Annotated in this window: 67 protein-coding genes, 1 tRNA gene and 3 pseudogenes (2 of these 71 cut by a window edge); 29 read left to right on the top strand and 42 right to left on the bottom strand. The window is 63.2% G+C overall.

What is annotated here, in order from left to right; all coding sequences use genetic code 11:
* Positions 1-104, bottom strand: partial view of a hypothetical protein gene (locus ACIBK6_RS15360; protein ID WP_399051707.1) — the 5' portion only. Its footprint begins 262 nt before the window's first position; the window shows 104 of its 366 coding nt (coding positions 1-104); the start codon lies at positions 102-104; its stop codon lies off the left edge, out of view.
* A 104-nt stretch (positions 105-208) separates the two neighbouring features.
* On the opposite strand from ACIBK6_RS15360, the gene ACIBK6_RS15355 reads away from it, so the two are divergent.
* Complete coding sequence (locus ACIBK6_RS15355) at positions 209-613, top strand: hypothetical protein (RefSeq protein WP_399051706.1); 405 nt, start codon at positions 209-211, stop codon at positions 611-613.
* Between the two features lie 112 nt (positions 614-725).
* Here the strand turns inward: ACIBK6_RS15355 and ACIBK6_RS15350 are convergent, their stop codons facing one another.
* The 28 genes from ACIBK6_RS15350 to ACIBK6_RS15215 form a co-directional block, all read right to left on the bottom strand.
* Positions 726-998, bottom strand: a complete 273-nt coding sequence (locus tag ACIBK6_RS15350; protein ID WP_399051705.1) for a hypothetical protein — start codon at positions 996-998, stop codon at positions 726-728.
* Positions 988-2,307, bottom strand: coding sequence for a LysM peptidoglycan-binding domain-containing protein (locus ACIBK6_RS15345; RefSeq protein ID WP_399051704.1), 1,320 nt, complete (start codon positions 2,305-2,307; stop codon positions 988-990). The genes ACIBK6_RS15350 and ACIBK6_RS15345 overlap by 11 nt, the downstream gene beginning before the upstream one ends.
* Before the next feature lie 85 nt (positions 2,308-2,392).
* Positions 2,393-2,671 (bottom strand): hypothetical protein, encoded by a 279-nt coding sequence (locus ACIBK6_RS15340; RefSeq protein WP_399051703.1) that lies wholly within the window; start codon positions 2,669-2,671, stop codon positions 2,393-2,395.
* A 9-nt stretch (positions 2,672-2,680) separates the two neighbouring features.
* Positions 2,681-3,235 (bottom strand): hypothetical protein, encoded by a 555-nt coding sequence (locus tag ACIBK6_RS15335; RefSeq protein WP_399051702.1) that lies wholly within the window; start codon positions 3,233-3,235, stop codon positions 2,681-2,683.
* Entirely contained in the window at positions 3,219-4,442 is a 1,224-nt protein-coding gene (locus ACIBK6_RS15330) for a hypothetical protein (RefSeq protein WP_399051701.1), read from the bottom strand. The genes ACIBK6_RS15335 and ACIBK6_RS15330 overlap by 17 nt, the downstream gene beginning before the upstream one ends.
* 8 nt (positions 4,443-4,450) lie before the next feature.
* Positions 4,451-5,173, bottom strand: coding sequence for a hypothetical protein (locus ACIBK6_RS15325; protein WP_399051700.1), 723 nt, complete (start codon positions 5,171-5,173; stop codon positions 4,451-4,453).
* 118 nt (positions 5,174-5,291) lie between these two features.
* The gene (locus tag ACIBK6_RS15320) at positions 5,292-6,101 is read right to left on the bottom strand and encodes a hypothetical protein (protein WP_399051699.1); all 810 of its coding nucleotides are present in this window, start codon (positions 6,099-6,101) and stop codon (positions 5,292-5,294) included.
* A gap of 12 nt (positions 6,102-6,113) precedes the next feature.
* A complete protein-coding gene (locus ACIBK6_RS15315; protein ID WP_399051698.1) occupies positions 6,114-7,211 on the bottom strand; it encodes a hypothetical protein in 1,098 nt (365 codons plus the stop codon).
* Entirely contained in the window at positions 7,212-8,501 is a 1,290-nt protein-coding gene (locus ACIBK6_RS15310) for a siphovirus ReqiPepy6 Gp37-like family protein (protein WP_399051697.1), read from the bottom strand.
* A 56-nt stretch (positions 8,502-8,557) separates the two neighbouring features.
* A complete protein-coding gene (locus ACIBK6_RS15305) occupies positions 8,558-9,553 on the bottom strand; it encodes a phage tail domain-containing protein (RefSeq protein WP_399051696.1) in 996 nt (331 codons plus the stop codon).
* A 66-nt stretch (positions 9,554-9,619) separates the two neighbouring features.
* Positions 9,620-15,424: a transglycosylase SLT domain-containing protein gene (locus tag ACIBK6_RS15300; protein WP_399051695.1), complete on the bottom strand. Its 5,805-nt coding sequence runs from the start codon at positions 15,422-15,424 to the stop codon at positions 9,620-9,622.
* Between the two features lie 8 nt (positions 15,425-15,432).
* Entirely contained in the window at positions 15,433-15,720 is a 288-nt protein-coding gene (locus ACIBK6_RS15295; RefSeq protein ID WP_399051694.1) for a hypothetical protein, read from the bottom strand.
* 119 nt (positions 15,721-15,839) lie between these two features.
* Positions 15,840-16,127, bottom strand: coding sequence for a hypothetical protein (locus tag ACIBK6_RS15290; protein WP_399051693.1), 288 nt, complete (start codon positions 16,125-16,127; stop codon positions 15,840-15,842).
* 82 nt (positions 16,128-16,209) lie between these two features.
* Entirely contained in the window at positions 16,210-16,482 is a 273-nt protein-coding gene (locus ACIBK6_RS15285; RefSeq protein WP_399051692.1) for a fibronectin type III domain-containing protein, read from the bottom strand.
* A gap of 14 nt (positions 16,483-16,496) precedes the next feature.
* Positions 16,497-17,411 carry a hypothetical protein gene (locus ACIBK6_RS15280; RefSeq protein WP_399051691.1) on the bottom strand — a complete coding sequence of 305 codons (915 nt, stop codon included), beginning with the start codon at positions 17,409-17,411 and terminating at the stop codon, positions 16,497-16,499.
* Between the two features lie 110 nt (positions 17,412-17,521).
* Positions 17,522-17,905, bottom strand: coding sequence for a hypothetical protein (locus tag ACIBK6_RS15275; protein ID WP_399051690.1), 384 nt, complete (start codon positions 17,903-17,905; stop codon positions 17,522-17,524).
* On the bottom strand, positions 17,902-18,180 hold the full coding sequence (locus tag ACIBK6_RS15270) for a hypothetical protein (RefSeq protein WP_399051689.1): 279 nt from the start codon (positions 18,178-18,180) through the stop codon (positions 17,902-17,904). Before ACIBK6_RS15270 ends, ACIBK6_RS15275 begins: the two co-directional genes overlap by 4 nt.
* Before the next feature lie 50 nt (positions 18,181-18,230).
* The gene (locus ACIBK6_RS15265; RefSeq protein ID WP_399051688.1) at positions 18,231-18,560 is read right to left on the bottom strand and encodes a hypothetical protein; all 330 of its coding nucleotides are present in this window, start codon (positions 18,558-18,560) and stop codon (positions 18,231-18,233) included.
* The gene (locus ACIBK6_RS15260) at positions 18,541-18,924 is read right to left on the bottom strand and encodes a hypothetical protein (protein WP_399051687.1); all 384 of its coding nucleotides are present in this window, start codon (positions 18,922-18,924) and stop codon (positions 18,541-18,543) included. Before ACIBK6_RS15260 ends, ACIBK6_RS15265 begins: the two co-directional genes overlap by 20 nt.
* 38 nt (positions 18,925-18,962) lie before the next feature.
* On the bottom strand, positions 18,963-20,081 hold the full coding sequence (locus tag ACIBK6_RS15255) for a hypothetical protein (RefSeq protein ID WP_399051686.1): 1,119 nt from the start codon (positions 20,079-20,081) through the stop codon (positions 18,963-18,965).
* Between the two features lie 20 nt (positions 20,082-20,101).
* Entirely contained in the window at positions 20,102-20,668 is a 567-nt protein-coding gene (locus tag ACIBK6_RS15250; RefSeq protein ID WP_399051685.1) for a hypothetical protein, read from the bottom strand.
* A gap of 96 nt (positions 20,669-20,764) precedes the next feature.
* On the bottom strand, positions 20,765-22,285 hold the full coding sequence (locus ACIBK6_RS15245) for a phage portal protein (protein WP_399051684.1): 1,521 nt from the start codon (positions 22,283-22,285) through the stop codon (positions 20,765-20,767).
* Positions 22,286-22,307: 22 nt separating this feature from the next.
* Positions 22,308-23,327 carry a hypothetical protein gene (locus tag ACIBK6_RS15240; RefSeq protein ID WP_399051683.1) on the bottom strand — a complete coding sequence of 340 codons (1,020 nt, stop codon included), beginning with the start codon at positions 23,325-23,327 and terminating at the stop codon, positions 22,308-22,310.
* 36 nt (positions 23,328-23,363) lie between these two features.
* Positions 23,364-23,930: a hypothetical protein gene (locus tag ACIBK6_RS15235; protein WP_399051682.1), complete on the bottom strand. Its 567-nt coding sequence runs from the start codon at positions 23,928-23,930 to the stop codon at positions 23,364-23,366.
* A gap of 12 nt (positions 23,931-23,942) precedes the next feature.
* A complete protein-coding gene (locus ACIBK6_RS15230; RefSeq protein WP_399051681.1) occupies positions 23,943-24,380 on the bottom strand; it encodes a hypothetical protein in 438 nt (145 codons plus the stop codon).
* 2 nt (positions 24,381-24,382) lie between these two features.
* Positions 24,383-24,568, bottom strand: a complete 186-nt coding sequence (locus ACIBK6_RS15225) for a hypothetical protein (protein WP_399051680.1) — start codon at positions 24,566-24,568, stop codon at positions 24,383-24,385.
* A gap of 25 nt (positions 24,569-24,593) precedes the next feature.
* Complete coding sequence (locus ACIBK6_RS15220) at positions 24,594-24,896, bottom strand: HNH endonuclease (RefSeq protein WP_399051679.1); 303 nt, start codon at positions 24,894-24,896, stop codon at positions 24,594-24,596.
* Between the two features lie 136 nt (positions 24,897-25,032).
* A tRNA-OTHER gene (locus ACIBK6_RS15215) sits at positions 25,033-25,103 on the bottom strand.
* Between the two features lie 450 nt (positions 25,104-25,553).
* Between ACIBK6_RS15215 and ACIBK6_RS15210 the strand changes: the two genes are divergently transcribed.
* Complete coding sequence (locus tag ACIBK6_RS15210) at positions 25,554-26,051, top strand: hypothetical protein (protein WP_399051678.1); 498 nt, start codon at positions 25,554-25,556, stop codon at positions 26,049-26,051.
* Between the two features lie 67 nt (positions 26,052-26,118).
* Here ACIBK6_RS15210 and ACIBK6_RS15205 read toward each other — a convergent pair whose 3' ends face one another.
* On the bottom strand, positions 26,119-26,523 hold the full coding sequence (locus tag ACIBK6_RS15205) for an acyl-CoA thioesterase (RefSeq protein ID WP_399051677.1): 405 nt from the start codon (positions 26,521-26,523) through the stop codon (positions 26,119-26,121).
* A 9-nt stretch (positions 26,524-26,532) separates the two neighbouring features.
* Positions 26,533-27,336, bottom strand: coding sequence for an XRE family transcriptional regulator (locus ACIBK6_RS15200; protein WP_399051676.1), 804 nt, complete (start codon positions 27,334-27,336; stop codon positions 26,533-26,535).
* A 431-nt stretch (positions 27,337-27,767) separates the two neighbouring features.
* Here ACIBK6_RS15200 and ACIBK6_RS15195 point away from each other — a divergent pair, with 431 nt between their 5' ends.
* The 22 genes and pseudogenes from ACIBK6_RS15195 (at position 27,768) to ACIBK6_RS15090 (ending at position 40,995) form a co-directional block, all read left to right on the top strand.
* Entirely contained in the window at positions 27,768-28,106 is a 339-nt protein-coding gene (locus tag ACIBK6_RS15195) for a hypothetical protein (protein WP_399051675.1), read from the top strand.
* Entirely contained in the window at positions 28,103-28,909 is an 807-nt protein-coding gene (locus ACIBK6_RS15190; RefSeq protein WP_399051674.1) for a RecB family exonuclease, read from the top strand. The genes ACIBK6_RS15195 and ACIBK6_RS15190 overlap by 4 nt, the downstream gene beginning before the upstream one ends.
* A gap of 16 nt (positions 28,910-28,925) precedes the next feature.
* Entirely contained in the window at positions 28,926-29,750 is an 825-nt protein-coding gene (locus tag ACIBK6_RS15185) for an AAA family ATPase (protein WP_399051673.1), read from the top strand.
* Positions 29,751-29,817: 67 nt separating this feature from the next.
* Positions 29,818-30,249, top strand: a complete 432-nt coding sequence (locus ACIBK6_RS15180) for an endonuclease VII domain-containing protein (RefSeq protein WP_399051672.1) — start codon at positions 29,818-29,820, stop codon at positions 30,247-30,249.
* Positions 30,246-30,494: a hypothetical protein gene (locus ACIBK6_RS15175; protein ID WP_399051671.1), complete on the top strand. Its 249-nt coding sequence runs from the start codon at positions 30,246-30,248 to the stop codon at positions 30,492-30,494. The genes ACIBK6_RS15180 and ACIBK6_RS15175 overlap by 4 nt, the downstream gene beginning before the upstream one ends.
* A gap of 1 nt (position 30,495) precedes the next feature.
* Positions 30,496-30,666, top strand: a pseudogene (locus tag ACIBK6_RS15170) (CHC2 zinc finger domain-containing protein); the annotation flags it as partial.
* Positions 30,667-30,703: 37 nt separating this feature from the next.
* Positions 30,704-31,399 (top strand): toprim domain-containing protein, encoded by a 696-nt coding sequence (locus ACIBK6_RS15165; RefSeq protein ID WP_399051871.1) that lies wholly within the window; start codon positions 30,704-30,706, stop codon positions 31,397-31,399.
* A gap of 38 nt (positions 31,400-31,437) precedes the next feature.
* Complete coding sequence (locus ACIBK6_RS15160) at positions 31,438-31,653, top strand: DUF3310 domain-containing protein (protein WP_399051670.1); 216 nt, start codon at positions 31,438-31,440, stop codon at positions 31,651-31,653.
* Entirely contained in the window at positions 31,650-32,144 is a 495-nt protein-coding gene (locus tag ACIBK6_RS15155) for an HNH endonuclease signature motif containing protein (RefSeq protein WP_399051669.1), read from the top strand. The genes ACIBK6_RS15160 and ACIBK6_RS15155 overlap by 4 nt, the downstream gene beginning before the upstream one ends.
* Positions 32,141-32,926 carry a hypothetical protein gene (locus ACIBK6_RS15150; protein WP_399051668.1) on the top strand — a complete coding sequence of 262 codons (786 nt, stop codon included), beginning with the start codon at positions 32,141-32,143 and terminating at the stop codon, positions 32,924-32,926. Before ACIBK6_RS15155 ends, ACIBK6_RS15150 begins: the two co-directional genes overlap by 4 nt.
* Positions 32,923-33,489 carry a hypothetical protein gene (locus tag ACIBK6_RS15145; protein WP_399051667.1) on the top strand — a complete coding sequence of 189 codons (567 nt, stop codon included), beginning with the start codon at positions 32,923-32,925 and terminating at the stop codon, positions 33,487-33,489. The genes ACIBK6_RS15150 and ACIBK6_RS15145 overlap by 4 nt, the downstream gene beginning before the upstream one ends.
* Entirely contained in the window at positions 33,486-33,683 is a 198-nt protein-coding gene (locus ACIBK6_RS15140) for a hypothetical protein (RefSeq protein ID WP_399051666.1), read from the top strand. The genes ACIBK6_RS15145 and ACIBK6_RS15140 overlap by 4 nt, the downstream gene beginning before the upstream one ends.
* A gap of 10 nt (positions 33,684-33,693) precedes the next feature.
* Positions 33,694-35,700, top strand: a complete 2,007-nt coding sequence (gene nrdJ / locus ACIBK6_RS15135) for a ribonucleoside-triphosphate reductase, adenosylcobalamin-dependent (RefSeq protein ID WP_399051665.1) — start codon at positions 33,694-33,696, stop codon at positions 35,698-35,700.
* 59 nt (positions 35,701-35,759) lie between these two features.
* Positions 35,760-36,311 carry a hypothetical protein gene (locus ACIBK6_RS15130; protein ID WP_399051664.1) on the top strand — a complete coding sequence of 184 codons (552 nt, stop codon included), beginning with the start codon at positions 35,760-35,762 and terminating at the stop codon, positions 36,309-36,311.
* A gap of 231 nt (positions 36,312-36,542) precedes the next feature.
* Positions 36,543-37,238: an FAD-dependent thymidylate synthase gene (gene thyX, locus ACIBK6_RS15125; RefSeq protein ID WP_399051663.1), complete on the top strand. Its 696-nt coding sequence runs from the start codon at positions 36,543-36,545 to the stop codon at positions 37,236-37,238.
* Positions 37,239-37,365: 127 nt separating this feature from the next.
* Positions 37,366-37,599: a hypothetical protein gene (locus ACIBK6_RS15120; RefSeq protein WP_399051662.1), complete on the top strand. Its 234-nt coding sequence runs from the start codon at positions 37,366-37,368 to the stop codon at positions 37,597-37,599.
* A gap of 38 nt (positions 37,600-37,637) precedes the next feature.
* A complete protein-coding gene (locus ACIBK6_RS15115) occupies positions 37,638-39,461 on the top strand; it encodes a DNA polymerase (protein ID WP_399051661.1) in 1,824 nt (607 codons plus the stop codon).
* A complete protein-coding gene (locus ACIBK6_RS15110) occupies positions 39,458-39,700 on the top strand; it encodes a hypothetical protein (protein ID WP_399051660.1) in 243 nt (80 codons plus the stop codon). Before ACIBK6_RS15115 ends, ACIBK6_RS15110 begins: the two co-directional genes overlap by 4 nt.
* The gene (locus tag ACIBK6_RS15105) at positions 39,697-39,867 is read left to right on the top strand and encodes a hypothetical protein (protein WP_399051659.1); all 171 of its coding nucleotides are present in this window, start codon (positions 39,697-39,699) and stop codon (positions 39,865-39,867) included. Before ACIBK6_RS15110 ends, ACIBK6_RS15105 begins: the two co-directional genes overlap by 4 nt.
* Positions 39,864-40,124 carry a thioredoxin family protein gene (locus ACIBK6_RS15100; RefSeq protein ID WP_399051658.1) on the top strand — a complete coding sequence of 87 codons (261 nt, stop codon included), beginning with the start codon at positions 39,864-39,866 and terminating at the stop codon, positions 40,122-40,124. The genes ACIBK6_RS15105 and ACIBK6_RS15100 overlap by 4 nt, the downstream gene beginning before the upstream one ends.
* A complete protein-coding gene (locus ACIBK6_RS15095; protein ID WP_399051657.1) occupies positions 40,121-40,537 on the top strand; it encodes a deoxycytidylate deaminase in 417 nt (138 codons plus the stop codon). Before ACIBK6_RS15100 ends, ACIBK6_RS15095 begins: the two co-directional genes overlap by 4 nt.
* 65 nt (positions 40,538-40,602) lie before the next feature.
* Positions 40,603-40,995 carry a histone-like nucleoid-structuring protein Lsr2 gene (locus ACIBK6_RS15090; RefSeq protein ID WP_399051656.1) on the top strand — a complete coding sequence of 131 codons (393 nt, stop codon included), beginning with the start codon at positions 40,603-40,605 and terminating at the stop codon, positions 40,993-40,995.
* 61 nt (positions 40,996-41,056) lie between these two features.
* Here ACIBK6_RS15090 and ACIBK6_RS15085 read toward each other — a convergent pair whose 3' ends face one another.
* The 7 genes from ACIBK6_RS15085 to ACIBK6_RS15055 all read right to left on the bottom strand — a co-directional run bounded on the left by ACIBK6_RS15085 (position 41,057) and on the right by ACIBK6_RS15055 (position 45,115).
* The gene (locus ACIBK6_RS15085) at positions 41,057-41,878 is read right to left on the bottom strand and encodes a phosphotransferase family protein (protein WP_399051655.1); all 822 of its coding nucleotides are present in this window, start codon (positions 41,876-41,878) and stop codon (positions 41,057-41,059) included.
* The gene (locus tag ACIBK6_RS15080) at positions 41,859-42,767 is read right to left on the bottom strand and encodes an aldo/keto reductase (RefSeq protein WP_399051654.1); all 909 of its coding nucleotides are present in this window, start codon (positions 42,765-42,767) and stop codon (positions 41,859-41,861) included. Before ACIBK6_RS15080 ends, ACIBK6_RS15085 begins: the two co-directional genes overlap by 20 nt.
* Positions 42,767-43,954, bottom strand: a complete 1,188-nt coding sequence (locus ACIBK6_RS15075) for a cupin domain-containing protein (protein ID WP_399051653.1) — start codon at positions 43,952-43,954, stop codon at positions 42,767-42,769. The genes ACIBK6_RS15080 and ACIBK6_RS15075 overlap by 1 nt, the downstream gene beginning before the upstream one ends.
* Before the next feature lie 15 nt (positions 43,955-43,969).
* Entirely contained in the window at positions 43,970-44,119 is a 150-nt protein-coding gene (locus ACIBK6_RS15070; protein ID WP_399051652.1) for a hypothetical protein, read from the bottom strand.
* Between the two features lie 314 nt (positions 44,120-44,433).
* Positions 44,434-44,649, bottom strand: coding sequence for a hypothetical protein (locus ACIBK6_RS15065; protein WP_399051651.1), 216 nt, complete (start codon positions 44,647-44,649; stop codon positions 44,434-44,436).
* Positions 44,646-44,906: a hypothetical protein gene (locus ACIBK6_RS15060; RefSeq protein ID WP_399051650.1), complete on the bottom strand. Its 261-nt coding sequence runs from the start codon at positions 44,904-44,906 to the stop codon at positions 44,646-44,648. Before ACIBK6_RS15060 ends, ACIBK6_RS15065 begins: the two co-directional genes overlap by 4 nt.
* Positions 44,903-45,115, bottom strand: a complete 213-nt coding sequence (locus ACIBK6_RS15055) for a hypothetical protein (RefSeq protein WP_399051649.1) — start codon at positions 45,113-45,115, stop codon at positions 44,903-44,905. The genes ACIBK6_RS15060 and ACIBK6_RS15055 overlap by 4 nt, the downstream gene beginning before the upstream one ends.
* Before the next feature lie 183 nt (positions 45,116-45,298).
* Between ACIBK6_RS15055 and ACIBK6_RS15050 the strand changes: the two genes are divergently transcribed.
* Together ACIBK6_RS15050 and ACIBK6_RS15045 are read left to right on the top strand one after the other, a co-directional pair.
* Positions 45,299-46,096 carry a Scr1 family TA system antitoxin-like transcriptional regulator gene (locus ACIBK6_RS15050; RefSeq protein WP_399051648.1) on the top strand — a complete coding sequence of 266 codons (798 nt, stop codon included), beginning with the start codon at positions 45,299-45,301 and terminating at the stop codon, positions 46,094-46,096.
* Positions 46,089-46,310 (top strand): DUF397 domain-containing protein, encoded by a 222-nt coding sequence (locus ACIBK6_RS15045; protein ID WP_399051647.1) that lies wholly within the window; start codon positions 46,089-46,091, stop codon positions 46,308-46,310. Before ACIBK6_RS15050 ends, ACIBK6_RS15045 begins: the two co-directional genes overlap by 8 nt.
* Positions 46,311-46,453: 143 nt before the next feature.
* Here the strand turns inward: ACIBK6_RS15045 and ACIBK6_RS15040 are convergent.
* A pseudogene (locus tag ACIBK6_RS15040) lies at positions 46,454-46,744 on the bottom strand (ABC transporter ATP-binding protein); the annotation flags it as partial.
* 161 nt (positions 46,745-46,905) lie between these two features.
* Between ACIBK6_RS15040 and ACIBK6_RS15035 the strand changes: the two are divergent.
* Complete coding sequence (locus tag ACIBK6_RS15035; protein WP_399051646.1) at positions 46,906-48,513, top strand: peptide-N4-asparagine amidase; 1,608 nt, start codon at positions 46,906-46,908, stop codon at positions 48,511-48,513.
* 80 nt (positions 48,514-48,593) lie between these two features.
* Entirely contained in the window at positions 48,594-49,472 is an 879-nt protein-coding gene (locus ACIBK6_RS15030; protein ID WP_399051645.1) for a GNAT family N-acetyltransferase, read from the top strand.
* Between the two features lie 42 nt (positions 49,473-49,514).
* Here ACIBK6_RS15030 and ACIBK6_RS15025 read toward each other — a convergent pair whose 3' ends face one another.
* From ACIBK6_RS15025 to ACIBK6_RS15015, 3 genes and pseudogenes are all read right to left on the bottom strand, one after another.
* A complete protein-coding gene (locus ACIBK6_RS15025; RefSeq protein ID WP_399051644.1) occupies positions 49,515-50,933 on the bottom strand; it encodes a Gfo/Idh/MocA family protein in 1,419 nt (472 codons plus the stop codon).
* A gap of 241 nt (positions 50,934-51,174) precedes the next feature.
* A pseudogene (locus ACIBK6_RS15020) lies at positions 51,175-51,592 on the bottom strand (FAD-linked oxidase C-terminal domain-containing protein); the annotation flags it as partial.
* Between the two features lie 46 nt (positions 51,593-51,638).
* Complete coding sequence (locus ACIBK6_RS15015; protein ID WP_399051643.1) at positions 51,639-52,097, bottom strand: MarR family winged helix-turn-helix transcriptional regulator; 459 nt, start codon at positions 52,095-52,097, stop codon at positions 51,639-51,641.
* Between the two features lie 118 nt (positions 52,098-52,215).
* Here ACIBK6_RS15015 and ACIBK6_RS15010 point away from each other — a divergent pair, with 118 nt between their 5' ends.
* Positions 52,216-53,910 carry the 5' portion of an ABC transporter ATP-binding protein gene (locus ACIBK6_RS15010; protein WP_399051862.1) on the top strand. Its footprint extends 126 nt past the window's final position, so 1,695 of the gene's 1,821 nt are visible here — the first part of the coding sequence; it begins with the start codon at positions 52,216-52,218; its stop codon lies off the right edge, out of view.

The following is a 53,910-nucleotide window of genomic DNA, read 5'->3' as shown; positions in this document are numbered from 1 at the left end:
ATGTGTTCGGCAAGGGCCCGTTCTTGATCGGTCGGCAGCCAGGCCCCGGTCGACAGCTCCCCGTGCAGGGTGCCCATGAGGTCTGTCAGTTCGTCGATCTGCATGCCGTGACCCTACGGCCAGGTGGGGATGCCGTGGTAGGGGAACCAATCGCGGATGGGCCTGTACTGGGTGTCAGCACTGTCGCATATGTCGATAGATTGACCATATGTACATAAGGAAGACCGTCCTCGCTACCACTCTCGCTCTCGGGCTCGCGGCCGGCCTCTCGGCCTGCGGAGGCAGTGACAGCGCTGGTAAGGCCAGCGAGCCCGCCGACTCCCCAAAGTCGTACGTAGTTCAGGCCGTAAAGGACAACGGCGGTTGGGTGAGCGAAGACAAGGTTCGGGGTCTGTCCGTGGAGGACCTTTGCTCGAAGCCCGAGGATGAGGGCGTAGCCGTTGGGGCGGTTAGCGGTGGGCTGATCACCATCGCCAACCTCGCATCTGACAACGGGGTCCCCGAGTCCAGGGTGGACAAGGCCGCAGAAGACGCCTACCGGGCCATCTACGAGAAGCACTGCCCAGGCAAGCTGCCGATCCTGGACAAGGCCGTGAAGCACTTCAAGGACTAGCAGATACACGAAAAGCCGGGGCCCCATGAGGGGCCCCGGCTCTTTTTTTGTACCCATTTTGTACCAACCATTGTAATGCGGTTAGTTCATTCATTCATGGGCGTTCTCTCATCTACTCCTCCAAGGTCCCACCCTTGGAGGAGTGTTCCATCTCCAAGAGAGCGAGACGGAGGTGTGCCGCCGCTGCGGCCTCGTCAGGAGACGGCTCGGACAGCGCAGTATCAGTCTTCTGGTCCTCAACCCGCTGGGCGACCTCAGCACCACCCAACAGGGCGAGGGAGAACGGGATCAGCGCCTCCCAGGGGATGTCGGGGAACTGTGCAACCAGCCAGGGAGTCAGTGCGGCCAGGGCGCCAAGGAAGCGCACGACGTGCTTACGGAGCATGAGTGACCTCCGGGGTCGGGATGACGAGCTGGGGGACAACCGGAACGTGCGTAGGCTTCGAGACCTCGGGCTGAACTGGTGCCGGTATGTCTGGCTTCACGGGCTCGGGCTTGTGGCTCACGTCCGGCTTCGGCTGCTCGGAGGGCTTCTCCACCGGCTTCTGAACAGGCTTCTGGTTCAGCTTGTCGAGCTTCCCGGAGACCTCATCGAGCTTGCCCTTGACCTCGCGGAGTTCCTTCTCGATCCGGGCCAGACGGTCATCCTGTGAGGGCTTCTGAACCGCAGGCGCAACAGGCTTCGAGGGACGGAACTGCTCACGTTTCGGCTCCTTCACAGCGGTTGGCGTGGCCGCGTGCTTACCGCCCTGGACCTTCACCTTCTGGCCGGGGTAGATCAGGTGGGGATTGGCGGCCAGCCCCGCGTTCCAGCTGACGAGCTGAGCCAGGCTCACGCCGAAGCGGTTGGCGATCGAGGAGAGCGAGTCACCCTTGGCGACCGTGTACGTGCCTCCGCTGGTCGGAGGCGTTGACGGCTTCGGCTCCTCGACGGGAGGCTTGGGCTTGTCCGGCTTGGCCGGACTGGTGGGCTTCGCTGGAACATTGATCTCCTGGTCCGGGTAGACCACGTCCGGGTTCTTGATGCCGGGGTTGGCGGCCAGGAGGGCCGCCAGGGAGACGCCGAGCAGGGCGGCGATGCCGCCGAGGGTCTGGCCCTTCTTGACCTTGTACCGGCCTGTGCTCGTCCCCGACGAGCCTCCGCTATCGGCGGTCGAGCCCGCGGCCTTTGCCGCGTAGGTGTAACCGGCCTTGCCCTTCAGCGCGGGGTCCGCGGTGACTATCCCCTCGACGTAGGCCGGCAGGCCGTAGCCGTGAACGTAAGAGTCGCGACGGAGGCGCTGGCGAGCCATGACGGCGTTGCCGTTTGCATCGTTGGTAAGCGACGTGTTGCCCTCGTAGGTGTAGATGTACGTCTCGTCGTAGGCGTAGCAAATACCCGTGTGCGTGCTGCCGGTCGAGCCGTAGATGACCACGGCTCCGACGGCGGGGTACTCGCTCCACCGCGACCGCTCCTTGAACCACTGCATCGCGGTCCACACACTTGCGGTGCGAGGGAAGAGGTTGGTGACACCCGCCTTGAGGGCGACCCAGCTCACCCAAGTTGCGCACCAGGGCTGGTAGTTCGACCATTCAAGGCCCGGCACCTGGCCGGAGTACTTCTGGTGGCCCGAAGGCCGTTCACCAGGAGCACGCTCGGCGCGATAGCCGACCTCGCCCTTAGCGATGGAAAGAACCTTAGAAACCTGACTCATGTTGCCCCCTTTCGGGCATGACAAAGGGGCCGCCCGGTTGGACGGCCCCCTGCGTGAACTAACCGATCTCGGTTGGTTCGTTCATTCAATTGGGACGGAAGATGATCAGTCGCTCGGGGTCGATGGTGGAGACCAGCTGCACGAGGCGCTTGTTCTCCTCCTCGATGCGGCCAAGGCGGTCCTTGATCTCGGTCAGGTCCTCCTGGAGGCGATCAGCGCGAGCCTTCTGGGCTTCGGCTTCGGCCTTCCACACCTCGGCTGTCTTGGCCTCCTTGGCTGCCCGGACAACAATAAAGCCACCGATCACGGTGGCCAGGGTTCCTGCGATCCCGAAGAGATCCAATATGAAGGTTGTTGTGCTCATGCGGCCTCACTAGCTGGTCGCGTCAGGGGATATAAGTACCGCGGAGAAGGCGGAGAGAGATTCATCCGGGTTGCCGGACTTGGCCTTGGTCCATGTTCCGCCGTAGCCCTGAATGGAAGCCCAGATGCTCTGGTTGGCGTTCAGATACATCAGGCCGGAAGTGTGAGCAGCTTGATAACTGCCCTTGACCTTGGTTGAGGTGAAGCCCTTCATGGCGGTCAGCCTCGATGAGCCTTCAGCGGTTCCCACCTGAAGGAGCAAGGTTCCGGTGCTGGTGAGTCCATCCCAGCTCGCGGGCGTCGTCAGCGTGGCCGTGCAGTTCACCCAGTAGAGGCCGGGGACAGGGGGCTTGAAGTCGATCCGGTCCTTGGACGTGAACCCGCCCGTGGTGCTCACCTGCTGCCAGGTGAGCGGGACTTGCCCGTTTACGTTGTCATTGGAGATGCCTGCCGCCCGCATACTCGGGGGGTTGGCGAGAGTTTGGATCGGCGTGTAAGAAGCGCGATTCATCGTGGCTGCGTCAACCTTCTGGCGACTCGACCACTTCTCATCCACCGCTGCCATACGTCCCCCTTCCGAGATAGGTGACTGCGAAGTTCCACCAGCGGGTGACGCCCACTGATCCACTGCGGCCGGAGTCCCAGTTCGTTGCCGCGTTCACGCCCCAGAAGCGGACGTTCAGCTTGGTGCCCGCCTGGAGGAACATGACGTCGCTGATGACCTGGCCCGCCTCATGGCCCACTCGTGCGTTGCCACCCTGACTGAGCAGGAGCGGCTTCGCGCCTGTGCCCCCACTGCCGTAAACACCGATCTGGTAGACGTACTGGACGTCTGCGATGGGCTGTGCACTGTGCCGGGCGTTGCCGAGGACGGACACCAGGTAGATGCCGTCCCAGGGGATCTCCACAGCCGTCTTGGCGCCCCAGCCGGGGGCGGCCTCTGTTTCCTGGAGCCAGCCGGAGATGGCGCTGTTTCGGTAGATGCCAGCCCAGGTGACCGCGTTCTTCTCCTCGGTCTGGCCCTTCCAGTTGAAGGTGACTCCGCGGCCGGTCACCCGTGCCCGGTTCTCCAGAGCATTGAACTGGTCGGTGGTCTGGTCGTTCATGCGCTTCTCGTCAACGAACTCGGTGTCGGACCACGGCTTCATTGCGGAGGCCGGCCCAGGGGTGGCGTAGTGCCAGCCCTCGGAACTCGGGGCGATCATGAACGCGTAGAAGGCAGTATCGACCGAGCCGTCAGCGATCACCCAATTCCCTTCGGCGCCGCCGTCGAGGTACACCTTCGCCTTGAGCTTGGTCCCCTTAGCCAGGAACTCAGTCACCCCTACCGGAACGGTGTGGTAGAAGCTCGTCGTGAGGTGCTGCTGAATCACCACTCCGAGCTCACCCACCGCGCCGTTGCCCGCAGCGTTGTTCTCGGCCTCTATGTAGACATTGACGTTGATGCCCGTAGGCCGGTTCTTCGTCCCGTAGGTGGATGCCTGGAAGTGCATGTGGTAAATACCGTCCTCGGGGACGATGAAGTATTTACCGTCGGCAGAAGTCGTGAACCCGGACTTCTTCACATTGTTCTCAGGCCAAAACACATCGACGACTCGACCCTTGTAGAGGGCTATGCCGCTTCGCGGGTTGGTGGTGTTGCTGGCGCACCCCTGAGCAGAGAAGTACGGCATTTTTCCGTAGTACTTCTGCGGGTCCGTAATGCGGTCCTTCATCGTCTTCGGGGAAATCACCTCCCGCTTGCCCCATCGGGACAGGTTTGGTTTGGGCATGGATCACCTCACAGGAGATAAGTCGTGTTACCGAGAACGGAAGCCACAGGATCGCCAAGGACCCATATCCCCTGGCCGTTAGGGTCGCCGGGGATCTTGATGGTGATTACGGCCGCGGCCGGCACCGTCGTGTCGAAGAGGACTTTGCCGAAGCCCTCGCTGCCCGTGCCGGGCATGTCGCCAGAATGAAGAAGAAGCTGGAACTCCCCGAACCGGCCCTGGATGGGCGGCTTGTGGGAGGTCACCCCCTCGGGGAACTGCACGTGCGTCAGGTTCTTCGCCTCGGTCAGTGCGAGGAACAGAGTCGTGTTTCCGGCCGGAGAGTTGAGGGGGGCCTCGCTGACATTCGCGTACTCCTTCACCTCATGGAACGGGGTGATCGGAATGTCTCGGGTCTCCGCTCCTCGGTAGACGTAGGTCGCGATCGTGGCTCCTCCGCCACCAGGAACTCTCCAGCGCACCGAGTCACCGTTGCGGAGGTTCCACTCGCCGTCGTACCGGAACATGACGGCTGAGACCCAGGTGCCGGAGGCGAGCTGCTTGGTGGCGGTCAGGTTCCCGGCCGGGTTGAGGAGTTGCGGCATGGAATCGCGGGACACGCAGAGGGTCACCACAAAATCCCCCAGGCGCATCCCTTGGGGGAGCTTGAAGGTCCGGTACTCGCCGTCCTTGATGCCGCCGTTGGAGTCCAGCCAGGCTGGGTAGTACACGGGGTCGGGATACTTGGTCATCCATTCCGCGCCGTCCCAGACTTTGAACTTCGGCTTAGCGGTCCACTGTTGCCCGTCCCACATCTTCTTCGGCAGTTCAGTCCATCGGGTTCCATCCCAGAGAACGACCTTGTTATAGCTAGCTGCCATACTGAACCCAGATGTCGCCGGGCTTGAGTGTGACTCCCTGGGAGGCAGGATCAACCGTCCCGGAGAAGACTCGGGCCGTGCCGATGTTTGATGCCGTCACGGTTCCGCCGACTGCTATATCCCCACCAACTGTAGCGTTTCCGTTGCTGTTGATATTGCCTGCGAAGTCCACCTTGAACGCGGAGTCCGAGTTGCCTTTCTTTCCATCGTTGATGACCACGGCGTACTTGTGAGGCTTGTCGCCTGCCTGGATCTCCAGCGGAATATTGTCGGCGGAGTGAGAAACGTGGATGATGCTGCCGTTTTGCCGGAGGGCGAAGTTGAACTTGTCGTCTCCTGCCTGTCGTTGCACGAGGGTGTCACCGCTAGGCGTAACGTCCCGGCTGAAGATCTCCAGCCACCTGCGCCCCGTTTCGAGTGGAATGGTGTTGGTACCGGGCAGGGTGACATAGTTCCCCAGCCGGTCATTGGTGTACTGCTTCGAGCCGTGAGGGTCATCCTGCACAAGGTGTGACTGGAGCCGCTTGCCGACGTCATTCGGTGTCAGCATCACGCGGCCGGCATTGAAGTCCACCCACAGTTGCTCGATCCCATACGGGCCCTGGAACATCGGGATCATGCCTCGCTCATCGGTGAGCAAGCCGTCCTTCAGCTCGTTGCCCGCCATGTCGAGGAGGTCCTTCACCTCGTTCGGGTCCTCCTCCGTGAGGTAGACCCGCCCCTTCAGATTCGGCAGGCGGCCACCAGATTCGTTCTCAGCCGCGTCCGCAGCCGTGCCACCAAATACGTTGCGTGCCATGTGCCCTCCCGGTTACTTGAGGCCCTGCGTCTCGTAGACGCCGGAGAAGAGGATGTACGACTTGCGAGGGAAGACACGGAGGTAATCAAGACCCTCGTGAAGGTACTTCGGGTTCTGATAAAGCATCCGAACGTAGTCGCCCTTATGGCCACCCCACGTGTAGCCGCGGAGGTCTACAAAGTTCGGCATACCGGCGTCGTATCCGCCGTTCACCATGACCCCCGAGAACACCTGCCCGTTGGCGCCGTGAAGCTGTGCATCCTTGGGGAGAGTGAAAGCCATACAGTTGTCCTGCGCGTCATTCCAATAGTCGGTATTGGTCGGGTTGTTGATATCGACGGAGTACCAGACAAGGTTGGGAGCGATACGCCGGTAACGGCCCCTGGTGACCAACCCCTTGGGCGTAACTCGCGTGTACCGAATCTCCGGCGTGTACGTCCTCGTGTCACCCAGGTCCCGCGTGATGGCGAAGCCATCAGCACCGGCAAACGCCTCGTACTGGCCACCGCCGGCCGATGGGGCAAGGTTGCGAATGAACGAGCCCTCCGCCTGGTGTGCGGCCACCGACTGAGCCGGGGCCACCGCAGAAACGTCCTCCGGGGCCTTGTATGGATGGACAGGGGAGATGACCGGCTGGCCCTGCTTCTTGGGGACACGGATCACGTAGAGAGGAAGCTCCCACCGGCCTCCGCGCTCCTTGAGCACCTTCGGCACCTGGGGGTTGGCGGTGGCCGCCCCCTGGGACACCTCCACCTTGCCGTAGCCCTTGGCGAGATCGACCCGGATCACAAGAAGGTCCTGGCGGTCGTACTTCTGGTCGAGGTTGTGTTCCACGCGAACCGTCGTCGGCGCGTCCAGCTTGTAGTAGAAGCCGCCGACCGTGGCCTCGCCCCGCTGCACCTTGATGGTGTTCACGTCGTACACCTCGGCATAGAAGGGCATCGACTCAGCAACCATGTTTCCGCTATTCAGAACGTGGTCAATCCGGTCGTCAGCGAACTGTGTTGCGAGGTTCTGCCAGTCGTTCTGCGTAACGGCCGCCCGGCCTCCACCCTCTTCGGGCTTGCCTATGTTGGTATCTCTGTCGAACGGGTAACTGATCTCAGCCATTTACATCCTCGCTTCCAACTTGCGCAGCTTCTCTCGCATTTCAAAGACCTGCCGGTAGAGGTTCAAGGGCTGACCAGTTCCCTGATCGCCAATCTTTGGAGTCACCGACTCGACTTGGCCGCCGTCGTCCACGGTGATGGTTACTTCATTCACCTTGTCCGTGATCGTCTGGCCATCGGCTTCCACGGTCACGATGTCGCCCACTACGTAGTCCCGCCCGTACATGCACTGCGGGGTGTCGATGGGATAGACCTGGAAGTGGCCTGACTTCTCGCCCTCCTTGAGAGCGTTCTTCGCGGCCTCTTGGACGGCTTCCGTGTAGTGCTTGAGGGCTGCTGCCTTCTGATCGGCCGGCGTCTTGCCGGGCCACGGTTTTCCGTCCGGGCCGGTGCCGATGTCCTCGGTGCCGTTGTCGTTCTTGCGGGCGGCCAGCTCGACCCTGCCGTTGACGGTCTTCAGAGGGATGTCACGGCGGTCCACGAACAACTCGACCACCGAGCCCCAGACCTTCTCGGCCTCGGTGTCGGTGGCCTGGAAGATGTACCGGTCCTTGCCTTCGCCCTGACAGGCCACGATGGCCCGGGTCACCGTGGGGGCCTTGAGCTGCCACGTGTACTGCTTGACGTTCCCCAGCTCGGGGGAGAAGCGGATGAGCTTCCCGAGGTCACGGCAGTCGGCGATCTTCAGCTCGATCTTCTGGCTCGTCGGGTTGTAGAGGAACCGGTAGCCGGTCTGCTTGTCCTTGAGCCAGTCACCGAACTTGGTCCCAAGGCTGTCGTAGCGAAGCGTGTCCTTGATCTCGTCGCCAAGGTTCGGGTTAGCACCCACCACGACGCCGGGAAGCACACGGTCAGGCAGCGCGCGGGCACCGAACGCCAAGTCACACTCGACCCACACGGCTTGGCCCACGGTGCCGCCTGCGGGTCGCCTGTCGATCCCATCCCACTGGTTCGAGATGGGCCGGAGCTTCATCGCGTCCGTGCCCTCACCGACTACCGAGGGAAAGGCCAGGTAGTTGAACGGGATCTGGTTGTCACACTTCCCGCCGACGAACACCGAGCCTGGCCCCGTGTGCTGCTCGGTCGTCCAATACTTCTCGAAGGCTTCGATGCCCCCGCTGAAGATGGGGTCAGGAACCCCGTCCTGGTAGATGACGATTCCGCGGCCCTGCTTCAGCAGCCGCTCGTGCGGCGTACCGACCCGCACGAGCATCTGCCAAGCGCCAGGGGCGTTGAAACGAACCGTGAAGTCGAGCTTGATCCAGGTGTCTATCTCCCCGAGGAGCGGCATCCTGCCGTCAGCTCCAGGGGAGTCCCGGACGAAAATCCTGTAGCCCATCGGTCCCCCTAGTAGCTCTCGAAGCGGGGACGGATGGACAGGCGGAGAGCCGCGTTCGACGCACCCGGATTCATCTGGACGTTGACCTTCGACTCACCGGCAGGCAGCTCGAACATCGCGGGCCACGGATCGAGGCGCGGCCAGAAGTTCTCGCCGTTGGAGCGGGTGATCGTCTTGTAGCCGGGACGCGTGTCGATCGTCAGCGTCTCGCCCGAAGCGATCAGGTCCTTGCTCGTGTCCTTGGGGTTGATGCCGAACTGGCGGCCGTCCGGGCTGGAGATCGTGAACGAACGAACAGGGCCGTCGAGCTGCCAGACCGGCCACGCCTCCACGTCGCCGGGGTTGAAGATGGCGACCCCGCGCGAGGAGATGGTCCCTTCGCTGATGTCGAGCGGGAGGAACGGCTTTCCGGTCCCCTTCAGGAAGACCCGGCCGACGCCGGTCTTCCACTCCGCGATCACGTCGCGGTCTCCGTAGAACCACGGGTCGGCCGTGAGCTGGATGCCGTACCGGCACCAGGTGAACCCGGCATTGTCCGAGCCCTCGTTGCCCTCCATGCCGCCCTTGTAGTAGGCGGTGAGGTGTCGGGATGTGCTGTCGCCCTCGGTGAAGCGCAGCACGCAGTGCCCGTTCTTCGGGTTGAGTGTTCGAGAGAGCTTGCGCTTGAGGTTGAGGATCGTCCTGCGGTCGATGCCGTACAGGTAGAGAGGGAGCAGGATCTGTCGCTCGGCCGCCCTCGTGGAGCGGAACCAGCCGCCATCCAAGTTGGGGCTTGTGTCCGTGTAGACCTCCATCGGAGGCATGTCGAGGCCCGTTGCACCGTCCTGCAAGAAGATGGCCGGCCAGGAGCGGCCGGAAAAGTCGGTGAGGTGGATCTCCTCACCCGTGCCGTTGGCTCCCGTGATGGTGACCTTGGTGTGGCCCCAGTAATCGGGCGCCGGGGGGACTCCGATGATCGGGGCGTTGTCCTCCCAACTAGGGAGCCGGTAACCCGGAATTGGCATTGAACACCTCGCTATCCAGGCAACACAAAGGGCCCCAACCGAAGCCGGGGCCCTTCATGCCACCTGTTACATGCCGTACATGGTCTCCACGTACTTGAGCCCGCGAATCACCGCCTGAGTGGTGTCTTCGCTCTTGGCCTCATGAATGTGGATCTCGTAACGGGAGCCGAGAAGATCTCGGGTTTCGCCGTTGTTGTAGACCCGCTCGCCACCACGGAAATTGATCAACTCGGGCCCCTTCTCGCCCACGAGGGCGAGACCAGGAGACGCGTAGTTGGTTCCCGTCCAGTAGCCCTTTGCGGGCTTGCTGGGGTCGGCCTGCTGGACACGGGAAATGTCTCCGTACCGGGACTTGATGTAGTTGATCGCGGCGGCGATGTTCGCCACCGGATCGAAGATGTCCCACGACGTACCGGACTGGTGAAACGCCTTGAACGTCGTAGGAACCACCTGCATCAGACCGCGAGAGGCGTTGCCGGCCTTGGCGTTGGAATCCCAGTTGTTGATGGCCCTCGGGTTGCCCCCGGACTCGCGACGAATGATCGTCGCGATGCCATCAGCCCACTTGGAACCACCGACGCCGGTAAGACCCATCGCCTTGGCAATGGCCTGAGCGATATCGCCATCAACACCGCCACCGAGCGTCCCCGAGAACTTCGGGATGCTGCCCGGCCATGCGTTCAGAACGGGGCCATCAGAGGTGGCCGTTCCGCCCGTGGGACGCAGAGCTGCCGTGGCATTACGCCAGTAACCGCGGGCCCGCTTAAGGGAGTTGGACTCGTTACCTCCAACCGTCTCGTCCGGACCCGTCTTGAGGTTGATGTGCCCGTTGCCCTGGTAGGTCAGCAGATCACCCGGCTGCGACTGGGAGACCGGCACGTGACGCATTGCCGCGTTCCATGTCGCGACGGCCGGCCAGCGGTTCTGCGGTGCCCCCTTCGGGGAGCCCCCGTAGGCCGCGTTCGCCCCGGCCTTGTCCACCACGTACGAGATGAAGTCGGCACACCAGGCTTCACCGTTGCCGAGGTTGTACTTCGAGCCGCCCACCATCGGGGCCTCGTTGCGGAACTCCTCCAGGGCGACCTTCACGACCTGGCCGCCACCCGAGGTGTGGTCGTCAACCCACTTGGTCCACTTCTCGGCCCACGGCTGGCCCTTCTCGAACCCCCGCGTGCTGAGATCGCCCGCGACGCCGAAGGAGCTGGGGACCGATTCGAGCATCGGCTTGATGACGGACTTCCAGCCCGCTGCGAAGGCCGCCGTGTAGCCCTCGTAGTCGTCGTCCTTGTGCTTGGTGACCCAGTCCCCGCCGGTCTGGCCCGACCAGTTCTTCTGACCGACGACGCCGCCGTTGGCGTAGACGTGCCCACCCTTGCGGGCCTGGTCATTCCAGCGCACGATCGTTTCTGCGCCGAGCGCGCGCACGACTTCAGGGCGAAGGATGCCCTCGCCCTTGGAGAGCATCGCCGGGACTGTATCGACACCGGGCTGGTAGCCCGGCACGATGCCGCCGGTCGCGAAGTGCACCGCGTTAAGCGGGGCCTGAGTACCGGCGAGCTTCGCCATTGCCGACATCATCGAGACCGCACCACGGTTGTACGGGCCGCTCACCGTGCTCCTGGTGGACGAGTCCACGTAGGACATGGCAGAGCGCCATACTTCCTGGATTCGGGTCGAGGCCGACTCGAAGAACTGCTTGGTGGTGTCCAGGTTCGACCGCAGGCGGGTGAGGGAGCTGGACGCCTGGGAGACCGACGAACCGACTTGAGACTGGACGTCTGTCCATACGGCTCGGTTGGTGCTCTGGAAGCCCCGCTCGGTCTGGGAAAGCGGTCCCTGCATGTGCTGAATCCAGCGCTGCTGAGCGGGCTTGATGTCGCTGTCCACTGCCGTGCGGATCTTGGCCGCCACCTGGTCCCAGTCAGCTGAGACCGACGCGCGGTGAGCCTGCACGGCCTTGCTCAGGGAATCGAGCACGGCACGGATCTTGGCTGCCGCCTCCTCGTACGCTTCCGCGTCCGGGAGAGGAGTGTCACACTCCAACTTTGTGCCCGCAGAAAGGGTGCCCTGCTTCGCGCCAGAGTTGAGCTGTCGGACCATCGAGTGTCCGAGGAGCCGAGCTGCTTCCGGGCGAAGGACTGCTTCGCCCGGCGACAGCATCGCGTGAACGCGATCGTTGCCCGGAGAGTAGCCAGGGACGATCCCGCCGTCCGCGAACTTGAAGAGGCCCGTCGTATTCGGCAGCAAGTCTTTGACGCGCACAATGAAATTGTCGAAGACTTCCTCGGCGTACTCCGACGGATTCGACCAGATTTCCTGGAGCAGGCGGACCATCTCACGAACCTGGTCGACCATGCCCTGGAACATTTCCTTCACCGACGACAGTGCATCGTTGAAGAAGCCGACAGGATCAGAGATCGCGTCCTTCAAAGCACCGAGGATCTCGGCGCCGGAGTCCCAGATGTTCGATACAAGATCCTTGAGGATCTTAGGTATCGACTTCACCATGTCGGTCATGAACTGACCGCCACGCTGGAGGATGTTCCCGTCACCCTTCCAGACGTCATCCCAAAAGAGCTGTCCGGCAGTCGGCGCGATGCCGCCTGCGGCGATGCCGATGAGATTTCCGATTCCAGTGGGAGCCTTCGTCAGGAACGAGGGAACTCGCTCAAGGATGAAGTCTTTCATCTTCCCGAAGCGGTCGTTCACGAGTCGGCCGGCGCCATCGCCGCCAGCCTGAGCGCCCCAGTGGCGGACGTTCGAGCCCGTCGTGCCGCCGATGGCGTGGCCTGCGTCAGCCATGCCGATACCACCCGTGAATGACCCAATTCCGGGGCCGATGTTCACGATGTCGTACAGCTCTTCCAGAATGGAGAGAGGCCATTTACCGGACTTGGACGATCCCTTGCCCGCCTTGCCCTTGGCGTGGCGGGCGATGTGCCCACGTGCCGCAGCAGCGTTCCAGGAGTTGATGGTGTCCGAGCCGAGGGCGCTTGCGACCTCCGGCCGAAGGATCGCCTCACCCGGGGAGAGGAGAGCGTGATAGTTGTCAACGCCCGGCGCGTAGCCGGGGATGACGCCGCCCAAAGCGTGCTTCTTGCCGCCCTTGCCCTTCCCCTTGCTGTCGCCGCCCCCACCAAAGCCGGTGAGCCCGTTGACCGCAATGAGCTTGCCTTCCAGACCGCCTGCCTTGCCTTCGGCCTTGTCCAGGGCATCGGCCAGAGTCCGGACCTTGCTCGTTACCGAGCCGAGTCCCCGACCGTTGACGTCGATGATCTTGGAGTTGAGGTCCTTCGCCTGGGTGTACGAGCCCTTGACCGCTGGAGTGAGATCGGAGCTGAACCGCCCCCGGATCTGGCCCAGGGAACGACCGTTGACCTCTTGGATCTCTCGGGACACTGCGCTGATGTGCCGCTGGGAAGTGTCGGACTTGTCCTTCAGGTACTCGAACTGCTGCCGGACCATCCCCAGACGGCCGTCGTTCAGATCGCGCACAGCCGCGTGAACCTGCTTGATGCCGCTCTCCGCCGTCCCGGCCTTCTCCTTGAGGGAGATGAACCGTTGCCCGAGCTCGGTCAACGGAGACCGATCCAGCTCACCGACGGACAGCCGAGCCTGGCCGATCTCCCGGTCCGCGCTGCTGGCTCGACCGCGAACCGAGGTACCGCCCTCGCCACCCAGCTCCGACGCGATCTGCGTCAAGCGCTCCTGGTTCAGGTTGTGGATGCGGTTCTGAATCTCCTGGATCTTCTGATCCACCTGACGAAGCGCGGCCTCGGCCTCACTCGTCTGCACCGTGAGCTGCGTCGAGCGGCTGTCCTGCCCACGCACGCGATCCAGGCCCCGACGAGCAACAGAGCGGTCATCCCCGTCGTGGTAGTCGGCGCGACGCTGCCGGTAAGCCTCACGGAAGCCGCCTCGGCCGGCCTGTACGCCGGAGAGGAACTGGTTGGTCGTCCGGAAGGCTCCGCGGGCCCCCTTGGCTATGCCGCCGCCGACCTTCACCAGGGGCGAGACAGACTTCATGATCTTGCCGAAGGTCTTGGTCAGTAGCCCTGTTGCGATGGCAAGGGGGCCGAGGACCACTGCGAGCTTGACGACCTGAGCCACGAGGTTCTTGATGGCCGGGTGGTCGTTGAGGAACCCCTGAACCTTCTCGAAGCCGGTGATCAACAGGTTGATAGCCCGGACAAGGTTTCCGGTCAGGCCCCCGGAGAGCTTTTGGAAGTCCGGGTCTTCGATCAGCTTGCCGAGGCGGTCAGCCAGCTTGTGAGTGTTCTGGCCCAGCTCGGTCCACTCGAACCTCCCTGAGTCCTCATTGAACTGACCAAACAACTTGCCCAGGTTCAACTGAGCTTGTTCCTTCACCGCTGTGAAGTGACCACCGATGGAGCCAGTACCGAGGGCTTCCGCGGAGCCCTTGACGCCCGGAGCCTTTTGGTATGCCTTGATGAACTTGTCGAAGAACTCACGCGAGTTCACGCCGCCCTTGGGGTCCTGCACTTCCTTGAGGAAGTCGGGACCACCCTTGTAGCCGGCGATCTTTCCGATCTCGTTCATTGGGATGCCGGTGCCGCGAACGAACTGACGGAGATAACGGGTGGACAACTTGCCCTGGTCCATCATCATGTCGGCGGCCATCATGCCGCCCTTGACCTTCTCCGGGTTCGTGACACCGAAGGACGCTGCATAGTCGGCGATGCCCTTGATGAGGAGCTGAGACTTCTGGAGCGACTTGGAAGTTGAATCGCCGTACGACTCAAAGTTGCGAGCCACCTGCGAGAACTTGTCCGTCATGTCCTCAAGCGAGAACGGCGTCTTGACGGCGAAGTCCTGGATGGACTGAATCCCCTTGGCGACTTCCTTCTGATTGAAGCCGGCCCGGTTCAGGCCCTCCGAGGAGTAGAACTGCATATCGGCGCTGGTCGCACCGATCTTGGTCATGATTCCAGCAGCCGCAGCCAGAGGCATCACCAAGTTCTGGTTGATCGAGCGACCAACCTGCTCCAAGTTCTGGCCGTACGTCTCCGTGGCCTGCCCGAGCGACTTCCACTGCTGTCCAGCAGAGCGCGTTGAGGTCCTGTGGTCGTGGTCCCACGTAGCGATTTGACGTCGGTTGGCGGCGATCGTGGCAGCGAACTCCGATCGCTGCTGCTGAAGGCCCCGAAGCTCGTCACGGAGGAAGCCCTGACGGGCCATGTGCGCGGCGCGCTCCTCGGCCAGCCGCTGACGTGCAGCGGCGGCCAGCTCGCGTTCCGCGGCCTTCTGCTCAGCTACGGCCTGACGGGCTGCTGCTGCCTGCTGCTGCTTGACCTGCCGGACCTCGGCGGCCAGGGCCCGTTCCTCGGTCTTCTCGGCCTGGATGCGACGACGAGTCTCCGCCAGCCCCTCACGCTGGAGCCGAGCCTTCTCCTGCTCCTGCTGCCGAGCCTCCCGAAGGGTCTCCTGAGCGGCCTGACGGTTCGCTCGAACCGTGTCGCTGAGGGCCTTCCTGGTCGCCCTGGAGGTGCCCTCTTCAAGCTGCTCTCGTTGCTTGGCGAGGTTCCGGTAGGTCCGGAACTGCTTGCCAGCCTCATCGCCATGGAAGCGGGTCAGGGACCTCTCGATCTGACGGAGCTTGTTGGAGGTGTCCACCGCCTCCTTCTCCGTCGCGGCCTTAGCCGACTTGGCGGCCTTGGAGGCGGCCGAAGCGAACGTGGAGAAGCCCTTGCCTACCGACGCGGAGAACGACTTGGCGGCCTGCTCTCCCATGCGGGTCATCTGCCGAGTCAGGTCACCACGCATCTTCGACAGACCCGTCTTAGACAGTTCCGGAAAGATCTCGATGTAGCCCGAGCCGACCTTGACGGGCGCCCGTCCTCGTGTAGCCATACGGCCTCCTAGAGATTGCCGAAGTTGGTGAAGAAATCAGCCACCTCTTCGCCGGAGGCAAGAGCGAGTTGAGGTTTCGGCTCCTCAGCAACCTGACCCGGCCGGGGAAGTGGCTTCGGAGGTTCAAGGTCGTCTTCCTCTGCGGAATTGGCCTTGATGAAGAGATAGTTCGACAGCTCCAAGCCGTCGCTGATCCGGGCAAGAATGTGGTTTGTCTCAGTCCATGAAGTCGCCTCGTCCAGGTCGATGAGCAGGAGAGATTCACCAGGCTTCTTGAACAGGCCCTGAACGAGCACGTGAAGACGCCTCAACGACATCCGCCCGCACCACAGATCCAGTAGGTCAACCCCGAAGTGAGACAGAAGGTCCGCTTCAAGGGGATCACTGTGGTCTTGGAGGATGCGGGCGGTTTGAATTAGTTTCCCGACTCACCGAAGCCGGCGGCCTCGCTGACGAGATCCAGGAAGTCATTGAACTCACCGATCGTGCAACGGAGTCCCTTGTACGTGGCCCACTGCTCCTGGCCGATGATCGCGCGGGCAATAGCGCGCTCACCGCCGCCATCCTCGATCACGTCGAGCACATCGTCAGAGAGATCCATCGGAGCCGGGATCACGAACATCTCGCCCTTGAAATCGAACTTGGTGGGCTCGGCCTTCGCCTCAGCGGCCTTCGCGACGGTGTTCTTCTTAGCAGCAGCCATGGGGGACTCCAGAAAACTTTGGGGGTGGGATGGATGAGAGAGGGCGGGGATTTCTCCCTCCCCGCCACGGGGATACATACAGTTAGGAGCCGGAGCTTTCCGGCGAGAGAGTGGAAACCTGGTGAGGTCCGGACGCAGCGTTCGCGTAGCCCTCCGCCTTGGCGGTGACACGGAACTCGTAGGCCGTGCCAGGAGTCAGGCCGGTCACCTTGGACTTGAGACCCTTCAGGCCCGTCTTGCCAGGTGCCTTTCCACTGGTCTCCGTAACGTCGTACGTGATGTCAGGGGTGGCCCCGTTAGCCGTGGAAGCGGACCATTCCAGAGTAATTGCCTCGGTCTCCGGAGTGGACTGCATGACCACTGGGGCCGTTAGAAAGTCGGCGTCTTGGCCTCGACCTTGAGCTTGTCAGTCGCGGCGACCTTTTCAGCAGCGCCGGCCTTCGCGGAAACCACGTAGTTCGCACCGATCGGAGCATCGTCAGAAACGACCACGGGAATCGTGAACGTACCGTCCTCGCCAACCGCCTTCGGGGTAGCAGTGAACTTCTCGCCGCTCGGGGAAACGGTAACCGAGACGGTCTCACCCTTCGGGAAGCCCTTGCCAACCGCGTCGAAATGGCCGCCCTGAGCAACCGTGCTCGGCTGGAGCGTGACCTCAATCGGAACGGTCACCGGGTCGTCCTTAACCTTGTCGTCCGTCAGGACGTAGCCGAGCGAACCGGAGTGGTCAAGCGCCTCGATGGTGAGTTCAAACTTCCCGTTCTCGGCGCGCTGGAGCTGAATAGCACCACGGTCAGAAATCATCGCGCGGCCGATAACGCAACGGTAGCGAACCGGCTGCCCGTCAACGGTCTGAGACCAGTCAACGACAATGGCCAGCTCGTCGAGTTCCGGAGTGGACTTCAGGTCGAGACGCCACACGCCCTCAATCACCGAGCCGTCAGTGTCCTTCGCCTGCACCCACTTTGCGCCGAAGAAAAGCTGAGTGGTCAGCTCGTTAGTCTCCATGAGAGTGGCCTTGATCTGGAAGGACGCACTCTTCACGTTATAGAGAACGGGCACCGCGGACTGCCACACGTTCACCGGGTCGGTCTCGATGCTCGGGGTAATGGTGACGCCGCCCTCATCCACGTAACCGAGAGCCTTAAAGACGTCGTTCTCGGCAATCGGAGTGCAGTCGCGAGGCAGCTCCTTAACGGTGCGCGAATCCGCAACATAGATCTCGCCCTGCGGGGCGAAGCGAATCTTCTTCGCGTTGCCGGAGTTGCCGGTCTGATCAGCCATAGGGCCTCCTGTTTCTGGGCATGAAAAAGCCCCCATGGCAGGGGGCTGAGAAGCCGGGAGAGTTCTCACACTCCAACTTCGAGAGCAAAAAAATAGAGAGCGTTGCAGGCTCAGGAATCGACCAGGAAGAGAGTCACCTCGCCCTGGTACGTGTGCTCCCGCGAGATCGCGTCGGGGAAGTAGCGGGGCGAGTTCCCCTCGGCCACGTCGAGCACCAGGGCGTCACCGACCTGCCGGCCCGGCAGGGTCTCAAGCAGAAGCTCGCGAACGGCGTACGCCAGCTCGGCGGCCTCCTGGCGGTCCCGCGCATACACCTGGTACGTGATGTCGGCCCTGTCCATGGAGGCGCGGACAACTCGGAAGCCCCCGGCGTGCTCGATGTAGATGGTGGTCTGATCCGGCTCACGGCCGACAAGATCACCAGTGACAGAGTCAGTTAGTTCTTTCTGGGCCTTGAGGAAGTCGAAGACCACAGCAACCGGATCGACCCTCACTGCTCACGCTCCTTCATAAGGGCGTTCTTGAGCGTGTGGTTCCCGGGATGCCGGGTGCCCCCCTTGTCCCGCCACCCGTACTCGATCAGGAGGGCGTGGCGGTCTGCCTGGACGAATGAATGAACCATGCCGTCCAGCTCTCCGACTGTGACGCTGAGGGAGCGGGCGTACATGTTCCAGGAGCCGCGTCGGTTCTTGGGAGCATCCTGACGGGCTATCGCCGCGACCCTCGAAGCCTTCTGTGACAGCAGCTTGGCTGTCTCGGCGGTGGACATTGTGCTTTGTATCGCTCGCTCGTTGAGGTTGAGGCGTACTCGTGTTGGCATCAGTGCTCAACCCTCCAAGCTCGAATGCGGACATGGCGAAGCGAACGATGTGTCCATTCCATGGGGTTACCGTCCACCTCGAACCAGTGGCCGCCGAAGAATACGCGGTCCGCGGAGTCCACGTCGGTGCCGTGAGGCAGGTAGATGAGAATGCGTTCCTGTGCCGTTTCTCGTTCGGGGGAGCGGACCTCGAAAGCCCTGTCAGGCTGGGTGTTCGCCAGCCCCTCGAACACGAGCTTCTTGTTCGTCCAGTCGCGTTTCTTGGTGTACGCGGACTCGATGACTTCCGCCCGCCATACCTGTACTGGATCAGTGAATAGGGTCGGCATCAGGGACGATCACCTCGTCCCACTTGGGCTGATCCACCGCCAACGGAACGGAAGCGAGCTTCTTCCGGTACTTCTTCAAGGAGGTCCTGGCGGCGGGGGACAGGGACTGAGTGGTGGCAGACGTGCCGAACTCGACCTGGATGTCTCCGACCTTCTCAGAGACGATCCCCGGCTGGACCGCGAGCCATCGAATGACCTCGGCGCAGATCACGGCCTTGATGCCGGCTGACTCCCGGAAGCCGGAACCGCAGTAGTCCTGCGCAAGGGCGGAGGCGTCCTCAATGAACGCCTCCACCCTCGGCTTCTCAGTACCCTCGATCTTGCGCCCGAGGCGGACCTCAACGTCATCAACAGTGACGAACATGTCTCACACTCCAACTTCGGGGCAAAAGAGAGAATCCCTTACGGCTGCGTCTTGGTGATGACCTTGCGGTTGGCCTCGTCCGCCTTGGTGTTGTGGTCCTTGACGGCCTTCTCGACGCCAGTGGCGATGAGAAGCTGCTCGGGACGGATCACCTTGGCGTCGTAGATGACGCGGGACTTGATGGCGTCCGTGAAGGACTTCTCAGGCTTGTATGCCTCCATCTGCGCGAACGGGATCACGAGGGAGGTGGCTGCGGTCGAGCCCATGAACATGTCCACGGAATTGAACTCGTCGTGGCGACGGCCCTTGACGAGAGCGGCCTTGTCCGGCTTCGCGGCACCCAGCGTGTTGGACACGCGGACCGGCAGGCCCAGGATGGAGCCAATCACACCGGACGGCATAACCGCGCCACCGCCCCAGTGGGAGGCGTCGATGAACTTCGGGTCACGCAGAAGCAACGACCGCAGGCGCGGGGAGATGAACAGGTAGCGGGAGTCCGGCGCGTTCTTCAGGTCCAGGTTCTCAAGCATCGCAACCACGTAGTCATACGCGCCGATGTACTCGGTCTCCCGGGCGCCGATCTTGTCGTAGCTGACAGTGTCGATCTTGCCGTGCAGGTCGGGAAGCGACTTGGGGTCGGCGGGGATCGTCTCGGCGCCGTTGGCATCCTTGCCGACCGCAGCAGCGATCAGGGTCTGCGCCAGCATCTTGTCGATGGAGACAGCGGCCTGGCGGCCACGCTGACGAACCAGCTCAGACATGAGGTCGATGCCGCCCTTGGTCTGGAGCTGGTGAAGGGCGTCGATCTCGATGTGGAAGCTCGAACCCTTTCCCACGGTCATCGGGATGTACTCAAGGGCCGCGTGGTCCTTCTCGCCGATGTCGCCGTAAGCCTTGACCAGACCCTTGTCGGTCACGGTGTCAACGAAGTGCGGGATACGGATGCGGTCGCCTTCGCGACGGAACTCTCCCTCGTAGTTCCGGTTGGTGATCTCAGCAGAACCGAGGATGAGGTTGTCTTCAAGGTCCTGGAGGAGCTGTGCAGTCCACAGCTCCGGAATGAACTGACCCGGAGTCTTATCCGACTGAAGGGAACCTGCGCCGGAGTTGTTGCCAGCCTGATTAGTAAAGCCAGCGTTGAAGTTAGGAGTAGCCATGTATTACCTCACTGAAATGATCAGATTTCGCCTCGCAGAAGTGCGTCACACTTGCCCGCAGCGCGGGCCTCGTTGATTTCCCTGGGAGACATGCGGGAGAGGTCTTCGCGAGTGAGCTGGCCGGCGGCCGGGCTCCCTTGACGACCGAGGCCGATGTTCTGGGCGTAGGAAGCGCCAGAACCCGACTTAGGGAGGGACGAGACGAACGCCTCGATACGAACGGAATCGGGATTACCCGACTCATCGAGGAACGAGCCCAGATTCAGGAATTCAGCACTAGGGAGGGTCACTCCGACCGCAGAGGAAGCGGCACGAAGCTCGGCATTGACGAGCCTTGTTCCAACCTCGGAGAGGGCCGCGCTTCGCGCCTCCACCCGAGCGGCCTCAATGGCCTTCTCCGTGTCTGTCATCTGAGACTGGCGGAAGCCGTCTAGCTCTTGCGAAGCGCTCTTGAAACGCTCCTCGTTCTTTCGGCTCATTGCCTTCCACTTGTCGATCTCGGCCTGAAGGGCGGCCACCTCGGGCGACTGATCCTCCGGGGACTGGCCCTGCTCGACAGTGGTCTGGTCGTTCTTGATCTCGTCCATGTGGATCATCCATTTCGGATCAGCCGAAGTCGCACACTCCAACTTCGGTGGAAAATAAAAAGCCCCCGTTTCAGGAGCCTCGACAAAACGTTACTGCTATTTCTCGAACCGCTGCCGGTTCGCGTTTCCCGAGTTGCCCTGCGGGGGCTTCCGAGCATCCTTCGCGGACTTGGCCTTGATGTTGGCCTGGTCCACGGCCATCTTGGAGGCAGCACCCTGCTTCGCAAGCTCAAGCTCTTGCTGCTGAGCCTGCGTCTGGTACTTGTCGGCCCGTTCCATTTCGGTCTTGGCCTCCTCCTCAAGCAGCTGGTCGAAGCGAGCGATCTGAGACGGTGTGTAGCCCGCGTCCTGCCAGAGCTGCTGCTTTGGAACGTTGAGCTGCTGGAGCTTCAAGAGGGCGTCGATGTGCTGTGCCTCGGTCCGGTTCTCCGGGTCACGCCAGATGACTTCCGCGGCCTCGTACTCCTCCTGGAGCTGGCCACCGTTCTCGACGGCGATGGCCAGGCGTATGACTTCCTCCCACGCCTCACCGAAGTGGAGCATCCGTTCCCTGGTCTTCGAGACCAGGCCGGCTTCCGCAGAAGTGATCGCGTCACCGGATGGAGGCTGGCCGCCCTTCAGCATGTAATGGAACGGGACCCTGGCGACGCTGGCCATGTGCATGGTCAGCATGTCCACCAGGTCCACATAGTTGCTGAGGTCAGCAGCGGCGAACTGCCCGAAGGAGGCAGCGGGATCCTCGGCTTGGAGGAGCTTGTCCACCGCGACCTTGAACGGCTCGATTGGGTTGCCGTTCTCGTCCTCCTGGATCTCCAGACCTGTGACGTACCGCTGCGGCCAGGCCGCGTACTCCGACGCGACTAGGGAGTCAGCGACCGTCTTGTTGATCGCGTCCTGGAGGGGGATGACCGTGGCCAGATCCGACATGGGCTCACCGACGAGTCGGGAGCGGTTCTGGATCGGAACCACCGGAGGTCGGCCGAGCGGGTTCAGCTCGGTCCGGTCGATCGAGTAGCCGCCGATCTTCCAGTCACCCGTGTAGACCTTGTCCTTCCACCACAGGGTGCAGAACTGGCGGCCCCAGTCGTCCACGTAGAACTTGCCAGCGGCCTCGATCTCGTGGCGGGAGCCGGGCTTGTACTGGATGGCGACGTGTTCAGCCGACTCGATGGAGACGACGGCCTTCGGCCCCTTGCCGTCCTGGTCGTCACCCCAGACAACGGCGTAGGCCGCGCCCTGAATCATCGCGTCCAGGTGGGCGGAGTTGGACTCGGAGTCGAGTCGGTTCCGTTGCCAGATCTCCCGAGCGATCTTGTCCTCGGTCGGCTCCTGCGAGAGGCGGAAGCCGTCGATGAACATGCGCTCGTTCACCGAGTCGATGATCAAGCCGCAGAAATTGTCGTTCCAACGCTCAAAGATGTGAGCGAACTCCGTCCGGTACTTGGATTGGGCGAACAGCATCCGTTGGTGCTTGCCGTCGTAGTACTCGCCGTACCGCTTGTAATTCCCAGATCGGGAAGCGAGCTTCGAGGACAGGTAATCCATCCACATCTGAGGAGTAGAAGGCGGCGACATCACGCCTTCGTTGCCCGGAGTGTCGAGCGCGGCAGTAGCCATCTGGGCCCCTTTCAGGCGGGGCTCAGAAACCGACTACTCGCCTCCGTTTGATCTGGAGACGTCCATCCGCAATCGCGTCAGCGCGTGCTTCAAGTGCAAGTACGGCAGCCACCGCGAGGTCAATCTTTCGTTTGGATCGCGGCGAGTCCTTCGTGATCAGATCGCCTTGAGGAACTTCCTTCACAACCGCCTGAAGGACATGGCGGGTAAGCTCGGGCTCACCGCAGTGCGAGAGGTCACCAACGAGCACGGCCGTACGGAACCTCTCCACGGCCTGAACCATTCGAGTCGGTTTGTTCGTCCAGAATTCAAATACGTAATCGTCGCCCCATTCGACCGCCCAACGGCCGATGTTCTCTTGCCACCAGGGTGGGTCCGCGTACATCCACTCAACGCGGTACGTTCCGAAGGCACGCTTCACCGCAGCCTCGACACTCAACACGTCAACTTCCCAGTCATCCCGTGCATGTTCGGGGCGGAGCCACTTGCCGAGGGTGAACAGCTTCGCGTCACGCAGGCGGATGCCCACCAAAGCTGTGCCGTCTCCGCGGACCGATCCATCAAAGCCGATGGCTATCTGCTCGCCGGCCCGTATCGGATCGTCAGCCGGGTCCGCCTCGCAGGCGTCCCACTCGGCCTTGTTCATCCAGCCGTCGGAACTCTCCGCGACCTGGTTGAAGAAGAAGCGACAGTACGTCGAATCAGGAGTCGTACGGTCGTAGAGAATCGTTCTTGTCAGACCGTCAATGTCGGCCCAGTGGGCGTCCCCGTACGCCTCGGTGAGGGCGGCCCGAACCTTCTCCTCGTCGCGGATCTCCTCGACCTCGATCGAGCCCTCAAGACAGTCGTAGAGCCAGTAGCCCTGCGCCACCATGTCGGACTCGAAGATCTGCTGCGCAACGCTGTCTTCGTTCGGGTTGAAAGCGTTGGTGGTGGTGACCCACCGGCTACCAGCCTTGGTCGTCTTCTCGACATTGCGCTTCAGGACCTGGTAGAAGTCCGGGCCACCGTTCGAGCCCACCCAGTGATGGACCTCGTCCATGAGTACAAATCACTTCATCGTCTGGGCCCCAGCAGACTAAGCCACCGGGGCCCAGACAAAGGTCGGGCGATTCCCCTCGTTGGTCCTACCGCTCGTCGCCTTCGGGGAGATCGAGCCCGGCTTCCCGGACTTGAACTGCACCATGGACTTCGAGATCTCCAGGCCGTATTCCTTCTCGGCCGGAGACTCCGAGAGCATTCCTCGGATCATGTCGAGTGTCTGCTGTGTCTGGTCGAGCGCGGTAGCACCGAGCTGCACAACAGGCAGCGGAGCCCTTTTCGTTACCGGCATCCCCTTCTTGTCGAAGTGAGAGAACCGACAGGGGCCGATGAACTCAACGATCGCCAGAGCGGCGAGCAGAGGTGTCTTGCCCCAGCCCTTCGCCCTGCGCAGGGTGCCGGCCGAGTACTTCCACGTACCGTCCGGGTTGATCGCATAGAACCAGAGGACGAACTTCAACTGCTCCGGAGTGAACTTCCAAGCCTCGCCAGCATCTTCGCCGTCGGGCTGGACGATGTACTTCTGGGCCCACCTGATCACCTGGTATCCCAGGGTTTCGTTCGGTGCCGGAACACCCGTGGGAAGGTTTCCCGTTTGAGCCATCCGGCATCACCTCTAACCCTCGCTCAATAGCTTGAACAGCTCCGCATCAATGTCGGTGTCGGAAGCAGCCTTCGGAGTCTTGGCGGACTCCATTTCGACCTGCTTGTCAAAGGACATTCGCAGCCTCGCGCGATCCTCAGTGGTCGCGCCCCACTTGCCGACCCGCTGACGGATCTCACCGGCCAACTTGGTGTCGCCCTGGTAGAAGAGATCCACGAGCTTCGTCGTCAGCTCCAGCTCGGCCCAGTCGGTCTCCATCCAGTCCTCGGTCTGGGGAGCGCGACTCCACGTCTTCCAGAAGCGTTTGGCCGCACTCGTCTCGATCCCGAGGGCCTTCGGTAGTTCCCTGCCGGCCCCGGCCTTCCCGGTCAACGGCTTCTCGCCCAGGGCGTGTGTGGTGTTGCGTCGTACCGCGCTGGGGTTCGGGGCGGGCCCGCGTCGAGTCGCCACGCTCACCACCTCCGGATCACGGAGGAACCGACCCCGTACAGCTCGCCAAGCTCCTCCAGCTCGGTCACGGCCTCCTGGTGCCACTGGCGCTTCAAGGCAGCCTTGGTCGGCCGCAGTTGACGCAGGAGGGCCTGGTCCTGGTCGTACTCGTCGGCCCAGGCGTCCCAGGGATCGGAGTCGTGCATCATCACTCCTGAATGAACTAACCGCCGCTCAAGGGCGGCGGTCCTCGTAGTAGGTCTTGAGCGCGTGGCATCTGCCGCACAGCACCCAGAGGTTGTCGAGATCCCAGGAGCCACCGCGGCTCACCGGAACGACGTGATCGACCTGAAGGTTTTCCTTGATCCCGCACTTCTGGCAGGTGAAGCGGTCTCGGGTGAGGACCTTGACCCTGCGCGAGGACCAGTCGCCCGGCCGGGACAGGTTCCGAGCGGACTTCCTGTCCCAGCCCTTGCGGACGATCTTGTGTGAATCACAGCGTCCGTTCAGGGAAGTTACGGAGGTGCACCCGCTCACCAGACAGATTGATTTCGCCCTGGGCATCGGTCCTCCTCCGTGAAGTTGTGATCCCGCTCCTCGCGAAGTCCGGTCCACCCTGGTTGTCCGCCTCGATGCGGAGAGATGTGTGTGATGCGCTGCTTCACGAGCGGGATGGTGAGTTGGCAAGGAATCGAACCTCGCTCTGCCCCCTCGCCGGGGGAGTGCGCTCCAACACTGCAACTCCGGTGAGGAGCTACCTCACCTTCACCGGACATGAGTGATCAGCTCTGGCCGGTCGAATGAAGGCCCCGGAGGATTCTGATCTGGCTCCGGGGCCGTTGCCTTCCTGGACCTCTACTGGAATCAATCAACAGGAGATCAACTGGAAGGAATCAATCTCCATGACCTTTCAGTGAGGTCATGGAAGTAGCTCTTGAATCGAACCTTAAGCTCTTTTAAAGGAGAGTGATAGTTCTCAGCTCTTTAACTCTTCACTCTATGCGTCGGTGAAAGGCAGTGGCCGGACTGTCGGTCACACTCCAAAGTGTTGCGTAGATCACGCTGTGGTAAGGTTGGAGTGTGACATGCCCCTCAAGTTGGGGTGCGACACAACCTGATCCCAGGCTTATACGTCAAACCGCTGCTACAGTTGCGGCCGACACGCACGAGCGACTCGCGAGAGAGGAAGGTCCGGTGGAAAAGCGCCTACCAGACTTCAACACCCTGGTCCGTCTATCACAGCAGGGGCTGTCGGACGACGAGATTGGGCAGAGGTACGGCACCACTGGACAGGCCGTGAACAAGGCCCTGGTCTTCGGTGGGTACCGCCGGACAGATGTAGTGAAGCTCGTCAATGAGGTCCTGATCCCCTGGGATGTGAAGACCACCAAGGGCAAGGCCCAGGCCGGGGAGACCAGCCACCACAACACCTACGCGTGCAAGATACTCCGCGCCTACATCCGCACGCGCCTGGGGGACGACACGATCACCGCCTCGAACAAGCAGGATGCGGCACGGTTTGAAGCCAGGCTGCGCCGCGAAAAGGTCGTGCTCGACTACGACAGGACGCGCGGCTTCTCCTACGTGCCGCGCACCCCGGAAGACGGCGCTCGGATCATCCGGTGGCCGGCCGACCAGCCACTTCCCACCGACGCGGACCAGCTTCGTGCCATCTCCCTCGATGATGTATAGCCTCACGCAAGACTCTCGATAGACGACGAGGCCCCTACGGTGTCACCGTAGGGGCCTCGTTTGTGTCTCACGCGGCGTAGGAGGTCAAGACGTCCTTCTCGTGCTCGGAGAAGCGGCGCGGCCGGCCGGCGTTGGAGTCGTAGCCGACCAGGACGGTACGAGCCTCAACGTAGACATTGGCGTCGTCCTTGATCTCACAGCGAAGAGTGAAGGACACCCCGCGGACTTCCTCAACCCAGGCGTGCACGGTTACCGGGGCCTCGCGGTACACCAAGGGGCTGCGGAACTTGAGCGCCTGCTCTGAGACGACAAAGTTCGAGGACAGCCGTTCCGTCGGGTCCTCCGGGACGAGTTCGGCGAACATGTGAAAGCGGGTGTCCTCCAAGTAGACGGAGTACACGGCGTTGTTCATGTGGCCGTTCGCGTCCATGTCCGCCCATCGCAGAGGGCACGAGTAGGTGAAGTGCGGCACAGGTGTTCCTTAGTCGACTGCGGGTGCGTTGAAGCCGTCTACGCCCTCGGGCCATGTGAGTAGCACGAGACGCAGACCTGGAAACTTGACTGGGGTGAAGACCTGACTGATCACGTCCACGGGAAGCCCCTTGAAGCGCGGGATCTGGACCCTGAAGTGGTGTCCGTCGCGGTTGCTGACGACCGTGGTCTCCTCTTCCCAGAATCCGGAGATGATTGGATCTTCGAGCGCTGCGAGCAGGATTCGAGCGATGGCGGTGTCGGTGCCGCGACGAGCGATCTCCATGCGGATCATGCCGAGGTAGACCCGGCAGTGAGACTCCCAACTCTCCAATTGGGTGCGAGCGTCGGGGTGGAGCAGTGTCCAGCGCATGAGGTTCGCGTCAGGTTCGGCGACCCACGGAAACCACTGCCCCATAGCCTTGTTGAACGCCACGATTGTCCAGTCCTCGTCGGACACGTAGGCAGGTCGTGGGCCCTGCTGGTCCAGTACCCAAGAGATGGGCAGCAGCTCGGGATCTTCTCGGTTCGAGGTGACGCCGATGGGTGAGGGGACGCCCATGGTCATCAGGAAGAGGGTCATCCGTTCTGCATGGTCGAGGTTGAGGCAGTCCGCGATGCGCTGAAGTATTTCAGCGTTGTACTTCACAGGCAGGCCGGCCTCGAACATCCGATACCACTTGTCGCTCTTTCCGCTTGCCTGCTGAACCTTGGCCTGCGGCAGCGGCCCGTTCAGTCCCAACTCCTGTCCACGAGCCGCACGCCACGACTTCAGATACCGCGTCAGGTCTGACGCCGCCACGAGATCGGACATGCCGTACCGATGGACTTGTTCCCCACTCACCCCAATGCCTTCCCTTTGCTCCTACTTTGCTTCTACGTGCACCTTACATAGACAGACCATGCGGACTATTGGTTGTACGGTTGCATCTCCGCGGATATGGGACAAAGGTCACACGTGGGTGCTCACCGGTAAGTATTTACCGGTAACTACTTACCGGTGAGAAAGTGCCGCCCTCGCCCTGCTATACCTGCATTAACAAACCGTCAAGATCGCAGCACACGCCCGGCTTGAGCTGCGGGTATGTCGTGTCCATGCTGCTTGCGCGAGTGCGGCCATGACGAGTGAGTGAGGGGGTGGCAGGAGTGTCGCAAGGAGCGCTCTGGTTGGGGTGTGAGACTTTCGTGTCTCGGTCATGTATGGTCATTTCAGGTACGAGAGATGCGACCGAAAGAGCTGAAGACGTGTATGAAGCCTTCAAGGGGCTGACGGTTCACGACCTGTCGAGTGAGATTCTGAAGGTGGCCACGCCAGGGGCGAAGTGTGTCCGACGCATCGTCACGCAGGCCATGTCCATTGCGGTAGTTCCAGGAAAGAGTGAAGGGGTTTATGTCCATGTGGTGATAGGTGACACGGCCGGGGAAGAAGAGTTTGAAAGCCTGAAGGACTTGGAGGAAGAGATGGGATTCAAGATGGAAGAAGGTGCCGTGGTGTTCCATGAGTGCTTCATGCGGCCCCACCCCCACATGCAGGGCTCGGAGGAGTTCGTACAGTTCGAGGTCTACCGGGGTGAGAACGTATGAGTGACGAGGAGAATTACAACCGCTGGGCGACTATGCCCCGATCGGTCAGTCAGGTCACGGAGTTCGAGGACTGTTCCTACAAGGCATTCCTCAAGCGCGTGAAGCGTGTGGTGCCCAGGCCGGCCGCGTGGAGCACCCACGGCACCTCCTTCCATACGGCCGCCGAGAAGTACGAGCTGGGCGGACGGGAGATGACGCCCGAGCAGGCCGTAGAGGTCTTCCAGGACGAGTACACCAAGGGCATCAACCGCGACCTGGGCGAGGTCAACGACCCCGACCTGTGGATGCGGGCCAACAAGGGCGATGGTGCCGACGACATCGAGGAGCGCTTCCGCAAGGGCACCGAGCAGACTCGCCGCTACGTGGAGTACGTGCAGGACCAGGCCCCGGTGCTCTGGTACCCGGACGGAGAGAAGCCCGCGATCGAGATGTACTTCATGGCCGACTTCGGCGGCGTGAAAGTCCGCGGGTACATCGACCAGGTCCTCAAGAACAAGGACGACACCAACCGTGTTCGTGACCTCAAGACCGGCAGCACCAAATCGAAGTTCCAGTTGTGGGTCTACGAGATGGCCCTCAATCAGCTCCACCCCGAGCAGGAGACCACCAACGGAGACTGGTACCTGGCCAAGGAGCACCGCCCCACCCGGCCAGTGAAGCTAGCCGACGCTGACCAGGACGAGATCACTCAGCGAATCGTGGACATGGACCAGGGCGTGAAGGAAGGCGACTTCCCCGCCCGTCCGGGCTTCCTGTGCCGCTTCTGTGACGTGTCCTACGCGTGCTCTTTTTTTCGAACATGAAGTTGGAGTGTGAGAGTTGTTCAGTCTCAACCAGTCCGTCAGGATGCGGGGCGCGGCCGGGGAGCCGATCCCTAGCCCCTTCAAGGGGCTCCGCAAGCTCGATGTGGAGTTCAGGCGAGGAGACTTCTCCGTCGTCTGCGCCGGAGGCGGCACGGGTAAGTCCCTGGCGGCCCTCTGGCTGGCCGTGTCCTCCAACGTGCCCGCCTTGTACTTCTCGGCCGACAGCACTGCTGCGACACAGCTCAGTCGGGCCACGGCGATGATCACAGGGGACAGCGCCAAGGAGATCAAGAAGAAGCTCGTCTCCGAAGGTGAGAACTTCGAGGAGTACTCCGATGCGCTCATGAAGCGCTGGTGGCTCCGCTTCAACTACTCGGCCCGGCCGAATCCGAAGGAGATCGAGACGCACCTTGAGTGCTATCGAGAAGTCTTCGGGATCTTCCCTCACCTGGTGGTGATCGACAACATCACCAACGTGGACGGGGGTGGCGCCGGCACTGCCGAGGAATACACCTTCGGACTGGAAGGGCTCTGCGACTACTTCAACGAGATGGCGCGAGAGACCCATGCTCATGTGATGGCGATGCATCACGTCGTTGGTGAGTTCTCGTCGGGGAACAAGCCTATCCCTCTCTCTGGAGTGAAGGGCAAGATCGGACGCGTCCCGAGTCTTGTGCTGACCATTCATGCGGAGGTGGATGGAATGGACGGCAGGACCCTGCATATCTCCCCAGTGAAGAACCGTGAGGGGTTCACGGACCCCTCCGGGGAGACGTACTCCTCCTACGAGGTGAATACATCAAACCTCCACATCACTGACGTGCAAGAGGAAGTGTTCTGAATCACGGCGCATCAATTTGGTCAGCAAGTTGGAGTGTGAGAGTCTTGAGGAAGAAGGGCGAGGGAGCGTGAGCCCTCCAAGGAAAGGGTTCTGGAAGTGCACCAAGTGCCAACGGAACCGAGCTGAGAAGTTCTACACATCCACTCGTGGCAGGGTGTGTGCCTCTTGTCGAAAGAGGTCCAGAAGTGCCAGCTCCCACGAGGCGAGAGTCCAGGCGACATACGGACTTGGTCCGGGCGAATACTCCACACTCCTCCAGAAGCAGGGCGGAAAGTGTGCAGTGTGCCGGCAGACCCGACAGCAGCGCCTCAGCGTCGATCACTGCCACAAGACGGGCCTGGTCCGTGGACTCCTCTGCCGACGCTGCAACAACCAGCTCATAGCCAAGGGTGCGAGGGACAGTCCGACCATCCTCCGCAACGCGGCCAGCTACCTAGAAGACCCACCAGCAATCCGAATGCTGGGCAAGCGGTACCACCGAGAGGACGGCATCAAGTGATCAGCTACGACGGCGGCCAGCTCCACGTCACCCTCACTCGCAAGACGGGCTTGACCAGGCTCCTCCGCCTACTGGAGGCAGAAACCGCCCTCGGCCTGCACGAGACCGCCACCGTGATCTACAAGTGCCGCAGCGGGGCCCTGCGCCAGATCATGCCCATCGCTGCCCTCGCAGACATGGTCCGCACCGAAGTCGAGGTCAAGAACAACCTCCGCCTTGAGGCAGCCCTCAAGGTTGGAGTGTGACATGGGGAAGCCGGATATCACCGACGTGTTCCGGCACTACTACCCGGAGGTGGACCTGAAGCCTCAAGACGGATGGCAGAAGATCCACTGTCCCGAGCACGTCGAATCCAACCCAAGCGCGTCAGTTAGTTCATGCAAGAACCGGTGGACGTGCTTTGCCTGCGACATCCACGAGGACTCGTGGGACCTGGTCATGAGGAAGGAAAACTGTGGCTACCGCGCTGCTCAAGAGTTCGCCCAAGGCCGCTTCGCTGGTGGAGATAGCCCAGGGGTACAGCCTGGACTTCCGGGGAAGCCCGGCCGCGGAGTACATCAACCACCGAGGTTTGGACAGCATGGCGACACGCCTCGGGCTGGGGTACGTCGCTTCCCCCGCTACGGGGCATGAAAAGCACCTGGGCCGCCTCGCCATCCCGTACCTGCGGCCAGCGGCCGGAGATCACGCGGTAGCGACCATCCGCTTCCGATGCATCAACGAGACCTGCGTCAAGAACCCGGACGGGTCCTGGCGCGAGGACGAGCGGCACGAAGGGCACGGCAAGTATCAGAGCCTCCCCGGCTCCAGGCCCATGCTCTACAACACCCAGGCCCTCATCACCGCATCCCCGTACGTCGGACTCAGCGAAGGCGAGTTCGACGCCGCTAGCGCCGAGCTGGCCAGCATCCCGACCGTGGGCGTCCCCGGCGTCAGCGCATGGCGCGACCACTTCGACCCGGCCTTCCTCGGATTCGAGGCCGTCTTCGCCTTCACTGACGGCGACGGACCCGGCGAGCAGTTCGTAGAGAAGCTGGCGGAGCGGCTGCCCAACGTCGTGCCAATCCACTTCGGCAAGAAGATCGACGTGAACAGGTTCGTGAACGAGAACGGGCCTACGGCCCTTCGAGAGAAGTGCGGAATCGCGTGAACAGTCAGGCCCGCAAGTTGGAGTGTGAGGGTGACCCGGTGAACAGCCCAAGCCACTACACACAGGGGCGGTTCGAGGTCATCGACATCATCGAGGACTCGCTGACCGAGGAAGCCTTCCGTGGATACCTCCTCGGAAACATGACTAAGTACCTCCTTCGGTGCCAGCACAAGCACCAGGACGGAGGGGTTCAGGACCTCAAGAAGCTGATCTGGTACGCGAACAAGGCCATCGAATTGGCAACGAGGTCATGAACGACAGTTGTCATTTCGAGGGATGTGACCGGCCTCTGCGCTCTCGAATCTTCTGTGAAGGACATGACCGGCAATATCGGCATGGTGAGCGACTGAGATCAATCGAAGTCCGCGCCCCGTACAAGGCGACTGGGCGGGAGCGGGCGGAATGGTACGTGAACAGAGCTTCACCCGAGGGTGATTGCCTCACTCATGGACTGCACCGAGACCGTGGTTACGCAACCGTCCGCTATGAAGGCCGGAACGAAAAGGCTCACAGGTTCGTGTATCGGCACCTTGTTCAAGAGCTGGGGCCAGGAGATGTGGTTCATCACAAGTGTGGCAACCGTGCCTGTATCAAGCCGGACCATCTGCAATGCGTCACGGCGCAAGAGAACACAGCAGAAATGCTGGAGCGGAACTTCTACCGGAAGCGCATTGAGGAACTAGAGATCGAAAAGCAGGAACTAGAGATGGCAAACGCCGATTTGAAAGCGATGGTAGGCGTGTGAACGAGGATCAGATCGTAGTCGTCTGCCCGGACTCACAGAACCCGAAGCATGATCCCGTGGCCATGAAGGCGATCGTGGACTTCATCGCTGACATCGAGCCCACTGGGGTCATCCACATCGGAGACGCGCTTGACTTCGAAGGGCCGGCCCGCTGGACAAAGGACACCCGGAAGGAATACGCCGGGAACGTCGAGCAGGAAGCCGAGGACTTCACCGCTGAGTTCATAGCCCCGGTTCGAGAGGTGCACGACGGATTCTTCGGAATCCACGAGGGAAACCACGACTTGAGGCCGCGTCAGTACCTGGAGAAGTACGCGCCGGCCCTGGCCGACAGCAAGTTCTTCCACATCGAGAACCTGTGCCGATTCGATGACTACGGCGTACAGCGGCTCCCGGACTTCTACGAGGTGTTCCCCAACGTCGTCACCACTCACGGCCACCTCGGACGAATCAGACTCGCCCAAGTCGCCGGTATGACTGCCCTGAACGCCGCCAAGCGCTTCACCAAATCCGTAGTGATGGGGCACACCCACCGAGCCGCCGCAATCCCTCACACGCTAGGGATTGGCGAGCCCCAAACCATCTGGGGAATCGAGGTCGGACACATCATGGACGAATCCTGCGCGGACTACCTCAAGGGCACTCCTGGGGACTGGCAGAAGGCATTTGGAGTCCTCCAGTACAGCAAGAGCGGCCACTTCAAGCCCGAGGTGGTCTACCTGAACCAGGCCAACGAATTCGAGTTCGGCGGCTACCGATACTCGCCGGGGGCGGCAGCGTGAACAAGGACGAGATGGACTGGGGTTACCTCGCGAACCTGGCAGGGCGAATCGCCTACGCCATTGCCGAACGGTGGCAGATCGTAGAGGCCGATGACGTAAAGCAGGAGATCATGATGCACGCTCTGAACGAGCGTCACATCATCGCTGAGCACTACGCCGACGAGGACTTCCTTCGCAAGATTTTCTGGAAGGCCGGCCAGCGGTACGCGGCCAAGGAGCGCAACTACCGGGACCTCATGGATGGGGAGTACTACTACACCCCCGACGACGCCAAGGCAGCCCTGCGGACCTTCCTCTACACCGACGAGGAGTTCGGAGAGCTGATCGGCAAGAAGGACGACCTCTCGTCCTGCAAGGTCACCGACAACCTGTTCGTGGCCCGGCAGGACGCCGAGGCCGGGCTCAAGAAGGTTAACGAGCGGTATCGCAAGCTCCTCATGAAGCGATTCGTCTACGGGCTCTCCATGGACAACAACGCAGACCAGATCGCGCTTGCCCGAGCAGTAGTCGCCCTCTCCTACGAAATGAACCGCAACCTCCGACGAGAGGCCCAGGTCGCATGATCGAGACCCGAGAGACCTACACCCGCGAAGACATCCAGATCGAGGTCGTCTACGACAGCGGAACGATCTCCAACGTCTATATCGGGATTCACGCCAAGAACGAATCATTCGAAGTGAACCTTGACCGCCAAGACCTTCCGTCGCTCAACCGAATGCTGGGAAACGCATTCAAGAACACAATCCTCCCTCTCTAAGGAGACGCACTTGTTCAAGACTGACACCGCTGAATCCGTCTACCGACGTACCTACTCCCGTAAGAAGCCCAACGGGGAGATGGAAACGTGGCCCGAAACGGTCGTCCGGGTTGTTGAAGGCAATCTGGCCCTGGTTCCGGAACGCTACATCGAAGTGGGTGAGCGAGAGCGACTGATCGACCTCATCCAGAACTTCCGATTCCTGCCCGCAGGCCGGCACCTCAAGAGTTCCGGCGTGAACGACTTCGCGCTCAACAACTGCTGGGCCGCAGGCTGGATCGCGGAGAAGCCCCAGGAGCACTTCACGTTCACGCTCCTGCGCCTGGCTGAAGGCGGTGGCGTGGGCAGCAACTACAGCAGTCGCTACTTCCACGGGTTCCCTACCATCGAGAACCGGGTGATCGTGCACATCGTGTGCGACCCCCAGCACCCTGACTATGAGGATCTAGCCAAGGCCGGGCTCATCAGCGACGAGTACGACTACGAGTGGGCTGGGGCCTTCTCCGTGGAGGACTCGCGCGAGGGCTGGGCAGACGCCCTGGGCGATCTCATCGACACCGCCCACGATCCCGGCGCGCGACACGAGAACCGCGTCTACGACGTGAGCCGTGTCCGGGGCAAGGGGACTCCCCTCCGATCCTTTGGCGGGACTGCTTCGGGTCCGGAACCGTTCGCTCGAATGATGATCGAGGTCGGCAAGATTCTCACCGAGGCGGCTGGTTGGCCGATGACCGGTATGGACGCCATGGCCATTGACCATCAGATCGCAATGGCGATCGTGGCCGGCGGTGTCCGAAGGTCCGCGCGAATGAGCATCATGCACTGGGATGATTCGCTGATCGAGGAGTTCTTGAAGTGCAAGAGCAGCGATCAGACCGCGATGTGGACTACGAATATCTCGGTGGAGATCGATAGCTCCTTCATCAAGGCTCTGAACGAGAAGAACCCCCGTGCGCAGAGCGTCATGAAGCGTCTTGCCGAGGGTGCACTTGGATCTGGGGAGCCTGGCTTCTGGAACTCCTCGCTGACGAGTGTGGGTGAAGTCGATGGGACCTTCACCACAAATCCATGCGGAGAGGCCACGCTCACTCCCTGGGAACCGTGCAATCTCGGCTCGGTGAACCTCGGAGCGTTCGTTGAGGACGAGGAGCCTGATCTTGACGCCCTAGCCGAGGCACACCGCCTCGGGACTCGCTACCTGATCCGGGCCACCTTCGCCAAGGTCGCTGACCTTAAGTCGTACGACGCCATCCAGAAGTACCGCAGGATCGGCCTGGGGCATCTGGGCTTCGCTGACTACCTGGTGAAGCAGGGCATCAAGTACAGCCGGGCCGCCTACAACCACGAAGTCCGGTTCGACCTCAAGCACTTCGCAGAGGTCGTGGACCAGGCCGCCGTGGAGTACGCCAACGAGCTGCGCATCCCCGTACCCGTCAAGAAGCGCGTGATCGCCCCCACGGGCACCACGAGCAAGCTGGCATCTGCCAGTGGCGAGGGCATCCACGCCCCCTTCGCTGGCTACTTCCTGCGCAGGATCAGGTTCTCCAACATCGAGCCGACCGAGGCGGCACAGATCAAGGAGTACGAGGAGAAGGGCTACCGAACAGAGCCGTGCATCTACGCCGCCAACACCACCGTGGTCGAGATCCCGACCGCTGACCCGCTTCTCGCAGAGCACCCCGAGAACGCCGAGTTCTTCGAGCACGCAGGAGAGCTGACCCTTGAGCAGATGCTTTCCGTCCAGAAGCTCTATCAGGACCTCTGGGCCGACCAGGCAGTGTCCTACACGGCATCGGTCATCCCCGAGGAATACACCCTCATGGATGTCTATGAGGTACTGGAGAGCTTCCTGCCGGCCTTGAAGGGAACCACCATCTTCCCGGAGCTGAGCCGGGACCAGGCCCCCTATCAGCGAATCACCAAGGAACGCTATCTCGATGAGGTCGCAATTATTGGTGAAGCCGCAACCGACACCGGATATGACGAGATTTGCGCCTCCGGAGCCTGCCCCATCTAGTGACCCTATTCACAGCTCCGTAAGTTGGAGTGTGAGACTGAATATGAGAGGATCGGAATATGAGCGAAAGCCCCTTCGGAAACACCTCCCCGTGGGACGAGCCCACGGAAGTCCCCGCCGCTGAAAACGTCAAGGAGTTGCCTGTGACCACTGCCCCCGCCACCGCCACAACTCACACGCAGGAGGGTGTCACCCTCTCCTTCAAGGGTGGCACCGGATATGACGCCAACCTCTGTGTTCTGCGATCGGCAACCGTGAAGGAAATGGATAAGCTCCTCGAAGAGGAGGGCCCGGCCATCGCCTCAATGCTCCGCAAGGCGTCGAAGATCCAGGCGTTCAATACCGAGCTGAACACCAGCGAGAAGGGTGTCAAGGCACCCGCCAAGGCTCAGGCCGGCACTCAGAAGAACACCTTCTCCGGTGGCAAGGTCCAGAAGTCCAACGATCCTGGCCCTGGTCCCGAGTGCGAGTGCGGCGAGCCCACCACCTACACCGAGTGGGGCACCAATAAGTTCGGCAAGCCCTACCGTGCATTCAAGTGCGCCGAGAAGGTTCGCGACTGGCGCTCGAACGACGGCTGCGACTTCATCGAATGGTTTAACGGTAAGTAAATTCATCACTTCAAGTTGGAGTGTGAGATTCGGGGGTCGGGATTCGACCCGGCCCCCGCACCCCAGGGAGAACAGTGCCCACCACTGAGTACGACCTTTGGGCTGAAAGCCTAGAGCCCTGCTACGTCTGCGCCGCAGATTACGCCTCGGAAGACCTGACCTCCGTAGACATCGACGACTGCGAAGAACTCGCCTGCTACGGATGCTCCCCCGAATGTGAAGAGGTCGCTTGTGACTGAGGTCCGCTACCGCTCCGACATTGACGTCGAGCTGATTGACCACATGGGCGGAGATCACAGCATCGTACGAGCCGCCCGCGTCTCATCCGGCACGGCCGGCACCCCAGAAAAGGACCGCGGCCTCCTCAACATGCTGGCCCGTGACCGACACGGCAGCCCATTTGAGAGCGTCGTCCTTCAGTTCAAGGTCGAGTGTCCGATCTTTGTGGCCCGCGAATGGTTCCGGCACAGGGTTAGTTCATTCAACGAGACCTCGGGGCGATACAAGGTCCTGGAGCCCGAGTTCTACGAACCGCACGGCGGCCGGCCCATGAGGCAGATCGGCCAGCCCGGCAAGTACGCCTTCGAGGAAGGTGCGTACGAGCAGAAGGTTCAAGTGAAGGCCGCGCATAAGCGCCTCGCCACGTGGGCCTGGGACGAATACACGGAGATGCTTGACGCTGGCATAGCCCGTGAAGTCGCCCGCAACGTCCTGCCGTTGAGCCTCTACACCTCCTTCTTCTGGACCGTGAATCTCCGGTCCGCCATGAACTTCCTGTCTCTGCGCTGGGCCCACGAGGAGTCCACGGTCCCAACCTTTCCCCTCTATGAGATCCAGCAAGGGGCCATGAAGGTTGAGGAGCACGCCCAGGCGATTGCCCCGATCGCCATGGAGATGTTCAACAAGCATGGGCGGGTGAGCCCCTGATGTTCGCTGACTGGTGTGAGGGTTCGCAGCACGTCTATGACCACAACAACATGACCGTTGAGCGTCGTATCGGCCCGGATAGCGACGAGCCCGAATTCCCCTCGATCCTGGAAGGAACCTTCTGACCATGCCCGAGCTACCCGAATTCATCATCTACTCGTCCCGCTGGGGCTGGAACCGCGGAGCCGAATACCGGTTCGCTAAGGACGAGAAGCACGTCAAGAACATCCTGCGCGGCCTGTTCAGCCGGCACGGCGCGGATCTCGACGTAGGGGTGTTCCTGGTCGGTGAGCGATTCGACGTGACCAGTCGATACGTGCTGCCCAAGGAGACCGAGCAGAGCGTGGAGCCGAATTTCTGAGCGGCTGAAGTTGGAGTGTGAGATATGGGAGATACTAAGTGAAGATCATCGACTACAAGATCAAGAGCGATCTCGTACGGATCAACGTCGTAGAAGATGAATCTGATCTCCCGGAGTTTCACCGCTTTGTCGAGGCCAACCACAACGTCCTCGGATTCGATACCGAAACCGACGGTCTCTCCTGGTGGGAGGACGGTTTCCGTATTCGACTCGCCCAGTTCGGCAACGAGCACGAGAGTTACGTCCTCCCCACCGAGAGGGGTGGCCAGTTCCGCGAGGACGCCATCAAGGCCGTTGGATGGGTCAAGAAGCTCATCATGCAGAACGGGACCTACGACATCCTCTGCATGGACAAGGTATGGGGAGTAAAGGCCGAAACGGTCTTCCCCCGCCTTCTCGACAGCCGCATCATCGCCCACCTCGCTGATAGCCGAGGTCGGAAAGACGGCGGCATAGGTCACTCGCTCGAAGAACTCACCCGTCACTACCTCTCCGCAGAAGTGGCCGATGAGGTGAAGGGCAGCATGACCGCCATCGCCAAGGAGTTGCGAGTCAAGAAGGCCGAGGTATGGCCCGTGATTCCCCTGGATCATGAGGGCTTCAACCTCTACGCAGGGATGGACCCCATCCTCGCGTACCGCCTGGCCAAACGGCTCAAGCCTCAGATTCCGGCCACGGCCCGCAAGCTCCTCCCGTACGAGCACGAACTGGCCGCCACCTGCGCCTACATGGTGCGGAAGGGCATCAAGGCCGACGTGCCCTACGTCCAGGAGCGCGCGCACGAGCTGGCCGGCACCGAGGCCCACTTCAAGGACGTGGCCGCCCGCCTGGGTCTGGAGAACATCAACAGCCCGAAGCAGGTGGGGGAAGCGATCGTCGCCCGTGGGATCACCATCACGGAGCGAACGCCCACCGGACAGCCGAAGGTCGATGACCACCTCCTCAAGGCCCACATAGACGATCCCCTCTGCGAGGCCATCTATCAGGGCAAGAGGGCAGCCAAGGCCAAGAGCACATGGTTCGACAACGCGTTGAACAACCGGGACTCGGGCGACAGGCTTCATGCCTCAATCAACTCGATCCAAGCCCGCACGGCAAGGATGAGTATTTCCGGGGCCATCCCGGCACAGACATTCCCATCCGGGGATGCGCTCGTAAGGCGCGGATTCATTGCGGATGAAGGCATGACCGTCTGTGCTGTGGACTACAAGGCCCAGGAGCTTCGCGTTTTGGCCGCGCTCTCGGGCGATAAGGCGATGAAGAAGGCGTTCCGGGAGGGAGCAGATCTTCATCAGATCACCGCGGATCGCGCTGGGGTCGATCGCAAGACGGGGAAGATGGCCGGATTCTTGACGGTCTACGGGGGCGGATGGTCTGCCCTCATGTCCCAGGCCGGCGTCACAGAGGAGATAGCCAAGCGGGCGATCGACGGCTTCTTTGAAGCGTTCCCACGGGTCCATCAGTACTCCGAGGAGCTGCAAAAGGAAGCCCGTCGTAAGGGCTACATCGTCACCAACACAGGCCGCCGCCTGTACGTGGATCGGCGGCGGCCATACGCCGCCCTGAATTACGCGGTCCAAAGCGCTTCGAGAGATGTGACCGGTCGGGCAATCCTTCGGCTCCATCAAGCCGGATACGGCCCATTCATGCTCCTCCCAGTGCATGACGAGCTGATATTTCAGTTCCCGACCGAACACGCCCTTAAGGCCACCACCAAGGCCGCTCAGATCATGAAGGAAACCATGAGTGGCGTCCTGATCGACACGGACGTGTCGGTCTACGGAAAGAGCTGGGGATGCGGATACATGGCCGAAGGTCAGTACTGCGACCTCTGCGACACGATTCATACGGAGGCAGCATGAACGACAACCAGGGCATCGATGGTTTCGATGAACTGTTGGATTCAATCCAGCACGAGATGACCTCTCGCGTTCTTGAAAATGCGGCGGAACTCGGTCTCAAGACCGCCCGACTTACCGGCCTGATCATCAAGGAAGCCAAGGAATGGGGTGTCCCGAAGGATCTCGCAGAAGCTATGGGAGCCGACTTCTGGCAACTCATCATGGTCAACCCCGACCAGCCGACCGGGGTCGCCGAGTGAACCCGCGCATCTTCACCGTTGAGGGTCAGGAGAACGGCGGAGTCCTCCTCTTCAAGGACGGCCGTGACGACCCGATCGCGGAAGGCGGCTGCATCTGCTGTGCCGACAACGACGTAACCCTGGCCGATCTGATCCGGGCAGCAGAGATCCATTCGGAGGACGAATGACCGACTACACCCTGTTCACATCGCCCACCTGTCACCCGTGCAAGCGAATGAAGCCCTTGATCATTCAGGAAGCCATCGTCGCCGATGTCGTCATTGACGAATCCGACGTCATGGACGGAACCGATCGACGTCGATACCAGTACGGGGTTACCTCGGTGCCGGCCCTGGTCGCTCACCGCGACGGAGAAGCGATAGGGAGTCTGGTGGGCGTGAAGAGTCAGACCGATCTTGTCGAGTTCTTCAAGGCCACCAAGTGAGAGGCTTTGATGATCGACCGGATTGGGACACGTACTTCCTCGATATCGCCCGCGCTGTCGCTGCACGAGGTGATTGCTGCCGCTGCCACGTCGGAGCTGTGGTGGTCGGCCCTGACCGGAGAATCCGCTCTACCGGATTCAACGGATCGTACCCAGGTGGTCCGTCGTGCAGTGCTGGAGAGTGCCCGCGTTGCCTCTCGGAAACCCCCTCCGGCACTTCATACGAGGACTGTATTGAGACACATGCCGAGGTCAATGCACTCCTCTATGCAGACTGGGCGGCCTGCCAGGAAGCGACGATCTACATCACCAGATCCCCGTGCAAGGACTGCTCGAAGCTGATCCGATCCTCCGGGATTCGCGAGGTGGTATACCTCGTTCGTGAAACGATTGATCGCATCCGATTCCAGTGATGTAGCGTGATCCGTTGATGGTGTGTGGCACGTCATCAACGGGTCACGAGTCGTAGGAGTGAAACATGTCTGATGAACTTGAGGTTGTGCAGGTAGTTCGCCTCACAGTGGGCGACGACGAGTACCGGGGTGAGGTCGCTGACCTGAAGATCATCGACCAGATCCGCAAGGAGAAGAAGGCGTTCACGGTCGCCTACGACAAGCTCATGGCGACCCTGGAAGAGCACGGCATCGAGATCGTCTACGACGAGGCTCCTGCGGTCACCGCTCGCGCAACGAGTCGTCGTGCCGCCGCTGCGGATGGCCCGCCCACCGCCGAGGTCCGCGCCTGGGCCATCAAGAACAACGTCCCCGTGAGCACCCAGGGCCGAATCAAGGGCTGGATCAACGAGGCGTACGAGAAGAAGCTGTCCGGCGAACCGCTGAAGAAGTGGATCGAGCAGCACGCGGACAAGTAGTAGCGATCAAAACGGAAGGCCCCCTCCTCGGAGGGGGCCTTCTCCGCATTCGACTGTGACGTTACTCCGGGCCCAGAGCCAGAGCGCGGAGCGACGGCTCCAGCTCGGGGTGGTCCCCGCGAGACACCGACTGCAACAGTTCCGTGGCCACCACGATCCGAGCAGTGCGCCCAGCAGGGTCGTCCAGGATGGGGAACTCATGGCGGACGCGTTCCGCCATGGTCGGCACGAGACCGCAGTAGGCCAGGAGCATCGCCGGGTCGTATCCGACAGGCGCTAGCCCGAAGCCTTCCCAGTCGAGTAGATACGGCGTCCCCAGAGTCAGGTTCGCCGGGTGGAGATCCCCGTGAGCCGTCTCCCACTCAGTGATCTGGGGAGGTTCGATTCCCAGGAACTCAGGAACGCAGCGATCCACCCATTCCTGCCGTACGGCCTGGCGCGAAGTCTTGGTGCTGGCCACCGTGGCGAGATCGGCACGGAGCGAGGCCCACCACGAATCCGGCAGCTCCAGGCCCTCACGGAGAACCGGTTCCTTCGAGCACATTGGCTCCGCGATGAACGCGCCAAGCTCCCCCTGGAAGGCTCGGCTGTCCCGAAGGAACTCGATGGTCTCGTAGAGCCTCGGCTTCTGAACGCGGCCGTCGAACCGAGCCGCGAAGGCGTTGCCCTCCCAGTGCTTCCCCTGCGCTTTCTCCATCGGGGCGTGCACGACGCGCAGCCAGCACATACCGTGCTCGGGATGGTTCACGGCCCCGCTGAGCGTCCGCCCCTGGAAGCCCCACACCGGTTCGCCGCCGCGACCGAGCCCGAGCGTGTCGCAGCAGGCGTCGAACGCCTGACGAACCGCCTGTTCCTCCTGGGGATCAGTCGGAGGAGAGTACATCGAACACCTTCCGCAAAGCAGGAGCCGGGATCGTGGGCTTGATGGTTGCCTCGTAAGCCTCCAACCAGTGTGACGGCGTGGAGGCCGAGAGGAGAACTCGCGTCACCCCAGGGCATGAGGCCACAGCGAGAATGCAGGCAGCAGGGATCGTGAGGGCTGGAGCGATGAGAGCAGTCAGGTCCTTGTGCGCCAGCTCAGGAAGCTCCCCTCCGAACAGCGGTGCCGAGGCGAGTACCTGCCACCCCAACTCCGCGGCCTCCGAAATCGGTCCCTTCCCTTCAAGAGCCTGCTCGAAGGCGTCGGACATGACCAGTGACACGGGGAGCTGAATCGCCTTGAGGTGATGCTTCCGGGTGCCGGCCGCCTCAGCCGCCACCTTGTCCAGCTCCTTGACCTGCATCCGCCCCGACTGGAATCCGTCCCAGGTGGCCACACCGTACGACTCGATCGCCCCCTCGGACACCAGGGACTCCATCGCCCCGAATGTGTCCTTGAGGAGTTCGTACAGGTCACCTTTCGCCTGTTCCGGATTGTGGACGAACATCACGTCGAGCTGCTTCTTCCCGAGCTCGGCGCAGTTGCGGCGGCCCTGCCACTCCACATACCGGGGGTTCAGGCAGTGCTCGGCGTCGGCCTCTTCGGCAGTCAGAATGCCCTCGTGCACGGCGGCAATCGCCGCGTCTGTGCTGAGGAAACCGACCTTCGAGGAGACCGCGACCTTGGGGAAGCGGAAGAGAGAGGGCGCAAGAAGTTCCTGGGCAAGGCCCCCCAGGTAGTTCGGAGCCGTATCGACCCACGCCGTGTCGGCGTCCATGTTCGCCAACGCCACCGAGAGTGCCATCGTCTTGGGGTTGATGCGGTACGTCCCTAGACCAAGGCTGGCCGCCATCACCGAGACCGCCTCTCGACTGTGAGCGCCTGGCCGTCCACCAGTTCCGACATGAGGTCGGCCACGGTTTCGACGGGCAGCCCAGACGCGCCCCCCAGCTCGTACAGCGTCACGGGGTAGGGGAACGACTTGATCAGGTAGGAGAGAAGAGGGCCTGCTTCCTTGGCCAACTCCCACTCATTGTCGCTCGCATGGAAAATCACCCCGTCGTCCACGTCGGTTAACGTGGCTCGCCCCGTGGTCAGCTTCACCATCAAGTCGCCATCGGCCGGCACCCCGTTGATATACGGGAGGCTGGGGCGGAGACGCTGAAGGTCAGAGTCGTCCCGAGAGGCCACGTACCGAGAGATCACGGACGGGTCGTCCAGCGCGGCCGAGATCAAATCTCGCACCTTGCCGAGATAGTCACGCCGGTCCTCATCGGAAGCGTGAACCGGGAGATCGAGGCGAAGTAGTTCCTCTCCTCGAAGATCGTCCGCCAGCCACGAAACGAGCTGTGCCCCGCTCATGGTCTGAATCCCGAAGGTGAGATGAAGGGAGTGCTCGCCCTCCGAAGCGGAGACCGCGTGCCAGGTACCGCGAGGCAGATAGAGGATGTCGCCGGGCCGCAGCACCAGTTCCGCTACGGGCTCCTTCGGCGGGTCCTCGGGCTCCTCGGTGTCCTTATACATGGGAGCAACACGTGTCTGGCCGAACAGACGCCAGCGCTTCGCGCCGTCGATCTGGACAACCACAACGTCGTGATCGTCCCAGTGGGTTCCGAACCCCTCTCGGGCTGTCCACGACGCATAGAGGTTCGTTTGGACGCCGGTTCGGAGCCACCCCTCCAGTTCCGCAGAAGCCGCTCCGATCGACGGGTGAATTTCATCGATCGCGTCGATGACGAGCGAGGCCCCCTCCCGAAGGCGGGCGTGCAGCTCGGTCGGCATCAGCCGGTGGTACACGGTGTGGCGGCGTGTGGTGACCGGAGACGCGTACCGGTACTGCGGCAGCATCTCTCCGTCCATCGACAGTCGCAGGCGCGGCGGCTCCAACCGCTGCGACGCGATGATGTTGTTCAGGTCTTCCCAGGAAATGAGGGAAGCCGGGTCCTCAATTGCCCCCGGAACATGAAGGAATTGGCGGTGGAGCACCTGGGCCAGGAACTCGTCCTGGCCCAGGTGTGCCGCCAGATTCAACGGCGACAAGGTGTTTCCTCCGGACTAGTCGTTGCCGTCAGTGCGGCCGGTCGAGCCGCCATCGGACGCGGCCACGCCGCGCTCACGGGCCGCCTTGATGTTGCGACGGGCCTTGACGAGCCCACTGGAAGGGGACTGAGCCGCCTTGGTGGCGGCGGGGGCGTTGCTGTCCATGAACAACTCCACTTCTCGTTGACTGATCCTGTCGTCCTCCGGGCTGCCGGGTTACAGCGGCAGCCCGGAGGGTGGTGCACCCCGCCCGCAGGCGTAGGGGTCGATCGCGGGCGGGGAGTCTGGGGGAGGGATTGCGTGGCCTCTACCTGCCGAACCACAGGGCGGCGACGAGACCGAGGCACCCTCCGATTGCTGCCACCGCGAGGAGGGCTCCGACGAGCTGTCCGTCAGCGGTGATGCGCCACCGCCTCATGCCTGCACCCGCAGGTACATGGCAGCGAATAAGACGCCCACGGCAAACGCGGTCAGGAACGTCATCGCCTTTGCGACTTGCTGATGAGGTGCATCGCGCCGAGCGGCGTCAGACCCGCCTTCTCTTCGGGACTGGCCGGCCGACACAACTTCTCCTCCTGGACCCACTCCAAGCCTCCGGGGCGTGTGAGGGTGATCTCCGTGCCCTCGATCGCGCTGATCTGGCCCACCAGCAGTCGGGCGGCGTCCATGACGACTTCGCCTTCGTTGTAGATCATCCCAACCCCGCCGCCTTCCTGAGTTGCTTGACCGACTCCACAAAGGTCTCGGCCTGCCTCTGTGTGCCCCAGCCGAAGATGACTGGGGGTTCACCGTTCTCGTCCTCGGACTCGTAGTCCATGGACATGGACTGAGGCGTGATCCCTAGGGCGCGGAACGCCGCTTTCAGCTCCTGAAAGACCTCGGCTGCATGGAGGGCCTTTCCGGCACTGGTGGCCGGCTCCCGGATGGCGACACCCCCCTGCTGAGAGATCACTGGCTCCGCCTCGCTGCCTGGAAGACCTTCGCGGCGCGGAACGCCGAGGGGATCACCCACGCGTAGCGGATGACCTCCTCCTCCGTCCCGTCGTGGTGGCGGATGGAGTCGCGGTGCAGGCTGCTGGTGTCGAAGCCCGCGTTCGTCATCGCGGCCTGCAAGGTCTTGAACGCTGCCCCGGCGTCCTGGCTGAGTGCTTGCGTGGCCAACTCCGGCCGGCTTCGGGAGGCCGTCAAGGGGGAGGACATGAGAGGGGGCTCACTTCCTACGGTGGACTCGGATCGGGGACGGTTGCTGTCTCCGCGTTCTGAGTCACAGGCTCCGACGGGATGGGTAGGCTCCGCCAGTAGGGGAGTTGACACACCGGCCATGTATCAAGGGGGCGTGAGGCTTTGGCCACGACTTACGGCGAGTGGTTGAAGGAGCAGCGCGAGGCGAAGGGCTGGAGCCAACAGGAGTTGGCCGACGCGGCGGTCATGTCTCGCTCGCTCATCACTGCCATCGAAACGGGACGACGGTACCCGTCCGAAGCGGACGCGAAGCGCCTTGACCAGGCTCTTGGTACTGGTGACGTGCTGACCACCTTCCGTCCGAACCAGGTGACCGGTGGCGTTGCCGACTGGTTCGAGAAGGCTCAGGAGTTCGAACAGCAGGCCGTCATGATTCGAGAGTTCGGCCTGTCATATGTCCCCGGCTTCCTACAGACCGAGGCGTATGCGACGGTGGTCATTGATGCCGGGTACCCACGGGAGAGTGAAGGAGAGCGACACAAGGCCGTCGTAACACGGCTCAAGCGTTCCGAGTTGCTTGAGGACCCTGTAACCCCGGCAGTATGGGCTCTGTTAGATGAGGCGGTCATTCGCCGTCCCCTGGGGGGACACGCGGTCATGGCTGACCAGCTTGAGCACATCATCAGGCTTGCCGAATCGGGGCGCATCAGGGTCAATGTGCTGGAGTTCGGAACGGCCCCGCATCCGCTTCTTGACGGCATGACCACGCTGATGTGGTTCGAGGATCAGCCGCCCATCGCGTACGCGGAGGGCATCCGCACGGGCAAGATTCACGACAGCCCTGCCATGGTCGAGGAGATCCAAGGGGCCTACGATCTTGCATTGAGCGAGGCACTACCGCTTCAACAGTCACTCGCCCTCTTGAGGGCGGTAGCGGAGGAATACAGGAAACATGGCTGAGCACCACATCGAGGACGCGTCCACTCTGAGTGGCTGGCGGAAGTCCTCGTACAGCGGCTCCCAGGCAGGGAGCTGCGTCGAGGTCATCGACGGGTACGCCGGGGGCGTGCCGGTCCGTGACAGCAAGGATCCGAAGGGGCCTGCACTGGTGATCCGCCCGGAGGCTTGGGCGTCGTTCGTCAGTGCAGTGAACCGTGGGGAGGTTGGCGAGTAGCCCCGCGACCAGCTAGCCCCCGGTGTCCCCCGCGCCGGGGGTTAGTTCACGCCCCAGAAGTTGGAGTGTGAGAGTTGGGGGCTGGAACCCGCAGGTCAGGAGGTTGTAGTGTGAGCCTCGCCCGGTTGTAAAACCGTCCACTACGTGACCGCGGTGCGGTGCAGCATGGTGTCGCCGAGCGCGATGGCCACACCGAGCAGCACGTTCAGCGCGCCCGCGAGGGCGAGCCGGGTGCCCGAGCGGTCGACGGCCGCCTGCACGGCGAGGCCGACGGTGAGCGGCAGTCCGGCGATGCCGCACTGGTGGAGCAGCCCCCAGGCGAGGGACTTGAGCTGACCGGCGAGCTGGTTGCGGCCCAGCCAGTACAGGAACCGGGGGCCTGAACGGACATCCGGTTCGCCTGGATCCGAGTAGGGAAGATCACGAATCTGCATGGCGTTCCAGAAATCCTCGGTTCGAGTGGTTCAAGGGCTGCAAGGTTCGCCTTCCGGACGTGCCGAAAGCAATTGGTTTTCCGGCGTCGGGGCCCACAACGAGCCACGGCAGGCACCCGGGGTCTGGCGCCCCGGCGCCGCTCACGCTTCACTCCTGTCCCATGAGACGACGAAGGATCATGTCCATGCTCGGCGGCCTCACCCTGGCCGCCGGACTGGTGCTCGGCGCGGGTCCGGCCGCGGCCGCCGACACACCGCCCACCGAGTTCGGCACCGACTGGCACGACCCGCTCACCGCGGCGCCGCCGGTGGCGACACCGCACACCAAGTCCTGCCAAGTCACCCTCGCCGAGGCCCAGTTCCGCGATTTCACGCCGTACAAGGGGAGTTACGCACCTCCGCAGGGCTGCGGCGACCGCTGGAGCAAGGTGGTGCTGCGCCTCGACGGCAAGGTCAAGGGGCGCCAGTACGACCGCCTCGGCTACCTCCACGTCGGCGGGACGGAAGTGCTGCGCACCTCGACGCCCGAGCCCTCCGTGAACGGCATCGCGTGGCACGTCGAGAAGGACGTCACGCGCTACACCGACACCTTCCGCTCCGCGCAGCCCGTCGAGATGCTCATCGGCAACGTCGTGGACGGCACGTACACCGGTGTGATCGACGTCAAGGTGACGCTCACGTTCTACGCCGCCGAAGGCCGCACCCGGCCGGCCGCCGTCCCCGACAAGGTGCTCCCGCTCAGCGGCACCCAGGTGACCACGCCGCGGAACTCCGATCGCATCGTCGCCGAGGTGTACGCCACCGGCTCCGGTGGCGGCTGCGAGGAGTTCTGGTACCTCGCGGTGCCCGACCCCGCCGCATACTCCTGCAAGGCACCGGCCGGGCCGAACCGCGAGGTGCAGATCAAGGTCGACGGCCAACTCGCCGGAATAGCGGCCCCGTTCCCGACCGTATGGACCGGCGGCTGGTCGAACCCCTTCCTCTGGTACGTCATACCGGCACCCCGCGCCTTCGACGTGAAGCCGGTCGAATACGACCTGACGCCGTACGCCGCGCAGCTCAACGACGGCAGGCCGCACCAGGTCGAGGTGTCCGTCGCCGGGGTCCCCGCCGGGCAGGCGGGCTGGTCGACGCCGACGAACCTGCTCATCTGGCAGGACAGGGCGAGCCAGGTCGTCTCCGGCGCGCTGACCCGCCACGACGAGACCGCGCCGGTCAACTCGACCACGTACAAGCCGGGTTCGCCGGAACTGCGGCTCGACGCGAAGAGCGGCCACCGCCTCACCACGGCCGGATACCTGAACACCTCGCACGGCCGTGTCACGACGACGGTGGCCCGCTCCGTGACCGGCGACTCGGTCCACCGCTGGACCGAAGGGGAGAACACCGATTCCCTGAAGGGGAGTTGGCACGACGACCAGACCGTCACGACGGACGGCCGGGGCCCCGCGGTGACTGCCCGAGACGACCGCACGTACACGATGGACGGCACCACGACCATCGGCGCGGACAACAGGCTGCGCACCGCCATCACCCTCGGTGACCGAGGGGACGCCCGCACCCTGCGCGGCGATCACCTCACCACCTGGTCGCACCTCGACGACACCTACCAGGGCGACGCCTCCTGGACCATGAACGTGCCGCGCGACCAGCGCCACGCGGTCGGCACCTCCGCCGAGCGCTACCGCCTGTACACCTCGGACCGCTGCTGGGACCGCAGCCTGAAGACAGCCCAGGGAACCTTGACGGAGGACACCCGACGCTGCTGACGTGACCCCTCGGGTGCCCCCTGCCGGGGGCACCCGAAAACCGGATGCCGCGCCACCGGCTGCGTGGCTACGCTTCTGGCATGGCTTCTGTGCGGGTGCGGTTGATGCGGGAGGGGGACCTTCACCGGGCCGAGCGCGCCTCGCAGGTCACGTTCCTCGACGCGGACCGGCGGAGCAGAAGGGTCAGTGAGCCGGAGCCGGAACCGCGCTCGGCGGGCGCCTCGAAGCAATGGATCGACCGGATGCGGTACTTCCTGGGCGTGGACCCCGCGGGCTGCTGGGTCGCGGCGGACGGGGACCGGGTCATCGGCTTCGCGATCTCGCAGAACCGCGGTCCGCTCTGGTACCTGGCCACCTACGGCGTACTGCCCGACCGCCAGGGGACGGGCATTGGCAAGCGGCTGATGGACGCGGTCCTGGCCCACGCGGAGGGCCGCCCGGGACTGTTCTCCTCCTCCGTGCACCCCGGCGCCACCCGCCGCTACCGGCTCGCGGGCTTCTCGCTGCACCCGCAGATGCGCATGGTCGGCACCGTCGACAGAGCCACGCTCCCCGCCGTCACCGGACTGCGCGAGGGAGGGGCCGACGACGTCGACTGGATGGACCGGCTCGACCAGGACCTCCGCGGCGCGGGCCACGGACCCGACCACGGCTACCTGCTGGACACCCTGCGCCTGGTGGTGTGCCGCGACAACGGCAAGTCCGGATATGTGTACGTGGACGACCAGGGGCGCGGGGTGCTGCTGGCTGCCGCGCACCCCGAGACCGCGCAGAAGTTGCTGTGGGAGGCGCTCGCCTCCGCGCGCGGCGACACCCTCGTCAACTGCATCACGAGCGCCAACGAGTGGGCGGTGGACGTGGGCCTCGCGGCCCGGCTCGACATCGGCCAGGAGGGCTACCTCGCGGTCCGCGGGATGAAGGTCCCGGCGCCGTATCTGGCCAGCGGCCACTTCCTGTGACCGCGCCCGGGGCCGGACCGCAGAGGGTCCGGCCCCGGGGCGTCACGCCTCGGCGGGCCGCTCGGAGTCCATTCCGGGGCGGGCCTTCTGCCACTCCCCGCGCGTGAAGTCGGGGATCTGCTGCGGCGCGCCGTTCGCCTTGATCGACAGGTTGCTCAGCGGGACCGGCGAGGTCCAGGTCGCCGCGTCGTACACGTCGAAGTCGGGGACCAGACCCAGGCGCAGGCACTGCATGAGCCGGAACACCAGCATGTAGTCCATCCCGCCGTGCCCGCCCGGCGGAGTGGCGTGCTCCTTCCACAGCCAGTGGTCCCACTCGGCGTACCGCGCGAAATCGCCCCACTCGTCGTTCTTGTGGTCCGGCTCCAGGTAGATCCGCTCCGGGTAGTCCTCGAAGAGCCCCTTGGTGCCGCCGAGGCTGTTGATCCGGCTGTACGGATGCGGCGTCGACACATCGTGTTCCAGGCGGATCACCCGCCCCTTCGCGGTCTGTACGAGACTGATCGTGCGATCGCTCTCGATGTACGTCTCCTTCCAACTCGGGTCACCCGCAGGCATGTTGGCGGCCCGGTACCGCGCGAGTCCGAGCGACGGCGAGCCGACGCTGACGATGCTCACCGCGCGGTCGCCCCGGTTGAGGTCCATGTAGTTGGCGACCGGACCGAAGCCGTGGTTGGGGTAGAGATCGCCGCGCAGCCGGGTGTGCCAGAGCCTGCGCCAGGCGCCCTCGTAGTACGCCGGGTCGAACATGAGGCCACGCAGATCGTGGTTGTACGCGCCCGCGCCGTGCAGCAGATCGCCGAACTTGCCCGCGTGCGCCATGCGCAGCACCCGCATCTCGTTGCGGCCGTAGCAGCAGTTCTCCAGCTGCATGCAGTGCCTGCGGGTCCGCTCGGACAGGTTCACCAGCTCCCACAACTGGTCGAGCTGGAGCGCGATCGGGCACTCCACGCCGACGTGGACGCCGTTCAGGAGCGCCGACCTGGCGATCTCGAAGTGGGAGTCCCAGGGCGTCGCCACATGCACGAAGTCGAGGTCGCCGCGCTTGAGGAGCTGCTCGTAGTCGTGGTCGCCGTGGACGTAGACGGCCGGCGCGGGCCGGCCGGCCGCCGTCACCTTGGCGGCGGCCCGCTCGGTCTTCGCCTTCACCGGATCGCACAACGCCACCACCCGGACCCCGGGCACCGCCAGATACAGGTCGATCATGCTGCCGCCACGATTGCCGAGGCCGATCAGCGCGACCCGTACCGTCGAGCGCCGCTCGAAGGGCACGCCGATCATGGTGCAGCCCTGGCGCTGCGACTCCCGCGCCTCGTGCGGCGGGGCTGGGACCGGAGTCTCCTCCGCTGCCGCGGGCTTGGCGGCGAACGCGCCGAGCCCGAGCCCGGCGCTCGCGGCCCCCGCGGTCCGCAGTACCGAGCGGCGGCCCACCTCGGGGTGCTCCGGTGCTGCGTCGTTCATCGAGCCTCCAGGTGATCGACTGGAAATCCATGGGCTGACGTTTGCGCGACCTTTACCGAACCTCGGTAAGGACCTTGGAGGGCGAGACGAGTGGTGCGCAAGGGCGCCAATTGGACTCTTGATACCGGCCGATGGATGCCCGGCCGTGTTTCATCGGGCGTACGAGTGCTCGTGTCGGGGCCCGGACAGCAGAGCCCCCCACGGCACGGCGGGGGCCGAAACGGTTCCGCGGGCGGAGCCAAGTGTCGACGGCGTCATAGCCGTACGAGTCGAGCAGCCCGGCCTCGACCGGGGAGCACTCCGGCTGGCGCATCATCTCCCGCCGCAGCACGGTCCGCTGGCGCGGTGTGGTGGTCAAGTCCCGGCTGGGGCGGGTCGGTTCGCGGAAACCGCACTCGATGCAGGGGTCGGCGACCGGCTCCACCCCGGGCATGGTCTTCAGCCCCCGCAGATGCGCGCCCGGGTCGCGGTCGAGCACGATCCGCGGCGCCAACACCCCGTCCGGGTCGATGACTTGCTCGTGAAGCCCCCGGCTTCGGCCGGAGGAGGAGTTACGGCTCCGCCGCGTCGAAGGCGAGCAGGAAGTGCAGATTTCCGTGCGCGGCATGACCGACGACGGCCGCGTCGAAACCGTGCCGGGCCTGGAGTTCGAGCCCGGCCATCACCTCGGCGGCGGCCCGCTCGTACGCCTCCCGGGCCGCCGCCTCAGCAGCGGCGCTTTGGGGATCCGTCCACCAGCGCGTTCAGCAGCCCGCCGAGCACCTCGCGCTGGTCGGCGGTCAGTGGAGCCAGGATCTCCTCCGCGGCGCCCCGGCGCGCGGTGCGCAGCGAACGCAGCGTGGCGCGGCCCGCGTCGGTGAGCTCGATCCGGATCACCCGGCGACTGGCCGGATCCGGCACCCGGCGGACGTCGCCGGTCTCCTCCAGCGCGTCGACCAGGGTGGTCACCGCGCGCGGAACGACTTCGAGGCGGGCGGCCAGATCGGCCATCCGCGGCGGCTCCGGGCAGTGGGCGAGCGTGCGCAGCAGCCGGGACTGCGCGGGCGTGATGCCGACCGGCTCCAGGTACTGCTTCTGGATCCGGTGCAGTCGGCGGGTCAGCCGCAGCAACTGCTCGGCCAGCAGACCGTCGGCGTCGGGGGCCCGGGAAAGGTGAGGCTGCATACCGGGAACAATAACAGGACCCCGTACATTGTGAGTATAGGTAACAGTGAGCTATGCTCCCGAAATCGTCGTCCTCCCGCTCCCGGCGGGCGGCCCGCACACCCTGTCGAAGGAGCCCATGCGCCCCGATCACTCCACGCACTCCACCTGGACCCCACCGCCCCGCGGCGCCGAGCCGCAAGAGCCGGCCCAGGTCCGCCGCATCCTCGGCCTCTTCCGTCCCTACCGGGGCAGGCTCGCCCTCGTCGGGCTGCTCGTCGCCGCGTCCTCGCTCGTCTCGGTCGCCACGCCGTTCCTGCTTCGCGAGATCCTCGACGTGGCCATCCCGCACGGCCGCACCGGCCTGCTGAGCCTGCTGGCCCTCGGCATGATCGCCACCGCGGTCGTCACCAGCGTCTTCGGCGTGCTCCAGACGCTGATCAGCACCACCGTCGGCCAGCGCGTCATGCACGACCTGCGCACCGCGGTCTACGCCCAGCTCCAGCGGATGCCGCTCGCCTTCTTCACCAGGACCCGCACCGGCGAGGTCCAGTCCCGCATCGCCAACGACATCGGCGGCATGCAGGCGACCGTCACCTCCACCGCGACCTCGCTGGTCTCCAACCTCACGGCCGTCGTCGCCTCGGTCGTCGCGATGCTCGCGCTCGACTGGCGCCTGACCATCGTCTCCCTGCTCCTGCTGCCGGTGTTCGTATGGATCAGCCGCCGGGTCGGCCGCGAACGCAAGAAGATCACCACCCAGCGCCAGAAGCAGATGGCCGCGATGGCCGCCGAGGTCACCGAATCGCTGTCGGTCAGCGGCATCCTGCTCGGCCGCACCATGGGCCGCGCCGACTCGCTGACCAAGTCCTTCGCCGCCGAGTCCGAGCGCCTGGTCGACCTCGAAGTGCGCTCCAACATGGCCGGACGCTGGCGGATGTCCACCATCGGCATCGTCATGGCCGCCATGCCCGCGGTCATCTACTGGGCGGCAGGCATAGCCCTCCAGGCGGGCGGCCCCTCGGTCTCCATCGGCACCCTCGTCGCCTTCGTATCGCTCCAGCAGGGCCTGTTCCGGCCCGCCGTGAGCCTGCTGTCCACCGGCGTCGAGATGCAGACCTCGCTCGCCCTGTTCCAGCGGATCTTCGAATACCTCGACCTGCCGGTCGACATCACCGAACCCGCCGAGCCGGTCCGCCTGACCAAGGCGAGCGGCGCGGTCCGCTTCGAGGGCGTCGACTTCCGGTACGACGAGAAGCAGCAGCAGCCCACCCTGTCCGGCATCGACCTGGCCGTCCCGGCCGGCGGCAGCCTCGCCGTCGTCGGCCCCACCGGCTCCGGGAAGTCCACGCTCAGCTATCTGGTGCCCCGGCTGTACGACGTCACCGGCGGGCGCGTCACGCTCGACGGCGTGGACGTGCGCGACCTGGACTTCGACACCCTGGCCCGCTCGGTCGGCGTGGTCTCCCAGGAGACGTACCTCTTCCACGCCTCGGTCGCCGAGAACCTCCGCTTCGCCAAGCCGGAAGCCACCGACGAGGAGCTGGAAGCGGCCGCCCGCGCCGCCCAGATCCACCACCACATCGCCTCGCTGCCCGACGGGTACGACACCCTGGTCGGTGAGCGCGGCTACCGGTTCTCCGGCGGCGAGAAGCAGCGCCTGGCCATCGCCCGGACGATCCTGCGCGACCCGCCCGTGCTCATCCTCGACGAGGCCACCAGCGCGCTCGACACCCGTACGGAACACGCGGTGCAGCGGGCCATCGACGCACTCTCCGAGGGCCGCACCACCATCACCATCGCCCACCGCCTCTCCACGGTGCGCGACGCGGAC

The sequence above is a fragment of the Streptomyces sp. NPDC050485 genome, assembly GCF_044458185.1.
Lineage (GTDB): Bacteria > Actinomycetota > Actinomycetes > Streptomycetales > Streptomycetaceae > Streptomyces.
Note: the sequence above shows the minus strand (reverse complement) of the source record. Positions and strands in the feature narration are given on the sequence as shown.

Bases quoted from the DNA above. Each gene is read 5' to 3' on its own strand.
- ACIBK6_RS15285 (WP_399051692.1), bottom strand. From the start codon at position 16,482: ATGCAGTCCACTCCGGAGACCGAGGCAATTACTCTGGAATGGTCCGCT.
- ACIBK6_RS15200 (WP_399051676.1), bottom strand. From the start codon at position 27,336: ATGTCCGATCTCGTGGCGGCGTCAGACCTGACGCGGTATCTGAAGTCG.
- ACIBK6_RS15350 (WP_399051705.1), bottom strand. From the start codon at position 998: ATGCTCCGTAAGCACGTCGTGCGCTTCCTTGGCGCCCTGGCCGCACTG.
- ACIBK6_RS15355 (WP_399051706.1), top strand. From the start codon at position 209: ATGTACATAAGGAAGACCGTCCTCGCTACCACTCTCGCTCTCGGGCTC.
- ACIBK6_RS15280 (WP_399051691.1), bottom strand. From the start codon at position 17,411: ATGGCTGATCAGACCGGCAACTCCGGCAACGCGAAGAAGATTCGCTTC.
- ACIBK6_RS15320 (WP_399051699.1), bottom strand. From the start codon at position 6,101: ATGGCACGCAACGTATTTGGTGGCACGGCTGCGGACGCGGCTGAGAAC.
- ACIBK6_RS15080 (WP_399051654.1), bottom strand. From the start codon at position 42,767: ATGGCGGCCAGCCTTGGTCTAGGGACGTACCGCATCAACCCCAAGACG.
- ACIBK6_RS15190 (WP_399051674.1), top strand. From the start codon at position 28,103: ATGAGTGACGAGGAGAATTACAACCGCTGGGCGACTATGCCCCGATCG.
- ACIBK6_RS15225 (WP_399051680.1), bottom strand. From the start codon at position 24,568: ATGATGCACGACTCCGATCCCTGGGACGCCTGGGCCGACGAGTACGAC.
- ACIBK6_RS15120 (WP_399051662.1), top strand. From the start codon at position 37,366: ATGCCCGAGCTACCCGAATTCATCATCTACTCGTCCCGCTGGGGCTGG.
- ACIBK6_RS15270 (WP_399051689.1), bottom strand. From the start codon at position 18,180: ATGTCCACCGCCGAGACAGCCAAGCTGCTGTCACAGAAGGCTTCGAGG.
- ACIBK6_RS15315 (WP_399051698.1), bottom strand. From the start codon at position 7,211: ATGGCTGAGATCAGTTACCCGTTCGACAGAGATACCAACATAGGCAAG.
- ACIBK6_RS15070 (WP_399051652.1), bottom strand. From the start codon at position 44,119: ATGGACAGCAACGCCCCCGCCGCCACCAAGGCGGCTCAGTCCCCTTCC.
- ACIBK6_RS15235 (WP_399051682.1), bottom strand. From the start codon at position 23,930: ATGGCTCAAACGGGAAACCTTCCCACGGGTGTTCCGGCACCGAACGAA.
- ACIBK6_RS15325 (WP_399051700.1), bottom strand. From the start codon at position 5,173: ATGACCAAGTATCCCGACCCCGTGTACTACCCAGCCTGGCTGGACTCC.
- ACIBK6_RS15110 (WP_399051660.1), top strand. From the start codon at position 39,458: ATGAACGACAACCAGGGCATCGATGGTTTCGATGAACTGTTGGATTCA.
- ACIBK6_RS15255 (WP_399051686.1), bottom strand. From the start codon at position 20,081: ATGGCTACTCCTAACTTCAACGCTGGCTTTACTAATCAGGCTGGCAAC.
- ACIBK6_RS15155 (WP_399051669.1), top strand. From the start codon at position 31,650: ATGAACGACAGTTGTCATTTCGAGGGATGTGACCGGCCTCTGCGCTCT.
- ACIBK6_RS15335 (WP_399051702.1), bottom strand. From the start codon at position 3,235: ATGGCAGCGGTGGATGAGAAGTGGTCGAGTCGCCAGAAGGTTGACGCA.
- ACIBK6_RS15030 (WP_399051645.1), top strand. From the start codon at position 48,594: ATGGCTTCTGTGCGGGTGCGGTTGATGCGGGAGGGGGACCTTCACCGG.
- ACIBK6_RS15250 (WP_399051685.1), bottom strand. From the start codon at position 20,668: ATGGACGAGATCAAGAACGACCAGACCACTGTCGAGCAGGGCCAGTCC.
- ACIBK6_RS15025 (WP_399051644.1), bottom strand. From the start codon at position 50,933: ATGAACGACGCAGCACCGGAGCACCCCGAGGTGGGCCGCCGCTCGGTA.
- ACIBK6_RS15345 (WP_399051704.1), bottom strand. From the start codon at position 2,307: ATGAGTCAGGTTTCTAAGGTTCTTTCCATCGCTAAGGGCGAGGTCGGC.
- ACIBK6_RS15240 (WP_399051683.1), bottom strand. From the start codon at position 23,327: ATGGACGAGGTCCATCACTGGGTGGGCTCGAACGGTGGCCCGGACTTC.
- ACIBK6_RS15300 (WP_399051695.1), bottom strand. From the start codon at position 15,424: ATGGCTACACGAGGACGGGCGCCCGTCAAGGTCGGCTCGGGCTACATC.
- ACIBK6_RS15045 (WP_399051647.1), top strand. From the start codon at position 46,089: ATGGCTGAGCACCACATCGAGGACGCGTCCACTCTGAGTGGCTGGCGG.
- ACIBK6_RS15260 (WP_399051687.1), bottom strand. From the start codon at position 18,924: ATGTTCGTCACTGTTGATGACGTTGAGGTCCGCCTCGGGCGCAAGATC.
- ACIBK6_RS15245 (WP_399051684.1), bottom strand. From the start codon at position 22,285: ATGGCTACTGCCGCGCTCGACACTCCGGGCAACGAAGGCGTGATGTCG.
- ACIBK6_RS15085 (WP_399051655.1), bottom strand. From the start codon at position 41,878: ATGTACTCTCCTCCGACTGATCCCCAGGAGGAACAGGCGGTTCGTCAG.
- ACIBK6_RS15305 (WP_399051696.1), bottom strand. From the start codon at position 9,553: ATGCCAATTCCGGGTTACCGGCTCCCTAGTTGGGAGGACAACGCCCCG.
- ACIBK6_RS15290 (WP_399051693.1), bottom strand. From the start codon at position 16,127: ATGGCTGCTGCTAAGAAGAACACCGTCGCGAAGGCCGCTGAGGCGAAG.
- ACIBK6_RS15265 (WP_399051688.1), bottom strand. From the start codon at position 18,560: ATGCCGACCCTATTCACTGATCCAGTACAGGTATGGCGGGCGGAAGTC.
- ACIBK6_RS15015 (WP_399051643.1), bottom strand. From the start codon at position 52,097: ATGCAGCCTCACCTTTCCCGGGCCCCCGACGCCGACGGTCTGCTGGCC.
- ACIBK6_RS15065 (WP_399051651.1), bottom strand. From the start codon at position 44,649: ATGATCTACAACGAAGGCGAAGTCGTCATGGACGCCGCCCGACTGCTG.
- ACIBK6_RS15340 (WP_399051703.1), bottom strand. From the start codon at position 2,671: ATGAGCACAACAACCTTCATATTGGATCTCTTCGGGATCGCAGGAACC.
- ACIBK6_RS15090 (WP_399051656.1), top strand. From the start codon at position 40,603: ATGTCTGATGAACTTGAGGTTGTGCAGGTAGTTCGCCTCACAGTGGGC.
- ACIBK6_RS15100 (WP_399051658.1), top strand. From the start codon at position 39,864: ATGACCGACTACACCCTGTTCACATCGCCCACCTGTCACCCGTGCAAG.
- ACIBK6_RS15140 (WP_399051666.1), top strand. From the start codon at position 33,486: ATGATCGAGACCCGAGAGACCTACACCCGCGAAGACATCCAGATCGAG.
- ACIBK6_RS15130 (WP_399051664.1), top strand. From the start codon at position 35,760: ATGAGCGAAAGCCCCTTCGGAAACACCTCCCCGTGGGACGAGCCCACG.
- ACIBK6_RS15035 (WP_399051646.1), top strand. From the start codon at position 46,906: ATGAGACGACGAAGGATCATGTCCATGCTCGGCGGCCTCACCCTGGCC.
- ACIBK6_RS15310 (WP_399051697.1), bottom strand. From the start codon at position 8,501: ATGCCGCTCCTCGGGGAGATAGACACCTGGATCAAGCTCGACTTCACG.
- ACIBK6_RS15330 (WP_399051701.1), bottom strand. From the start codon at position 4,442: ATGCCCAAACCAAACCTGTCCCGATGGGGCAAGCGGGAGGTGATTTCC.